This window comes from Nostoc sp. (genome assembly GCF_036917815.1).
Lineage (GTDB): Bacteria > Cyanobacteriota > Cyanobacteriia > Cyanobacteriales > Nostocaceae > Nostoc.
In genome coordinates this window covers 1-57,671 of the sequence record NZ_JBALEK010000012.1, presented here as the reverse complement: position 1 = coordinate 57,671, position 57,671 = coordinate 1, and the positions used below count along the sequence as shown (strand labels likewise).

The window sequence follows — 57,671 nt, the reverse complement described above, 5'->3', positions numbered from 1 at the left end:
ATATAGCTGGCCATTAGTGTCAACTTCCGGCTGAAACCCTGATCTAGTATTTTTTCCTCCTTCCCTACTAGTGGAAAGATGCCCGAATGTTGCGATATTCATCACTACAAGCCAGTGATTTGGAACTGCGATCGCAACAATTGTCATCTTATTATATTTTGAAAATCGCGATCAACATTCTCCGCAAATATACTGAGCCAGCGAGCGAGGGGTAGCAAGGAAAAAATAATAACGTACAGACGCGATTAATCGCGTCTCTCCAAACTCCCTCACGTTCCCGGTAAATTTCGCAACCGCTCATCCAAATGACTACGATCTGCCAAAACCTTTAACAACGGTCCATGTGAGGTAAATTCTACAATACTGACCGAAGCAACAGGGCATCCCAAACGAAAACGGAAGCGTCCCACATCAATCCCCAGTAAACTACACAGAATAGTTCTGATAGTTGCCTTGTGAGAAACCGCTAACACATTGCCACTGCTGTAATTTTGCTTAATTTCTTCAATTACCTGTATGGCGCGAGAAGCAATTGTAACCGCCATTTCTCCACCAGTTGGCGCATTCCAAGCCGGATCTGCTGACCAGCGAATATAATCATCGTGATATTCACGGCTAATTACTTCTGGGGTTTTTCCTTCCCACAAGCCATAGTTGATTTCCTTCAAACCATCCCTAAGTTGTGGTTCCATCCCTATGGATGCACATAAAGGTTTTGCTGTCAATACAGTTCGCTCCATTGGACTACAAAATATTGCTGTCCAAGGTGTAGAACTATATGCAGATGCAAAAGCCTTTCCCATCTCCAAGCCTTCTGGGGTAAGTTGTGAGTCTATGGAACCACAAAAGGAATTATTGCGACTGTATTCTGTCTGTCCGTGACGGAGAAAATAAAGAGTTAGGCTCATAGTATGTTCTCATCAATTGTAAATTTCAGAGCGCTAATAATTCAGATGTAGCTGAAGATAGTTAATGCCTGTGGTATAATACTACAATTTGATGGTATTTTGAATAATTTTATAATTGGGCAAGGTTGTGTCACCGATAGCGTTCGCGTCGTGTCACAGCCCATCGGAGATATTGCCATTTCAAGAGTATCTATTGGTGCAGCGATCGCTTTTGATTTTATTAGTTGCAAAAACAATTGTAGGTTGGGTGGAGGCTTTGCCAAAGCCAACATCCTCATATCTGTTGGGTTGCGCTCCGCTCCACCCAACCTACGTCTAATGCACTATTTTAGCTGTGTCGTTCCAGTAGGGTGTGTTATGCCGTAGGCTAACGCACCATTGCAAGGTTGTGATGCGTTACGCTCTGCTAACACACCCTACAAAACTTACAAACAAAGTCTAAAAGCTAGCTTAACAAGAGACCTCTTGCAAAAGTCCTTAACACCCCACCCCCAACCCCTAAGAGCAAGCGGAGAGGGGAGCGTTTGCTTTACTCAAATGCGGGGTGGGGTTATTTATTTTTGATTTATGCAAGAGGTCTAAGGTAATATAGTTAAATTCTGTAAGTGTTAAAATTTTTTGGGAAGTGCAGAGACGTAATTAATTACGTCTCTGCTACAAAAATTCTGCAAATCAAGTTTATACTCTATTTTCTACCCCTTGCTCAGGGAATATGAAAAGAGTTAAGCTTGGTTCTCAAACAACTCATGTTTTTCTGCAAAAATACAATCCACCCCATTTATATCCCTAGAGTTTCTGCAAAAAAATTATGAATTGTTAGTCAATGTTTTTCTTCACACTATCTTTCACGTCTTCAATCCCATGACGTACTTCGCTTTCAGCTTGCTTTGCCTTACCTTTGGCTTTATCTTCAGGATCGCCAGTGACATTTCCTAATGCTTCTTGGGCTTTACCTTCAACATTTTTAGCAGCTGCTTTAGCGCGATCTTCTATGCTCATTTTGTACTCCTGATTTAATGAAAAATTACTTTCAAAGCTATAAACTAACTTTGAAATCCTTTGTTATTACTCTTACACAGTAGCTTAAGATTTTTGCTCAAGCCTTCCACCACAAGGTATATTAAACAATTAAAAATTAAAAATTAAAAATTAAAACTGCAAAAAAGTAATTGTACTAAGCATCCTGGCTGTTGGCTAAACGTAAATTAAAACAAGAACAGTTTAGTTGCCTATGCTAAAAGACATAGAACAAGTGCAAATATCAGAATCTATACTTTTAATTAGCTAAAAAAACCCAGTTTCTTAGAGAAACTGGGTTAATAAAGTTATGGGGATATTTTTTGTCTAATCTAGAAAACCCATAAGGGTTTCAGAATTATCAACCTCATTTGATGCTATCGGACGGTTCCCAAATGATGAATAGTTTTCAGAAATTGCCAATGAACTTGAGGCAATTGGACGAATCCCAGAGAGATTTATGCTTTCAACTACTTGGAATGTATTAGCGCCAATTGGACGAATACCCATTGCGTTATAAGTTTCAACTACTTCTAACGTACTGGTGCTAACGGGACGCACCCCAGCAATTGAGAGGTGTTCAGCAACTTCTAAGTCGCTAGCGCCTATGGGACGAATTCCAGAAATAGCGAGTGTCCCAGTAGCTCCCACTGGCAGTTCACTAACTTCCTCGACTTTATCAGCATTCAAGCTCTGGTCTTGTTGATTTTCAACTTCCTCTGTACTTTCCCCTGGAGACTTGGCATTGTTTTGCCGAGAACCAATTGCTTTGCCAGCGCTACTAATAGCCATAAACGAACACCTCTGGTTTGTTAATTGAATTTTACAATAATTAAGGAAAGATGAAATTTTTTTCCATATACCTTAGAGTTTAACCTTAAAAAACCTCATATAGATATAAGAATCTTTAAAACAGATACATAAGTAAATTTAAAGCATTAATTTTTATAAATAATTATTACTATTTATTTGGTCTAATAAGCCAGCTAGAATGGATACAGGGCGGAATCGTCACCATGAAATAGGGTATTTCCAGCAAAACTGTATGACAGAATTTTGTCTTCAAGCTCCCTTTAGTCCCACAGGCGATCAACCACAAGCGATCGCACAATTGACTGCTAGTATCCAATCAGGCAATCGTTACCAAACTTTACTAGGAGCCACTGGAACTGGTAAGACATTTTCGGTAGCAGCAGTTATTGAGAAAATTGGCAAGCCTACTTTAGTTCTGGCCCATAACAAAACCCTGGCTGCACAGCTTTGTAACGAGTTGCGAGATTTCTTTCCCAACAACGCAGTCGAGTACTTTGTCAGCTACTACGATTACTATCAGCCAGAAGCGTATATTCCCGTTACCGATACTTATATTGAAAAAACGGCAGCAATTAATGATGAAATAGATATGTTGCGGCATTCAGCGACGCGATCGCTTTTTGAACGCCGTGATGTCATTGTCGTTGCTTCCATCAGTTGCATCTACGGTTTAGGAATGCCAGCAGAATATCTGAAAGCTGCCATCCCCCTTCAGATAGGTATGGAAGTAAATCAACGCCAAATTTTACGAGATTTGGCAAATGTTCAATATAGCCGCAATGACATCGAAATGGGTCGAGGAAAGTTTCGCGTCCGAGGCGATGTCTTAGAAATTGGCCCAGCTTATGAAGACCGGATTATTCGCGTAGAATTCTTTGGTGATGAAATTGACGCGATTCGCTATATTGACCCGGTGACAGGGGAAATTCTCAAAAGTTTGGAAGCGGTAAATATTTACCCTGCACGTCACTTTGTCACCCCAGAAGAACGGTTAGAAGTCGCTTGTCACGACATCGCCGCCGAATTAAAACAGCAAAAATTAGACTTAGAACAAGCTGGGAAACTATTAGAAGCGCAACGCATAGATCAACGTACACGCTATGACTTGGAAATGCTACGCGAAGTAGGTTATTGCAACGGCGTTGAGAATTATTCCCGTCACTTAGCAGGAAGACAACCTGGAGAATCACCAGAATGTTTAATCGATTATTTTCCTAAAGATTGGCTATTAATTATCGATGAATCTCACGTTACCGTACCCCAAATTCGCGGGATGTATAACGGCGATCAAGCGAGAAAAAAAGTTTTAATTGAACATGGATTTCGTCTCCCTAGCGCTGCTGATAACCGTCCTTTAAAAGCTGAAGAATTCTGGCAAAAGATGAATCAGTGTATTTTTGTTTCAGCAACTCCCGGAAATTGGGAATTAGAAATTTCTGAAGATCATGTAATCGAACAAGTGATTCGACCAACTGGGGTGGTTGATCCAGAAATTTCTGTGCGTCCTACAGAAGGGCAAATTGATGATTTATTGGGAGAAATTAAAGATAGAGCCGATCGCCATGAACGAGTGTTAATTACCACATTAACCAAACGCATGGCGGAAGATTTAACCGAATATTTGCAAGACCACGGTATCAGGGTACGGTATTTACATTCTGAGATTACTTCGATTGAGCGTATTGAGATTTTGCAGAATTTGCGCGAGGGAAAATTTGATGTATTGGTTGGTGTGAATTTGCTGCGGGAAGGCTTGGATTTACCCGAAGTTTCCTTAGTAGCAATTATGGATGCAGATAAAGAAGGTTTTTTGCGAACCGAGCGTTCTTTAATTCAAACTATTGGTAGAGCCGCGCGTCACGTGCAGGGACAAGCGATTTTGTATGCCGATAATATGACAGGTAGCATGATTAAAGCTATTGATGAAACAGACAGGCGGCGGGGGATTCAAACAGCACATAATCGACTGCATGGGATTACACCACAACCGATTGTAAAAAAATCAAGTAATGCGATTTTGGCTTTTTTGGATGTATCTCGGCGGTTAAATGCCACTGACTTGAAAATAGTAGATGAACATCTAGATGAGCTGCCATTAGAACAGATTCCAGGGTTGATTACTCTGTTAGAAGCGCAGATGAAAGAGGCGGCGAAGAAACTGGAATTTGAAGAGGCGGGTAAATTGCGCGATCGCATTAAACATCTGCGAGATAAAATGTTAGGACGTTAGTGCTTGGTCGGGGTAGCAATAAAAATAGTGCAGTTTGAAACCGAAGCAACCGAAATATGTCAACCCTTGAACAAATTGAAGCAGCGATTCTTACGCTTCCAGCAGATGAGTTTCAGCGACTCAAGCAGTGGTTATTTGATGTTGATTACCAGCGTTGGGATGAGCAGTTAGAGCAAGACATCGCAGACGGAAAATTAGACGCTTTGGCAGAAGAAGCGATTGTTGAATTCAAGGCGGGTCACTGCCGGGAAATCTAGAATGCATTACACGACACGAAGATTTTGGAAGTGTTATGACACTCTATCTGCAACCGTTCAGGATACGGCAGACCAGTGTTACGAGCTTCTGAAAACTGACCCGTCTCATCCATCATTGCACTTCAAAAAGATTGGTAAAAAGTATTGATCAGTTCGAGCCGGGTTAGACTATCGAGCTTTGGGTGTTGAGGTAGAAGGTGGTATTTCTTGGTTTTGGATCGGAACTCATGCAGAGTACGACAAGTTAGTTGGTAAGTTATAAACATCGACACAACAACCCTCTTGCAGCAGATGGTTACAAATCTCTGGTGCTGAGTTCGAGGTTGCTTGCCGCCGTTGATTTGAGGCGTTCATGACTTACTGAAGCGATCGCATTAAACATCTGCGGGATAAAATGTTAGGACGTTAACGTGAATCTTCTGCTCACGAATCAGTAATTGCCCCCACATAAAGGTTATTACGTCAACCCTTATGTGACAAAAGACATCGCCAGAAAGCACCTGCGGGATAAAATGTTAGGACGTTAATGTGAATCTTCTGCTGACCAATATTCGCCTAATTAGTGTTCAAGAATATCACCAAGAAGCGATAATGGATCAGATGCCATTTACGTTTTAAGAGTGTGGTAGCCATGACTGAGTTACTTGAGCGTGCGATCGCCCAACTAAAAACTCTCCCTGTTGCTGAACAGGATGCGATCGCTACTCGTCTACTTGCCGAGATGGAGGATGAGCAAAGATGGAAGGCTCAGTTTGAATCTACAACAGATGCTCAGTGGGATCGTCTAGCTGATATGGTACGGCAGGAAATTACTGCTGGCGACATCACTCCTTTAGCTGAGGTTTTTCCCTCTGAGCAATGAAGTCAAGTGTTACGAAGGTATTTCGCAAGAAACTTGATGAGCTTCCTGCATCAGTTCAAGAGCAAGCGGCCAAAAGCTATGCTCTTTGGCGTTCAGATCCTTACCACAATAGTCTTCAGTTCAAACGAGTTAGCCAGCGCCAACCAATCTATTCGGCTCGTGTTAGTTTAGACTACCGCGTTCTTGGCTTGTTGCAGGATGATCACATTTACTGGTTCTGGATTGGCGCACATACAGAGTATGACGAGTTGCTTCAAAGGTTGTAGCGCCAGTAGCCTAACCGTTAGCTTGATCGCATCAAACATCTGCGGGATAAAATGCTAGGACGTTAACGTGAATCTTATGCTGACCAATATTCGCCTAATTAGTGTTCAAGAATATCACCAAATGGCGGAAATGGGAATTTTTCATCCTGAAGAACGCTTAGAATTAATCGCGGGACAAATCATCAGAATGTCAGCAAAAGGAACTGCTCACGAGTCAGCGATTACCCGCACAGAAAGGTTATTACGTCAACGTTTGGGTGACAAACTTTTATTAAGAATCCAGTCACCAGTGCAACTTGACGATTACTCGGAACCAGAACCAGATATTTCAGTGGTGAAGCTGAATCCATCCTATAACTCAATACAGTTCAGTTAAGCATTTTCTCCTTCTCTCTGCGTTCTCTGTGCCTCTGCGGTTCGTTAAAAAAATTAACCTTCCCAAAGAGTTTTAGCCTTAACTGAACCGTATTGTCCTATAACTGTCAAATCTATTAAAGTATAGAGATCACAATATAAGGTGCAAGAATGTTTTTGGATAAGGATTTAATTGGTCAACAAAAAGATGTAGAATTATTTAATAACATTGGTAATTTAGATGATATTGAAGGTCGTTTGACTGTTTGGCTTACTATTAATCCAACTCCACGACTTCATTGGGAATTTGAAGCAGCTAGAGGAGAATATAACTTTGATTGTCTCTCTTTTTCACCTCCAAATAAATTGAATTCTTGGGATGCTTCAGATCCTCTACTTGTTGTAGAAAAACCAACGTTCACATTTCGAGGTGGACGACGGCGGCAAAGTCGTGGTTATGCAGAACAGGTTGTATATGGGGATATTAAATCAAATGCCCACTATTTTGATTTCTACTTGCCAAATACAGACTTTTTGAGAGAGGCTACAGGTAGTAACCTTGTAGCCATCACTAAGGCTTTGAAATGTGAATCATTTAAAGTAGAGATTGGGAGTGATTGGAGTGTTGAATTTTCTACAAACCAGGAAGCTTTAGATTGGTTGAAGCCAGAAGTTCAGAATAGGGGTTCAATGATTACATTGAAAATTCGCCTCTTCCAGACCAAACAACCTTCTACAGAGATTCATGATCTATTAAATATTTCCTTGTCTGATTCTAGTAAAATGTTATCATATTTATGTTTGATGCTGTCATATATAAATGGTGGATATATTAAACCAGTTTATGCGATTGCAAAAAAATTTTGGATATGGGAACAGACCAAATAAGTATAGAAGATGTAGCATCATTGGCTGAGGCTCCTTTGATAGTTCCACAGGAGGAATTAGGACAAGGTTGCATTAGATATTTTGGCATGAAAGACTTGTTAAATTTTGTTCAATGCTTTCCGAATTTTCAGCGAATGCTTCAAACTCCTCATTGGTATGAGAAGTGGATTGTGCTTCTTGAGTGGTATTTTCAAGCAATTCCAAGAGCATCTGGACGCAGAAGGAATGTTTTGCTTCCTGTTGTAGCTAACGCACTTGGAACGTTGTTAGAAAATCTTGCGCGAATAATTTTAGTAGAAGAAGGAACCTTCAGTAACAATCAATTCAATGAACTCTCCTTAAAGGGACGTATTAACGAACTTCTCAATCGTTTAGGCATATCAGGTGATAATTCAGTAGTAGATCACTTTGTGACTATCCGAAACAATTCAACTCACGCCAAGTCCACCTCAATGTCATTAACTGAGATGCAACAGTGGGAAATAGTGCAGAAAGCAGTTCAATGGGTGGACGAGGTAGTTTTGTGGAGGCTTGGTTACGGAGGACAATACCGAGAGAGAAACCTACAATCAATTCAGAGTATTCAACCCCGTTATGACCTTTCGCAACGCGATCCAAATTGGTAGATAGCGAGCAGCATAAAAACCCCAATGTACCCGACCACTGGAAGGCTATCTGCTTGCTGTTTAGGGTTATCTGCCGTGGGTAATTGGGAATGTTAATATCGACTTGCTGAAGCGATCGCCTAATTTGCTACACATCTGAAAAGCACATACCACTTCTAACCAGCATCATCGCCTACAATAGCGATTCTGACAGAGTGTGCGACACCGAATAGCCCGTCGTAGACATTGCCCATTTGTACCACGAAGTGCAGTTTGAAACCAAAGCCACCGAAAAATAAAATCCCTTCCATAAATTCCCCTAAAATTACAAGCAGGAGAACCTCTCAGGAGAAATCATGGCTATTGATGCAGAAATTTTACAAACACTAGATCAAATGCCAGAGACACTCAAAGAAGAACTCTTGCATTATGCCAAATATTTAATTGAGAATTATTCAAAGGCTGTTTCCCAGGAAAGTTTACAACAAGAAAAGCATCGCTCTGGTATCTTAAAAGGAACTTTTGTTTTACCTTTAGCTGATGACTTTGATGAACCTCTCGAAGTTTTTAAGGAATATATGGAATGAGTGGTTTGCTTTTAGATACTCATGCTTTTATCTGGCTAACTGAAAATGACTCCAGCCTTCCAGATAATCTGAGGATAATGATCAATACCGCAGATATCGTTTATCTCAGTATCGCTAGTCTTGGGGAAATTGCCATCAAGTTGAACCTTGGCAAATTATCGCTTCAACAGAGCTATGAAACGATAGGTTCTGCGATCGACACTTCAGATATCCTCATGCTTCCGATATCTTTTGCAGATACGGTTCAAGTTCGGAATCTCCCGCTACATCATGGTGATCCATTTGATCGAATGTTGATTGCACAGGCTATCAATCACTCCTTAATTATTATTAGCAGGGATAAAAAATTCGATGCTTATTCTGTTCAGAGGATGTGGGAATAGTCATACCAAAAGAAAACGTCCATTTTTCGCTATCCTAAATAAAGTGAATCATTAAGAGATCGCGCCGATGGTTGCTTTACCCGACAACATTTTGATGAGTGCAGAGGAATATCTGGTTTGGGAACCTACCCAAGAGGAACGCTACGAGTATTGGGATGGCGAAGTTGTGATGATGAGTGGTGCTACACGCAACCATAATCGGATTTCTGGAAATTTCTTTAAACTCTTAGATGATGCCCTAGCCGATGTCTACGACGGGCGTAGATGCAGCACCTGCGAAGTATACATTGTAGATGTGAAGGTGCAGATAGAACCGGGGCAAAAGTATTTTTATCCAGATGTGGTGGTGACTTGCGATGAACGCGATGACGATCCACAATTGGTACAATTTCCCTGTTTAATTATCGAAGCGCTATCACCTTCAACAGAAGCAGCCGATAGGGGGAAAAAGTTTGCCAAATATCGCCAATCTTCAACCTTGCAAGAATATGTCTTAGTACAAGTAGCCCAACCGATTGTAGAAGTGTTTCGGCGCAACGAACAGGGAAAATGGGTGCTGTCAGAGTATAATTTGGATGAGATATTGCGACTGGAATCTGTAGATGTAGAAATAGCGATCGCCCATTTGTACCGACAAGTGCAGTTTGAAACCGCAGCCACCGAAAATTAACATGATAGATAGTCAATCTTTGAATTTCATACTATCTCCACAGATGATTCGCATACAATGGTAAAAATTCTGAAGAAGTTGTAAATAGTTACACTTCCTGAAAGGCTAATTTGGGATTAAACCAGTTGTCTTATGCAAAGTATTCCATATCAATACCGACTGCTAATTTTGTTTTTGCTGATGGGTTTGGTTGTAGCGTTAGACTACTGGCGTAATCCAACAAAACCGACAAAACTTCGGGAATATTCGTTTTTGATAGTGTCCGGTTTAATCGGTGCTGGGTTTGGTATTGTTAACGATCAGATTACCTGTACTCTCTCACCCGCTTACTTTTATTACTTCAAAAATGTTCCTTATGGTTCTAGTTTTCGCTGGGAAGTCAGTGAGGTTGGATTTCAGGCAGGGTTTTTTGCTGGTTTTTTAAGTTACGGCGTATTTCTATTGGTTAATCAGAGACGAAAGTTACCTTTGTCTTATCGTCAATTACTAAAAATGGCACGGTATCCGATTATTTGGGCAATTGTAGTTGCTCAGATCGCAGGATTCATATTTTATTATTTTCAATTTCCCTTCTTTACCGATCAGATTACACCAGTCGTTCAGCCAGCAGAAGTTTCCAGATTTATGTTGGTTTGGGGAATCCATATTGGACTTTACGCCGGTGCAGTGTTAGGAATTTTGCATGGTATAGCAAACATTCGTCGAAGAGTGTCATATCTTTCACTCTAACGACTATAGTAATCCTATTTGATTTGCTCTCCACCGAGAGGCTCAGATCCCCGACTTTTTGAAGATGTCGGGGATCTTTTTGTTCATAACTCATTTAGGATTGCTATATATCCACCCTCGTAGCTTCTTATGTACCTGCGCTAGATACCACATATAATCATCAATTTTGTAATTATCAGCAGCTTTAACTATATAATCATGAGCTAAATCAACATTATTCTCAACTTCGTAATATAATCCCAAGTAAAGATGACTATAAAAATTTCCCTTTATCCCTTCTGATTCACCAACAGTTAAAACATCATCTGCTGTACAATTTCCTGCATACAAATCATATACGCGCTGCATAATACGTCGAGGGTCATTTTTCACAGTTAGTAAAGAATTACATGCCTTTTCGACACCTAACGAACGAGCTATGCAAAGATATCGCCATACTGTTTCTTCTACATCTTGAGCATTCACAGTCAAATCTATTTCAAATTGTTCAGCGCCCTCAGCAAATCTTTCTGCATAATAATACGATAATCCCCGTTGCCAGAGGTAGGGTTTGATACGGGCATCCAATTGCTCTGCCATGTCAAAATCTTGAATAGATTCATCAATTTTGGCTAGTTGAAAATTAACCATGCCTCGATGAATGTAAACATTGGGATTTTTCGGCTGATTGCGAATGGTTTCGTTCCAGCGCTGGAGTTGATTTTCCAGAGAATTTGAAAAAAACATGAGTTTGTTTAGCTAATCTGCGTTAAATAGAATGTTTTCAGGCTTGGAGAGAACTCGCCAATCCCTAAAATAAGTCAAATTTTGTCATACTAAATGCATACCGCGATATAATATTTTCGGTTCGCACCTGTGGAATGTAGGTATTATAGGACTAAATTCTGAATAAAAGTAAAACTATTTAATTATGAAAAAATTTACTGATAAAGTTGTTCTGATTACAGGAGGAAATTCTGGTATTGGGAAAGCTACAGCATTAGCTTTTGCTAAGGAAGGGGCAAAAGTAGCGATTGCCGGTAGGAGAATTCAAGAAGGTGAGGAGACAGTTAATTTAATTGAAAAAGCAGGTAGCCAAAGTATTTTTATAACTACAGATATTACCCAAGAAACAGAAGTTAAAAACTTAATTAGCCAAACAGTTAAAACTTTTGGTCGTTTAGATTATGCTTTTAATAATGCTGGAACTCCTGGAATTCTAAAAGTAGATATAGATGATTCTGAAGAAAATTGGAATAAAGTAATTAATACTAATTTAAAAGGAGTTTGGCTATGTATGAAATATCAAATCCCTGAAATGCTTAAAAATGGTGGTGGTGCTATTGTCAATAATGCTTCTATTAGAGGGTTAATCGCCGATAATTTAACTAACAATCAAGAAAACAAAGCACAACATAATATTCATTTTTATTGTACTAGCAAACACGCCGTCTTAGGACTTACTAAATCTTTAGCTGTACAATATGCCAAAGATGGTATTAGAATTAATTCTGTTTGCCCAGGAACTATTATAACTCCTATGGTAATGGAAGCCTTAAGTGAGGAAATAATAAAGAATTATGGCAATCAATATCCCATACAACGATTAGGTACACCAGAAGAAATTGCTCAAGCAGTATTATGGTTATGTTCAGATTCAGCTAGTTTTGTTATTGGACATTCATTAGTTTTAGATGGTGGTCTAACTATTCAACATTAGTTTTGATGGTGATACAGAATTATCCTCTTACAAGATGGCTGCGCCTTCATGTAAAGATCAATAAAAATTGAATTAAGCGAGCGAGCGCTTCATCATTCGATTTTTGGTTAGGAATGTTTTGAAGTATATCTCTAACGAAAAGTTGAATATGGGAGAGTGAAATCAAGGTGTTAAGGACTGTATTTTTTATAATCGGTTGCAATTTTACTAACAAATCTTGACGGAATCCATCCACGAGGTAGAAGAAACCACTTACATAATTCAGTATCGTAGAGTTTGTGTCTTAAAATCAGGAAAAAAACGCTTGTGGTTCCCATTAGAGATAATAATCCAACAAAAATCACGCCTTATGTAACTTATGGGCTGATTGCTGCCAATGTCCTCGCTTTTCTTTATGAAGCAAGTCTTCCACCCCAAGCATTAAATGGGTTTTTACACCTTGCGGCTGTAGTTCCACGAGAACTCACCTTAAGCTTTGCTGGTACCTCTCTACATCAACCACTGCCAGAGTGGGCAACTTTGATTACTTCCCAATTTCTACACGGTGGTTTCTTGCATTTAGCCGGCAACATGTTATTTCTCTGGATTTTTGGTAACAACGTTGAAGATAAGTTAGGTCATGCCAAATATCTGCTGTTTTATTTATCTTGCGGCGTTTTGGCATCCTTGACTCAGTGGTTCTTCGCTCAAAATTCTAGCATTCCTTCTTTGGGTGCAAGTGGTGCGATCGCAGGTATTCTGGGTGCATACATTCTCCGCTTTCCCAACGTCGAAGTTCTCGGCGTAATACCTTTAGGGTTTTTCTTCCCAACTTTCCGTGTCCCCGCATATTTCTTTTTGGGATTTTGGTTTCTCGAACAAGCCTTTTACGGACTTGCTAGTTTACAAACACCTACCAACATCGGTATGGAAAGCGGTGGTATTGCCTACTGGGCACATGCAGGTGGGTTTATCTTTGGGGCAATTCTCGGACCACTGTTGGGTTTATTTAGCGATAAATCCCACGAAGAATCTTGATATAAGTAATTCTTCTTAGTATCGTAGTGACCATTAATTATACTGTTTCTGGAATAATTATTTTTTGGAAGTCCCTAAGTTGACTTACTGATAATATTTTTTCGCAAGTGTCAAACTAAAGGTAGAAATCTTTCTTGAAGGGGCGTACACATCTGTATGCCCACGAATTTTCAGATTAATGTACAGGAAAATAACTTATGTCTGATTTAATTAACAAACAAATCATCCTCAAAAGTCGTCCAGTCGGCGAACCAAAAGATAGTGATTTTGCTGTAGTAGAAACACCAACTCCCGAACCTGGTGAAGGTGAAATTCTTAGTCGCACCATTTATCTATCTCTCGACCCTTACGTGCGTGGTCGCATTAGTGGAGGCAAATCTTATGCTGCATCATTAGAGTTGGGTTCAGTTATTGTCGGTGGTACAGTCAGCCAAGTAATTAAATCAAATCATCCTCAATTTCAAGTAGGAGATTTCGTTCTTAGCAGTAACGGTTGGCAAACTTATGCTGTATCTAAGGGTGAAACGCTGCGTAAACTTGATCCCACTCAAGCACCTTTATCCTATAATCTAGGTGTACTAGGTATGCCTGGTCTGACTGCTTATGCTGCTCTGCTTGATATCGGTCAACCGAAAGAAGGTGAAACTGTTGTGGTTTCAGCCGCTTCTGGTGCTGTGGGTGCAGTAGTAGGTCAAATTGCCAAAATTAAAGGTGCGCGAGTCGTAGGAATTGTTGGGAGTGACGATAAGCGCGATTATATAGTTAAGGAATTAGGTTTTGATGTTGGCATTAACCGCAGAACCCAAGAACTTGATTCAGCGCTCAAAGAAGCTGCTCCTAATGGCATTGATGTTTATTATGACAATACAGCAGGTGTGATTTTAGAAGCCGTGTTGCAGCAGATCAACCTGGGAGCCAGAATTCCACTAGTAGGTTTGATTTCGGAGTATAACGCCACATCTACTCCACCAGGGCCTAATTTAAGACCACTGCTAGTCAAACGGGCCTTGATTAAAGGTTTTTTAGTTGGTGATTATCAACATCGGTTTCATGATTTTTCCCATGATGTTTCTGGATGGTTAAAGTCTGGTCAACTGAAATATAAAGAAGATGTAGTTGATGGTTTAGAGAATGCTCCTGGTGCATTCATCGGTTTACTTCGAGGTGATAATTTTGGCAAGCTGATTGTTAAAGTTAATGACAATCCAACAGCAACTTAATCGGTTAGTAAGTTGGGCAGGGAGCATCTCAATGAGTGCAAATATACCTGGCGATTAGAAATCGCGGCTACACAAACTCTCGTCCGCCTGCGCGGATTCAAGAAATTGTCAACCCAGGTCGGTGGGTAAGGGACTTCCAAATAAAAAAATGTCCCAAAACTGACCCAAAAACCCTCTCTATTTCTCCTTTCTCTGTGTTCTCCGTGTCTCTGTGGTTCGTTTATTTGGATAATTTATTTCTTGGAAGTCCCTAAAGTCTCGTATAGCCGCGTTCGCCCTTGGCGTGCCGGAGGCATCATTATATTCGCTTAATACTCAGTTTCGCCTAAAATTCCGCACACAGGATAGCTTGCAAGGTTTTTCTGGCTATAAAACTGAATATGAAGGTGATATTCCCAACGAACTTGTGATTCGTGACTACAACCGTTTTACTCTAGCTTTGGGCAAGCTAAAAATTCCTGACGAAGCTTTACACCCTGGTGTCAACGTTGATATTGAAATAGTAGCAACTCGTTCTTTGGGAATACGTTCTGCAAAGTAAACTATTAGCTGGCAGGGTGCAATCCGCAAGCCTAGATAAAGTTTAAGAAGATTTTTTCCCATCTGAAACCATTTGCGAGAGAATATAGGCTGCAAAATCTAGTAACTGATCCAGTAAAAAGCCAATAATACCGATGTAGATGAGCACCTGGATTATGTAATCAGCATTGCCAGCTTTATAAGCATCCCAGAGGGTAAAGCCAAGTCCTTTTGGACCGATTAACATTTCTGTGGCAATAACTATAAACCAGGCTACCCAAATGCTAACTTTCAAGGCATGAAATATATGAAATATAGCTACTCTAAAGTTATTATTCTGTCTATGAAAATGTCGCATACCTATTGCCATATTAATAATCATCGTCCAGAGAGTTCCCAGAAAAACTACTACAATAGCAGCCGATTCGCTCTCTGGAAATGCTATTAGGGCAATAGGTAACAAAGCTATAGGAGGGATACTATGTGGTATCTGAAATATCAGCCTAAATAGCTGATAAATCATGCTATTCATACCTATTAAGTATCCGATGAAGCTACCCAAGATAACGGCTGGAATGTAACCCACAAATAACCGTTGCAGGCTGGCTAAAATGTCTAAAAACATATTATTTTCTCTGCCTCAGTTCTCATGAAAAATACTTAGGAAATACTGCGGCAATGACACGAAATGGGGAATAAAAAAGTGTATTTGATTACACTTCATCTTTGATTAATACAAGAGTTTTATATTTTCATCCTCCTTGATGAATAATCAACAAAGTTAGGTATTATTCCGATGTGATGTGATAGTAGTTGTACAAAGAAGAGGTAAAACTTGGCTTTCCTAAACTCTATCAGAAAAGCAAATCCTGATTAGTAAATTAAATACAATTTCCCGAATTTACTTGCTTGATGATTGTATATAGGAATCCTACTTGAATCTTGCTCAGTATACTGACCGAGAAAGCTTTGTATCTCAAGCTTCTAAGCAGCTTATACCAATTTAATGTGAAGTTGCACATATCTTGATCCCCCTAAATCCCCCGATAAATTGGGGGACTTTGATAGATGTTTTTCCGGTTCCCCCCTTATTAAGGGGAGCGGGCGCGGTCTTCTCCCTTGGCGCTAGCCTCTCCCAATGTGAGAAGGGGAGACGACTTCGTAAAAGTTGTCGGGGAGCTTAGAGGTTGTTTGAAAAGTCCTCTTCTTGGTAGCAAAACGTTCTAGATCCCCCTTAAAAAGCAGGGCTGTTTCATTCCCTAAAAGGCTCTGATTTACAAGCGCTTCAAGCAGAAAATTCAGGTGAATAAAAAACCTGATTGGGCAAGAAAATCGCGTTTGCACTGAAATTTACTCGTTGAAGTGGTATCTTTTCAATGACCAAATCAAGCAAATTTCTGACTTATACTATTGACAAAATCTCTAAGAGATCGAATGAAACAGCCCTGCCTTTTTGGGTTAAGCAAAGCGCAACCTAACAAAGGAATTTTTCTTAACCCAACCGGATTGCAATATAATACGGTAAGCAAATAAGCTTATCGGAGTTTTACCGTAGGTTTACTGAAGTCTAATATTTATTTCCCCCTGAAAGCAGAGTACTGTAGGGTGCGTTAGGATGAAATCCGTAACGCACCATTCGTAAGGATTTAGTGCGTTACGCTGTCGCTAACACACCCTACGTATCTTTTTGAAAATCAAATAGTAGTCCTATAGACGCGAAATCACCACCATAAAACCTAACCTTATTCTAGTAGTATCAGGGCATCTACGTGTTAGAACTTTACAGCTATTATCGTTCAACAGCTTCATACAGAGTACGGATTGCACTAGAGCTTAAAAAAATTTCTTACCTGTATACAAGTGTCTCCAAATTACGAAAAGGTGAACCTGAATTTACAGCAGAATACCGTAAAATTAACCCTCAAAAATTAGTTCCAACTCTCATTGATGGTAAGGCTATTATCACTCAATCATTAGCTATTATTGAGTATCTTGAAGAACGTTATCCGCAACCCCCTCTTTTACCAATAGATACTTTGGCACCAGCTTATACTCGGCAAATTGCGCTTTTGATTGGCTGTGATATTCATCCTTTGAGCATTATGAGAGTTCGGAAGTATCTTACCTCACCAATAGGTTTAAATCACGCAGATAAAATGAATTGGTATCACCACTGGCTAGAGCAAGGCTTAAACGCACTGGAAAATATTCTGGTTAACAGTAAATTTTGCGGCAGTTTTTGTCATGGTGACGAACCAACGATCGCAGATGTATTCCTCATACCTCAAGTTTATAATGCCGAGCGATTTAAATACTCTTTAGACCCATATCCAACTATTCGCAAAATCCACAAATCATGTATATGTCATCCAGCCTTTATTGCTGCACAGCCATATTTGCAACCAGACGCTTCTGAATACAGTATTGAAGATGAATATTAAGGGTATCTGTTGCAAACATTTTTGGAGTTGGCAATCACTAAAGTTGATTTCGCGCTTTGAGTTGCAGGTATCGCTCAACCAATTGATCGGCAATTTGATTTGCTGGTGCATCTAGTACCAATACACCTTTTTGTTTCAGTTGGGCATAAGCTACTTGTCGTTGCATTAATAAATCTAGTGCCACTGCACGGGCATAAGCATCTGTAACATCATCTGTAAAGGTGTGTGCCAGACGATCAACTTGCGGATCTCGCAGAGTCACGCAAAAGGGGAGATAGCGGGGTGCTAACTTAGAGAGTGCAGCCAGGAGTTCTGTAGAGGCAGTAACATCAACTAAGTCGGTAATCACTACTACAAGCGCCCTCCGAGTTTGTCGGTGCAAAACATTTGTTACCGCCCCCAAATAATCAGATTCCAATAACACTGGTTGAATTGGAGTTAAGCGATCAATTAGCTGATTCAAATGATGTTGACCGCGTTCTGGGGGAATCCACGTATGCATCTGGCGGTCAAATACACCAACACCCACGCGATCGCCTCGATGTAATCCTGCTAAAGCTAAGGATAAAGTTGCATTCAAACCCCAGTCAAATCGCTGCAAACTCTGTACTTTTGCTGTCATCAACCGTCCACGATCAAGTAAAATTAGTAATGTTTGTTCCTGTTCTGGTTCCAGAACCCTCACTAATGGGGTTGCATTACCATAAGCCCCAACCCGACGGGCGGTAGCTTTCCAATCAATAAACCGCAAATCGTCACCAGTGCGATAGTTTCGCAGTTCGGCAAACTCTGTACCAATACCAGTTTTCCGAGATTGGTGCATTGATCCTGATGATTGCAGTGTCAGACGAATTGTGAGCGATCGCAATCCCACTAAATCAGGATAAACTTTCACTGGCAGACTTTGGGAAATTTGCCAATCATCCCAAGCTAATCCCCAAAGTCCCAACTGTCGGACTTGAATATTCCCCCAAGGAAACTCTCCCCTCTGTGTTGGGTGGACGGTATACGTCAATTCCTCAGTGCTGTTAGTAGGAACAGTACCAACCAATGCAGGTGCAGAGACACCAAATCCTGTTGGGTAATAGTCCCGGATTTCAATTTTGGCGTTGGTATTTGCCGATGTCACCTTCAGCAGCACGGGATTGTCTCGCCCAATAGATAATCGTGATGGTAATTCGCGGGTAATTTGCACGCGAGAACGCCGCACCCGCAAAGCATCTACAACCATTAATATTAAAACTACGACATCAAATAGTATAGTGATGGCGATCGCGGCTCTGATTGCGAGAAATAAAGATAGGATCAGAGCGATCGCTATGCCCAAAACCAACAATAAATAAACTCGTCTGGAAGGAACCATTTTTTAGAGCGAGAAGTTAGGAGTTAGATATATTGTTATTCATGTCTCATCCTGTTGGCTAAAAATAAGATATTCGTGCCAGATCGTTCGTCCTCCAGAGAGAATCGCTGCTCGTTCCAAGGTATTTTGCAATTCGCGCACGTTGCCAGGAAAAGTATAACTCTTCAACTTCTCCATTGCCGACTGAGCCAGTGCCAAGCGTTTTAATCCCCGTCGCATGGCAATGGTATTGAGAAAGTGTTGTGTAAGTTCTTCTAAGTCTTCAGGGCGATCGCGCAAAGGTGGTAAATCAATCCGCATCACGTTCAAGCGATAAAATAGGTCTTCTCGAAACTGATTTTGCTGTACCACTGCTGCTTCTAGCACCTCATAACCCTCGCTTCGCAAAATTTGAGCGATCGCTTGCCGCAAGGTTTTTTCGTCGTCAACTATCAGAATCTTAGCCATTGCAGTTTATATCCTGATCACAAATAGGTAGATAAATACTGAAGCGAGTACATCCGGGTTGAGATTGCAGATGGATATAACCTGCATTACGTGTCACAATTTCGTGAGTGATTGCCAGCCCTAACCCTGTTCCTTCCGGCTTGGTGGAATAGAACGGCACGAAAATTTGTTCTTTTTCAGTAGCAGATAATCCCTGTCCTCGATCCTCCACCCAGGCAACTAAATTGCGATCGCCTAGTGTCTTTGTCGGAGAATCCTCAAGTCTGACTCCGACTCTCACCTCTCCACCTTCAAGTTAAAGTTCAGGGTTTTGGTAGCCGCAACAGCTATGGACAAGTCATAGAAGCAACCCAATTAACTGTGAATGGGCAGAATGTAGCGATCGCACCGCCCACCTCAGACATGGCTCCACCGCTTTCTAACAAGCCTTAGGCTGTTGCGCCTTTAATTTGCACTAATATTTTTTCAATATGATTGTGGGGTGAGCAACATGAGCGCCCTGATAATGCAAGTTGTATACGTAACAGCTTAGTTCACAGTTATGATTTAACGGTGACTCCTGCTTCTAACTCCAAAGCTTTGATTAATGCTGATGCATTTTCTTCCCCCCATCCTTGATTAACTGCTGTTTTAATGGTTTCTCTGACAATTGCCGCAGCAGGCGGGGGAGAATTTAAATCTTTGGCTCCCCGATAAATTGGGGGACTTTGATTCCGGTTCCCCCCTTTTTGAGGCTTGCTCGGGGGGATCTAGAAGTACTTAAAATCACAGCCAAATACTTTTCAAACAACCTCTAAGCCTTGATAGGCAATTGCAGAAATTAAACTTTTATAAACCTTGTTTTAACCTTAAACTCTCAAACTAAAAGCCTAGACTCACTAGGCTTTAAATATGTTTCGACTCAAAGGTTATATACTATTTCTGTGCTTTTTTTTGGCATTATCTGTTTCAGTCATTCTAGGCAGTATCAATTTGGTTGACGCTAATGACTTGGGCAACCGCAACCCAAACTTTCCCAAGCTAAATACTCTATACGGACAACCTCCGATAGTAATTGGTCATCGCGGCGGTGGAACTGGTTATCGTCCAGAACATACAGTGGGAGATTTTGGACATGATCTGATTGGTTCTCACAACTTAGGAATTGAATTTGGCGCAGACTACATTGAACCTGATTTGGTAGTAACCAAAGATGGAGTCCTGATTGTTCGCCACGAGCCTCTATTGGCAACTGTGAAAACAGATAAAAATGGCAAGATTGTTTACGATGCTAATGGAAAAGTTACTATCCAAGAAGCCACAACAAACGTTGCCGATGTTTCAGAATTTGCTTCCCGTCTAACAACCAAAGTCCTTGACGGAAGTTCTGTTACAGGTTGGTTTGCAGAAGACTTTACTTTAGCTGAGATTAAGAAACTCCGGGCAATCGAGCGCCTCCCCAATATTCGCCCTCAGAATACTCAGTATAATGGTCTGTTCCAAATCCCTACTTTTGATGAAGTTATCAATCTTGCCAAAGGCAGCGAAGCAAAAACTGGGCGGAAAATTGGTATCTATCCCGAAACTAAGCACCCGACATATTTTGCTGAAGCTGGTAAATATTTAGATGGCACTCCGATTCATGTCAATACTTCAAAACTTCTGATTGAGCGGTTGGTTGCCAACGGCTACACGAATCGCGATCGCATTTTTATTCAATCCTTTGAAGTGTCTAATCTGAAAGAATTAAAAAATAAAATCATGCCTGCTGCTGGAGTCAATATTCCTCTGATTCAGTTAATTAATAGCAGTGGCGCTCCTTATGACTTTGTTTACCACAACCTCCCTCAAACTTACGCTGATCTGATCACTCCTAAAGGGTTGACTCAAGTTAAAACTTACGCAACAGGAATTGGCCCTGACAAACGGTTAATTGTGCCTGCCTCTGCACGATTGGATAACCAAGGTCAACCGATTGATCTTAATGGAGATGGCCAGATTAGCGATGCCGATAAGTTCCTCAAACAACCAACTTCTTTAGTAAGTGATGCTCATCATGCTGGCTTGCTAGTCCATCCTTACACCTTCCGCAGCGATTCATATTTTCTTTCCCCTGACTACCAAGGGAAAGCGCTTTGTGAATATGAACAGTTCATTAAGTTAGGAATAGATGGCTATTTTACTGACTTTGCTAATTATGGATACGTTGCCAAGGAAAAAACGATACATGGCTTACATGAGTCTGATCGAGTTAAAATTTGGGAATTTATTAAAAACAACTACCCCGTTAAGTGATTAAGCAGAATTAATTAGACCTCTTGCAAAAGTCCTCTAACACCCCACCCCCAACCCCTAAGAGCTTGCGGGGAGGGGAGACTTTGACATCAGTTAAAGGCGGGGTGGGGTTCTTCAGGTTTAATAAGTAATCAAGCGGACATGATATCAGTCCCTAATCTAAATCAAACGTGCAAAAACAAGATCCCTACTTCTTACAGCAGTTTTCATGTATTTAGACCACAATTATGAGACCTAACCCCCAGCCCCTTCCCTACAAAGGAAGGGGAGAAAATCAAAGCCTCTCTCCGCACTTCGTGCCGCTACGCGAACGTAGGAGAGAGGAATGGAAGTGAGGTCTATTTGTGGTTCATTTACCTGAAAATCGCTGTAAATTGAAGGAGGCAGTTCTTGCCGGAGGCAGAAGGTCTTATTGAATCCGCACATTATATTAATGATTAATCCCCCTGTGGATGCTCATCCCACAAGGTTGTCAATTCCCGTAAACTTTGATGATTGCCATTGCCTAAAATCAGATGATCTAGTAGTGGAATGCCTAAAAACTGTGCCCCTGCTAATAACTGACGCGTCAATTCTATATCTTCTTGACTGGGTTCCAGATTCCCAGAAGGGTGGTTATGGGCAACTATTACCCGTGTTGCTCCCTGGCGAATAACTTCCCGAAAAATATCACGGGGAGAGGCTAGGGTTTCAGTTGCGGTGCCAATGGTAATTACTTGCGTACCTAGTAAGCGGTTTTTAACATCTAACAGCAACACTGCAAAACGTTCTTGTGTCTGCCACATCAAATCTTGACTGAGGGTAGCAGCACCAGCAAGTGGGCTATCAATTAATGTGCCATCGTTGGGACGAGATTGAAAGGCGCGTTTCCCCAATTCGATTGCCGCCAGAATGCTTGTCGCCTTCGCTGGCCCAACACCAGAAATTTGCATCAACTCGACGGGGCTAACTTCTCGCAGAACTGCTAAAGGATCGCGTTGGTGTTTGCCTAATTCGCTCAAAATATATTGTCCCAAACCCACAGCAGACAGTTTTCCTGGTCCTTGACCGGTGCCTAGAAGAATTGCAATTAATTCTGCTGTGGCTAAAATTTTGGCACCATGCGTCATTAGTCGTTCACGCGGACGCTCATTTGTAGGTAAGTCGGCAATTCTGAGGCAATAGGTCATACAAAACTAAGAGAATAGTCACCACACATTGAACTATCCTTAGTTATCCCTTGTTTACTCTCAAAATCATCTTTATTTGAGAAAATCTTTAATTTTGGTCAGTCTCTATGGGTAATCTCATTTGGAAATTTCAACGGGAACAGTGAAGAAGGCAGGAGGTAGGAGGCAGAAGGCACTTATTTTTGGGACGCTTTCGACGGGCAAATGATTTAACCCCAACATTTAGTAAATATAAGTATAATTTAATAAAATTAACCTGTAGTGGCGTGGCAAGCTTAAAATAGTGCATTAAACGTAGGTTGGGTGGAGCGGAGCGCAACCCAACACATATCAAGATGTTGGCTTTGGCAAAGCCTCCACCCAACCTACAATTTTTTTGCAACATTTTAGCCTTGCCACTGATTATTCAACTTCTTCAACATCCGCCTCAGCTTCCTCTCCCTGCTCAAAAGCTGACTTTTGCTGTTCTCATTCTGCAATTTTCGCCTCAGCCTCAGCAATATCTTGTAAATAATCCGGCATCAACCGCCCGACCAATTTATGATTGAGAGGATCAAATTTTGCCTGCTTTTTCTTCTCATCATCATCTTGCTCTAAAGCATCTTTAATTGTATCTACCCAACTATCAACCAAACCACCAAAATCTGACTCTGATAAAGTTCTCAGTTCATACCTCTGTTCATTCCACCAACTAGCAACCACACCCGCAACTTTAAAGCGGTCAAGTAATCCCACAGGTTGCAAACTATCCACAAAAGAACTAAAAAACTCAGCGCGGAGTTCCATCACCTTTTTAGTTTTAGGCAAGTCACCCAAACTAGCCGAGTGTACTTGCCACCAAGCAGCAAACACACTATCAAGTTTGCCTTCTTGCTGCTGAACACCAGCATCCGATTCTATAAAAGGTTTAATTTGAGAACGTTCTGTGATTGGAGAAATAAAATCAAGATAATCATTCATTTATGTAAAAATCTGCTGTAAATTTAAAACCAAACCAGGGAGAACATCTTCACCCGATAAACTTGTGGGAGATTGTAAAACTTCTGGTGCAAGATTTGGGCGATAAATGATTACTTGTTGATCTTTAGGATTAATTAACCAACCCAGTTGTAACCCATTTGCTAAATATTCTTGCATCTTAGCTTTAGTATCTTCCACATCATCAGTTTCAGAAACTAATTCCACTGCAAAATCAGGACACAAAGGGATAAATTTCTTTCTTTGTTCTGGGGTAAGAGCATCCCATCTTTCTATCCTTACCCAAGAAGCATCAGGTGAACGAGTTGCCCCATTTGGCAGTTTAAACCCAGTAGAAGAATCAAAAGCTTTTCCCAAATTATTTTGATTGCTCCAAAACCATATCTGACCTAATAAATCAAAATTACGGTTTCCCGTTTCTCCCCCAGTGGGTGACATGATTACTAATTCTCCTTCAGCAGTTAATTCCAAACGCAACTCTTTATTCACACCAACAATCTGTTCAAATTCCTCATCCGTAAATTTGAGATTAGGAGGTAATTGTAAAGTTAAAGCAGTCATAATTAATTGCGCTCCACAAAAATTCTAGTTGCATCAAACCCATATGCTGCTAATAGGGGAGATTTAGCCTCTACCTCTACTTTAGGAATTCCCCCCAACAAATGCGCCCGTACATCGTGCGGTTCTGGCGGTGGCGCGTTGTCAGCATAGCGGGGGATATTGCAGTTGTAATCGTTGTATCGTCATTATGTATATCTGCATCTCGAATGCCGTGCAGCAGCATATTAATTTTGCAAATTTGTTTTGAGCGTAGTATTAGCAACATCAAAATTTAGCCCCATAGACAAAAAATATAACATTGCTGCCAGTTCAATCAAATTCGGCTTTGAGTAATAAATACTACGCCTTATTCCAGTTTCACCGATAACAGCCATAACTACACCCTTTTCTCGCCAGTATTGGAGCTGGCGCAGAGTGCAGCCTGTGATTTCAGCAGCTTGTTTACTCGTAAAAAAAGTTTCCTGCATGAAATCATTTTATGCACCCCTTCTAGCTAGAGGTAGTTCATAAAAGTCATTCACAATCGGATTAGGAAGTGAAGACCGATTTCAACAACCCTTCGGATAGAGACGGGTTAAAAGATTAAAAGATTTATATCTTATTTTTCAGATTAGCTACAAAAGTTTTGTTAAAAAGGGTGGGTTGAAAGGACTCTTAATCTATTGGTCGTAAATGTTTTGGACAAAAAATATTTTCTAACAAGGTGAGATTAAACGCACAGTACGTTATGGATTCTTCCTGCAATCGCGAACTGTGGGTATCTTGCAAAAGCATTCTAGGCGGTTTCTTTTAAAGTATCGCAATCACCTAAAAGTGAGATATAGGTGGAATAATATTATAGGAAAGTTACATCCTAGTTTTCTAAAGTGCCATTAATTTCTCAAAGAGTATATTAATCTCTTAACAATGACATTAATTAGTGAAAAGTGACAATAATCTGTTAACAGTGACAAATAATTAGTTAATGTACATCTAGGTTACTGAAAGAAGTGGGTGACGAGGGATTTGAACCCGCAACCAATAGATTAAGAGTCTACTGCTCTACCGTTGAGCTAGTCACCCACACGAAAAACAATCATACCACAACTTCTGACAATTTGGCTAGTGCCGCGCCCAAAAAACAAATTAAAAGGGGAATTTGACGGTGAAGGTGGTTTGACCTGCTGCACTCTTTACATAAATTGAGCCGCCTAAATGTCTGACCATTTTCTGCACTAATGCCAATTCCAGTCCAGTGCCGCTATGTTTCCAAGGATCGTGTTTGTCAAGGTGATAGAAAGGCTCAAAAATCTGTGAAAGTTCATTGCTGGTAAGCTCTATTCCCGAATTGGTAATATTAAGCTCTACTGCATCCCCGATCAGGTGAGCAGAGACTCTGATAGATTCGCCTGCTGGGGTATACTTGCAGGCATGGTTCAGCAGTTCGGTGACAATCCGCTCCAAATCGGTGATATCTGTCTCCAAAGGCGGCAGCCCATGATCAACAATCAGGTTTAATTGCTGTCGCTGGCAGTTGGTGAGGTCTCGAAAAGACTCGATAATGGGGTGAAGCCAGCTTTGAAGGTCAATGGCAATCAATGTTGGGGGATCGGGTTCGGCTTCGAGATATGTAAGTGTGAGTAGGTCGTTAATTAATTTGCTTTCTCGCCCACACTCGTTATGCAAAATCTGCAAGAGTTGCGGAACTATTTCTATCTCTGATATTTCTGCTGGTGTGAGGACACTTTCGAGAGTTTGGACTGCAAGGCTAATGCTTGTTATTGGTGTCCGCAGTTCTTGGGACAGGGTTCTGAGAAATTGGTTTTTGAGCCGATCGCCTTTTTCTAGTTCTTTTAGCTGTGTCTGGGTTTGTTTGTAAAGCTGGGCTTGACGAATGGCGATCGCACATTCATTTGCTATCTGCTGCACTAGCTCAACTTCAAATTCCTCAAATGCCTCTTGTGTCGGTTTTGTCAACCAAATATTTCCCAAAATCCCTTGAGTATCAAAAATTGGACAAGCCATCTGGGACATAACGAGCAACTTTGGTTGCCATCCCGGTACAATTTCCAAAAATTGCAAAGGTTGTTTTTGTAATAGGGGCTGATAAACTTCCAGACGGTTGGAAATCTGTCTAGTCAATCCTTGACAGTGTGGTAGGTTAATGGTGTACTCGTAGGTAATAGTAACCAGAGTTTGGCAGGCGCTATAGAGTTCGATTTGGCAACGTTCGAGGTTTAGTAACTCTGCTAATTTCTGGGTGAGTGTCTGCAACACCTGAGTTTCATCTAGACTGTCGCGGATTTGTTCTGTCATGCCTCGCACCAAGGCTTCAAATTTTCGCACCTGCTGCAACTGATTTCTGTACTTCTGTTTCTGCAACTCCATCTTGTCTTGGAGATTCTGAAGTTGCTGACGAAGTTCTGCCTGTTGGATCGCAATGCCGATTTGAGTTGCTAACTGCTTGAGCAAGTCAGTTTCAGTTTGTTGCCATTGACGTGGTTGGTGGCAATGCTGGGCAATCAATAGCCCCCACATATCTTGCTCTGGGAAAATCGGTACGACTAGATTGGCTCTGATCTGCAAAGATGCCAGGAAATCTATATGGCAAGGATGCAAACCGGCTGCATAAATATCTTCGACAACTTGAATACAACCTCGTCCGTAGTGTTCTCGATGTTTGTCATTGAAGCAGGGATCGGTGATATTTTTTCCCAATAGGGGATCGCTAGGAGCCACACTTGATTCGGCAATGATTATTCCACTACCATCAGCCTGGAAGCGATAAATTAGGACGCGATCGCAATTCAACAACTGCCGGAGTGCAATTGCTGTCTGATGCAGATTTGTCTCTAATTCTACAGATTCGTGAATCCGTCTGGCGATCGCTTCTAGCAGTTGCTCCCGTTCCGCCTGGAGTCCAACTGCTTGTTCTGCTTGCTTCACAGGGGTGATATTGCTACTAGTACCAATCAGTCGATAAACCCTAGAGTTAGCATCCTTTAGTGGGGTGAGAGTCGTACTCCACCAAGTGGGAATTCCCTGGAATTGCAAACATTGTTCATAAGAAATAGTTTTGCCGAAGCGTACACAGTCAGCATAATGTTGACGCACTTTAGCCGCATCGATGGGCGAGAGAATATCCTCTGGTTTTTTGCCCCGGAGATCATCTGAGCGAATGCCTATCCATCGCTCATGAGTAGGATTAAGTGCTACATATCGAAAATCCTTGTCCTCCAGAACATCAACTACAAATATTGATGCTTGCACAGAATCGTACATACTTAGTAGAAACTGCTCACTACTGCTTTTCTCATCTAATTCTGTGCCGAAAAGAATTTGGGGTGGCGATAATTTTGTCAACTCCATAGTTGATTCTGCTGGATTTATATTCATGCGAGAGTCCCTGTCTGGTATTACTGACTCTTCTAGGCGCTCTCCTGTCGTTAAGCTTGTAGTAGATGCACTTTAGCGCCTATAGCAAAGTCTTGTCAGCCGTTGCTCATGGAAACTTGGATCTTTCTCTACTTCTGGTCAGAAATCTAGGAAAGCTAATAGAAGTCAGCTTCACAAATCCTGCTTTTTGAAGGCGAAAATACATTTGCAGGTTAGGGCAAACTTACTGAAAAATCAGTTTTTAACGGTTTTCCAGCATTTTTGCATATATCTAAGTGCAATCATCAGTATACATCAATGAGATTTATTATTCTTAATAAAACAAGTGGGCTGACGCTTTAACTTGATGCCAATGGCGAAACTCCTACCCCACAATCAGTAGTTAAGTATTTTTTTATTTGGAAGTCACTAATTTACCACTTGGCTGCCATGACTGCGGGGGTCATCTTGACTTGCTGTTGGTGCTGTTGGTGCTACTGGGGCTGAAAATTTGGAAACTTTGCCGCTAGCTTGAGCATAGGGGAGAGACGAACCAGTAACCAAAGCTTCTAAGTTGCTAGCCATAATCGTCCGGGGTTGATCGCCGATGGCTTGGGCGATGGTTTCACCTTGCTGACTCAAAAATACAAAATGGGGAATTCCATCTACCCGATATTTCAGCATTTCCGGCAGCCACTTAGTATTATCCACATTCAGCATGACAAAATTCATCTTGTCAGCATACTCTGTTTCTAGTTGAGTCATATCTGGGGCCATTTTCTGGCAGACAGTACACCAATCGGCATAAAACTCTACTAGAGATGGTTTGCCGTTGCTGACGGCTACTTCTAACGGTGTGGATGTCTCGCTTAACTTGGCTAGAGTTGCCGAGGTTGTTTCAGTTCGCAATCCGAAAACAAGGGAAACGCTAAGTGCGATCGCTACCATTACAATTAAGAAGTTTCTCACACGCTTCCCGAATGTGGATTCAGGTTTTTCGGGAGAATTAACAGATGAATCAGTACTCATAACAGAATTATTAAAACTTATTAAGTAATCTCTTCTTTAGTTTAGCTTTAGTTCAACTCAACTCAATGCTCCTACACCCTACAGCCCGCCCCAAAGGACTTGCCTTAGTCAGTCGGTAACAAGGGCGAGTACGAAGCCGTCATACCCTTTGCTCCCCACGGTTTGGATTGCCGTAGCGCTCACGCGCCCCTGTGCAGCGAGTAGCTCGTTGAAGCGACGCACCCCCTGAACGCTAGGATCGTCGCTGGCAGGGTTAACTACTGCACCGTCGCGTACAACATTATCAGCAATAATCAGGCTGCCACGACGGGAGAGCTTGAGCGCCCACGCCAAGTAATCGGGATTGCTTGGCTTGTCAGCATCAATAAATATCAAGTCAAATGGTCCGCTACCGTCGCTGGCGAGCTGCTCTAGGGTAGAAAGCGCTCGTCCGAGGCGCAGCTCAACTATGTCAGCCAGACCTGCACGGGCAATGTTAGCGACGGCGACTTCGGCGTGCTTTGGATCAGCCTCCAGCGCGATCAGGCGACCATCAGAGGGCAAAGCCCGCGCCAGCCAGATTGTACTATAGCCGCCCAGAGTGCCAATCTCTAGGATGGTGCGTGCCCCTTGGATCTGCGCCAACAGAAAGAGCAGCTTACCCTGATTCGGGGAAACATTCTGCGGTGGCAGACCGGCAGCAGCGCTGGTATCGAGTGCCGCATCCAGCACGGGGTCAGACGGCACAAGCAGATCAGTGAAGTAACGGTCAACTACGCTCCATTGCTCCTGAGTCATAAATCCTTGGTTTACATCGGTTCCTACACAAAGGTAAGATTACCAGGAATTATGCAAAAATCGTCATTTTTCAAAGGTACTGGAATACAAAATTATTAGACATAGGAGTGAAAATGACGTAGGGACAATTCATGAATTGTCCCTACCAAGGATTTCGAGCAACGCAGAATTAATTTTCGGATATCTCTATTGCAGAGACACAACATATTGTGCCCCTACCCCTGTGGTCTATTGAACGCACCCCATCTAAATCAAAGATTATACATGGGGATTAGTGCGCTAAGAAGCTGAAATACTTCTTGAGCGTTACCAGGGCTACTGGCGTTCTCAGTGTGTCGTTAGAACTTTCGCTTCCGAACACCCTAGTAAAAAGTCATTATTAGTAATACTTTTTACTGATTATAAATAATTAGTGAAATTGGTCTATGTCTCCAGCTATAAAGCTTTTACAGTACCGCAAAAACTAATTCTTAGAATAATAGCATGAAAGAATAGCTGTTGCTGCGCGTTTTATACTGGTTTCGCTTACCCCACCTCAAATGTAGATATTTTTATAGTATTTTTAGGTGGGGACTGCACGAAACATTTCTATTCAATTTCAAACCGATGTAAATTCAAGCATCCAAATTTTTTCAGTACCCAATTTAGAAAATCGCTCCAGTTTCTTTCAAATAAACCCGCGTAAATGGTTCATCTTCACCCAAATTATAATCTTCGATCAACCCTTTGCGACGAATAGAAATACCGTTGCCTTTTCTAATCACCACAGTCGAACTATCAAAAACATCCCGCACCAGTATCATCTCAGTTTCAGTGGGATTATCCAAAACTACGATATTACTATTCTGGTAAAACATCCCCTGTTCTTCTAAGATTTCTTCAGAGTACTCGGCAATTAGTAAATCAAGTTTGGGATGACGCAGCAAAGTTTGGACATTACTGTTGTAATCTTTGCTCAATACTTTTTTCGACCGATTCACAAAAACTGCATCACGACAAACAGCGCCTATTGTCAAGTTAGGATTTTGCAAAAGGATATGGTCAATGGTCCCTTGCAGTTCTTCAACTGAGATTTTATTAAAGGTAATAATTGGTATCCTGGCATCTGTACCCGACTCAAAAAAGGTTTCTAAAATATGAGAAGGTACATCAACGCTTTCACCAACAGAAGGTTTAAGATGCATTAAAACTCCCGGTGCAGCATTGATTTCCAGGATGGCAAAGCTACTGGACTTCCAAGATTCTGCCAGACTTTTGGTAATGACATCAATCCCCAGACAAGTCAGTTGGAAATGTTGGGCAATATCTTGCGCCAAAATAATATTATCAGCATGAACTGTCGGGGTGGCATCGATGCTTATACCTCCGGCTGAAAGATTGGCAACTTTACGCAGATAAACAGTGCGCTCTTTCTCAATCACGCTATCTAATGATAAGCGCTGTTCCTCTAGATACAGTTCCATCGCTTCGTCGATTTGAATTTTACCCATCGGCGAGGTTGGCGTATCTAAACGTGCAGGTTTGCGATTCTCTTGACGAATTAACTCTGCAAGGGTTAAATATCCATCTCCGACAACCGAGGCTGGACGGCGTTCTGTGGCGGCGACGAATCGACCATTGACACACAGCAAACGAAAATCTGATCCTGAGATGCTTTTCTCTACAATTATTCGGTTTTGCTGATCTTCGGGAATCGCTGCCAGTGCCCGATTATAAGCAGATAGCAGTTCTTTTGAGTCTTGCACATCAGCCGTGACACCAATTCCTTTGTGGCCTACCACTGGCTTAACTGCAACTGGATAGCCGATTTGTCTTGCTGCCACCAAAGCTTCCTTCTCGGAAAAGACAATATCACCTTCAGGCACTGGAAACCCCAAAGTTTTCAAAAATGCCTTGCAATCATCTTTGCGGGTGGTAAACTCCGAATCTAGGTGGCTATCACAGTTAAATGTTGTTGCTACTCCCCGGACGTGTTTTTTTCCAAAGCCGTATTGCATTAATCCTTCTTCCCACAAATAAAAGGCGGGAATACCTTTCTCGTAGGCTGTTCGCAATAGGGCGTAAACCGTAGGACCACCGTAGACAGATGCGCGAAATCTATCTTGCAGCCTCACTAGCTGCTCATCAAAGGTAAAGTCTTCATCTTGGGTAATGCTTTCAAACCAATCCCAAACAAAGTAAACTACCTCTCTAGTTGTACGTTCATGTAGTGATTGGAAGCTAATGCGCGTGCAATTGGGATATGGCTTAACACTCCAATGGTTAAGGTGTAAATCCATATCCAGCTTTCCAACTTGGGAGACAACTTGGGCAAAGAGATGGGGATATGATTCGTAGCTTTGATCGCGCAGGTTTGGATAGCGATCGCCAATGCTTGCGATATAATCTTCAATGGGCAAAGGCTTTCTAGAGTCAACTAGAGCAAAATCAAATACTAGCGCCCCTATATCTAAATAGGGATTTGGCCCAATGTAATGCTTGAAGTTGAAAATATCGAATACATCCGTTCTTCTAGCATTTACGCGGACTAATTCACTGCTTTTTTGTAGAACCATTGATTACGAACCTTTGGCTAAACACCCTAAAATTTAAATGCTGAGTTGTGGTTACTCAGACTTGTTGATTGTAGATTAATTCACATTGATTTTGGAGTGTGATGGCTTTGCCATTGAACTAATCAGAACCTACACTAACTCTATTACTAAGCATTTTCAACTATCTCAAGGCATAATTAAATCCTCATTCCTGAATGAGGAATCAATAACAGTCATTTTCACCTGATCTGGAAAAACTCTCTTCTATTTCTCTCTGCTAGAAGGCTACGGTGTACACACATCTTGGTACAAAACCAAAGCCGTTGAAGATCCCCCTAAATCCACGCCACTTGCTCTACTTGGGGAGACACGCCAGATCCTCCACTTGGTGAGGCAGCCCGGTCTTGTTGCCCCAACAAAGAGGGACTGCCGAACCCGGAGGGGGAAACCCCAGACGCTGCGCTAACGCTTTTAGCGTCTCCCCCTGGGAGAAGACCGGACTGGCTCCCCAAGACCGCAGTGGCTTCCCGATAAATTGGGGGACTTTAAGAAGTTTTTGCCTCCTTTTTTAAGGGGGTTAGAGGGATCAAAAGCCTATAGGCTAAAAGGAGAGAAACTTTGAATTTTCCCCTTACCCACACGGTCAGGGGGTTAGGTTTTTCGTGGGCTTTTGCATAGAACCTGAAAAGTCAGTCAATTCATCCTCATGAATCATCGAAGATATAACTTTTGAAAGGTGCAACACTCACCCCATAATTTGTATAAATGAATATGGGTATTAAAAAAAGACAGCAAAGTATGAATAGCACAAAAGCTGCTCTAAGAGATCAAATTCGAGAACTTGCTGAGGAAGCTTTTCACCAAAAGCTGATCTCTGGACATGGAGATGGGGCAGATATGAATGAGTATCAAATCGTCTACCAAGGCAAACCCAGGCATCTGCCACTAGAACAAGCACATTTTTTCTTGACTGACTTGCTTTACAACAGAAGTCGGATTGATTAGGACTTACCATTAGATATCTAAATCTAATTGCACCCAGCTAGGAATTTTAGATTTTAAATTTTGGATTTTGGATTTATCAAAGAAAGAGCATTCATGTATGGGATAAATCTCAAATCCAAAATTGAGTCAAAATCGCAGGATAAATCGCCAATTAGCAATATAGCCAACAATGCTTCTAGAAAGTACCTCTAGAGGCCGTTGATGTTGTGGATTTTATTTAGTATATCAAAAATCTTTTGGTCTAATTGCGAGCGCAAATTTTAATCCCATCTTCCATCAAGTAATCTACCAAAGGGATGATTTGATACTTTTAATTGTCATGGTTTAGTGAAATCTATTAATTCCAATCAGGAGGCATCATGGTGCAAACTAATATCAAACGGCAGTTAGTAATTATTGGTGGAGCCGAAGACAAAGAGGGTGATTCTGTAATTTTGCGGGATTTTGTCCGACGCGCTGGGGGTACAAAGGCGTACATTGTGATTATGACAGCCGCAACAGAACTACCAAGAGAAGTGGGGGAAAATTATATCAGAGTGTTTGAGCGGCTGGGAGCCGAAAATGTTCGCATTATTGATACAGAAACCCGTGAAGATGCCTCTTCGTCTACCGCGTTGGAAGCTATTAATAAAGCAACTGGGGTATTTTTTACTGGGGGAGACCAAGCTCGGATTACCAGCATTCTCAAGGATACCGAAATCGATACGGCGATTCACAAACGCTTCTCTGAAGGTATAGTTGTCGCGGGCACAAGCGCCGGAGCTGCTGTGATGCCAGATAAAATGATTGTCGAAGGTGACTCCCAGACGCATCCTCGCATTGAAACTGTTGAAATGGGACCAGGTTTGGGATTTTTACCAGGGGTGGTAATTGACCAACATTTTTCTCAGCGTGGACGCTTGGGACGCTTAATTTCAGCTTTAATCTTAGAACCTGCTGTCTTGGGATTTGGTATTGACGAAAATACCGCGATGGTGGTGACAGATAACCAAGTTGAAGTAATTGGTGAAGGTGCGGTTACGATTGTTGATGAATCAGAGGCTACATATAACAATATGGGCGAAATTTTGAAGGATGAGTCTTTGGCGATTTGTGGAGCAAAGCTTCATATTTTGCCACATGGCTTCAAATTTGACCTCGAAACCCGTCAGCCTATCTTAAATAATGTCTCTGTACCAAATGGCTCTGTGCCAGTTGCTTCAATTAACAGCTAATTTTTAGTAGCACCGGGCGACTGGAAGCGACTGGAAGTCACGGCTACACAGGCAAAACCCGCACTTCTCTACGAGACGCTGCGCGAACGACAAGCTCAGTGACCACCTACGCGGGTTTCAAATCCTTAATCTGGCGTTAGTCCGCGTAGGCGGACTTGGTTTGTGTAGCCGCGATTTCTAATCGCTTTAACTTTTACTCAGAAAATTTGGTTTCTCTGAGGTTTGCCCCATCGAGTATGGCATCATTGAGAATTGCCCCATGCAACCCAGCTAAATATAAACTTGCACCACGCAGGTTAGCTCCTTCTAGGTTAGCTTTCTCTAAGTTGGCGGCACTGAGGATTGCTCCTTCTAGGTTGGCTAGATATAAGTTAGCTCCTTCTAGGTTAGCTGCACTAAGTATTGCCCCCGCTAGATTAGCTTCTCTAAGGTTAGCCCCAGCAAGATTTGCTTGATAGAGATTTGCCTGTTCTAGGTTCGCCCCATTTAAGTTTGCTCCTCTCATGTTCGTGTAGCTTAAATCAAGTTGCTCATTTTCTGGGTCTTTGTTTGCATCTCTTCTGGTGATAACAGTCAGGGCTGCTTGAATATCTACACGAACTTTTGTTAAGAGGTTGCTCGTAACTTCTTGTTGGGGTATGTAAGGAGCATTTTTTCGGACAAAAGTAGTAAGAATGTCTATGATTATCCAGTGGTACTGTGGATGATTGTGGGCAATTTGCTCTAAATCATTAATTATCGCTAGACTGGTTTCTAGTGTGTTATTTCCTAGCTGTTCGCTTGCTCTTTTTAAGCGTTGTTTTGGCGAATGATGCTGAGTTTTTTTAACTTGCTCCTGGGAAGTAGGTATCCACCGGAATATTTTTGATAGCTGGATGTTATTTACGGATAAAATATTTTTCACAATATGAAAATCATTAATGATTACTGAAGATATTTATTTTTAACTGCAAATTAACCCCGATCGTGATGATTTTGATTTATTCCTAATCAGCGATTAACTAAAATTGAGTATTGAAATGCAGCAAAAATTACAGCCACTAGTTAAAGAATTGGTGTTAATTGGTGGCGGACACAGCCATGCTATTGTCTTGAAAATGTTCGGAATGAAACCGTTGCCCGGAGTACGTTTGACGTTGATTACCGCAGCACCAAAGACAGCTTACTCTGGGATGTTACCAGGATACATTGCCGGACTTTACAGCCATGATGAATGCCATATTGACTTGCGACCCTTGGCGAACTTTGCTCAAGTAGAGTTGTATATTGACACGGTAGTTGCCCTAGACTTGGAAAACAACAAAGTTCTTTGTGCTAACGGACTGGCGGTAGATTTTGATTTGCTGTCTATTGATATTGGCAGCACTCCTTCCAAAATATCTGTATCAGGTGCGGCAGAATATGCGATCGCAGCTAAACCAGTATGGCAGCTATTAGAGCATTGGCATGAACTAATTGAAGCCGTAGGTAAAAATCCTCAAGAACCAATTAGGATTGCGATCGCAGGTGGTGGCGCTGGCGGTGTAGAATTAGCCCTATCGATGCGATCGCGTTTACATGAGATTTTGCATCAAGCTCAACAACCAATTCAAAATCTAGAAATTCATTTATTTCAGCGCGGACAAGAACTGATGCCCAATTACCGTGAATCAGTGCGGCATCAACTTCAGCAAATTTTAACTGAGCGAGGTATTAAGCTGCATCTTGGGGAAAATGTGTGTAAAATTGCACCCATAACACCCAAGGAAACTAAAGAAGTATTTGAAATTAAATGCGAATCTGGGTTGAAAGTAGAGTGCAATAAAATCTTTTGGGTAACACAAGCTTCAGCACCCGAATGGTTAAAAACTGCTGGACTAGGAACTAATGAGCAAGGTTTTATTCTAGTAGAAGATACGCTGCAATCTCAAACACATCGGCAGGTATTTGCATCTGGTGACATTGCCACAATGGTAAATCATCCGCGTCCCAAAGCTGGGGTATTTGCTGTTAGACAAGGAAAACCTTTGTTTGAGAATTTGCAGCGAATTTTATTAGGTAAGTCGCTCAAACCTTATAGACCACAGAAACAATATTTGAGTTTAATTGGTACAGGAGACAAACGAGCCATCGCAACCAGAGGTATTTTTACTTTACCACCTCACAAACTATTGTGGCATTACAAAGATTGGATTGACCGCCGTTTTATGGAACGCTTTCGCTTTGAATAATATCATGTCCGCCAAATTACCCATAATAAAAGAACCCCTCCCCGCAGGCGGGGAGGGGAGACAAAGCACAGCTTTGGCGGGGTGGGGTTCTTCAAAGCTGTTCAATTAGCTCAATAATTTGTTGATAATACTGGATATTTCCTTCTTGGTAATACAAGTCTGCGGATTTCTGGAAATCGCTAATTGCTCCTTGAGGGTCTCCCAAATTTCGATAGACATCTGCCCGAAGAATGTAAGCGGAAGCCCAATTAGGCTGACGCTGTAAGGCTTGGTTTAAGTCTGCAAGCGCTCCTTGTAAATCTCCCAACAGAGAACGGCTACGACCACGATTGTACCAGTCTTCGGCAAAGCTGGGGTCGATGGCGATCGCTCGACTATAATCTTCTATTGCCCCTTGATAATCTTCTAGGGCATAGTGAGCATTAGCGCGATCGCTGTAAAATGCAGCAGATTGGGGATTTATTTGTAAAGCTTGGGTGTAATCTGCGATCGCACTTTCATAAGCTTCTAAAGCATAATGGGTAGAGCCTCGGTTGTAATATGCTTCAATTAAATTAGGATTAATTTGCAAAGCTTGATTATAATCTGCGATCGCTCCCTGTTCATCTCCTAAAATCCGACGAGCATTTCCCCGATTGCAATAAGCTTGGGAAAAATCAGGAACCAGTTCTATGGCTTGAGTATTATCATCAATTGCTCCTCGTAAATCTTGCAGGGCTTCACGGGCAATAGCCCGACCATAGTAAGCTGCGGCTAAGTTATCATTAATTTGCAATGCTCGATCGTAATCTTTAATTGCGGCTTTATGATCTCCTAAAGAACGACGAGCCGCCGCGCGATCGCAATATCCTTCTGCTAAATTAGGATTGAGTTGTAATAGGCGATTGCTATCTTCAATTGCACCTTGATAGTCTCCCAATCGCCGAAGAGCATTAGCCCGAAAGCCGTATACTAAAGCGAGAGTCGGATTTTCTTGTAAGGCTTGGTCATAATCTGCGATCGCACCTTCATAATCCTCAAGAGTACTACGAACCAGACCACGCTCACAATAGGCTTGCACATCATCAGGATTCAGCTTTAATGCTTGGTTAAAGTCTTCAATTGCTCGGTGATAGTTTTTGAGGTGAGCAAGGACAAGACCCCGATTATAGTACGCTCCGGCAAAGCTGGGGTTAATTTTGAGGGCGTGGTTGTAATCGGCGATCGCACTTTGATAATCTGTTAAAGCGTAGTGGGCATTACCTCGGTTATGATAAGCCTCCGCCAAGTTAGGATCTAATTGTAATGCCTGATTATGGTCAGCGATCGCTTCGTGATAATTTCCTAAAATCTGGTGAATATTGCCGCGATTGCTGTAAGCTGCGGCAAAATGGGGATGCCATTGTAAAGCTTGCTGAAAATCGGCGATGGCTCCTTGATGATCGCCACGTTCAAAACGAGTTACACCCCGATTATGATAAGCGTTGGCAACATCAATATTGATATTATCAGCTAATTGGGTACTCATTTCTATAGTTTGAAGATAATCGGCGATCGCTTTGTCATAGTCTGCCAAAGCAAAGTAGGCATTTCCCCGGCTGTGGTAAGATTGGGCTAAATTGGGATCTACTTGTAATGCTTGGTTATGATCGGCGATCGCACCTTCATAATCGGCTAGAAAGTAACGAGCATTAGCGCGGTTGTAATAGGCTGTGGCAAAATTGGGATTGATTTCGATGGCGCGGTTATCATCTGCGATCGCACTGCGATAATCTTTGAGTTGACCGCTTAAAATCAGCCCGCGATTATGGTAAGCTTCGGCATAGTCAGGGTTTAGCTTGATGGCTTGGGTGTAAGCTGCGATCGCGGCTTGATAGTCACCTTGCAGATTGTGGTTTAATCCTTGTTTAAAAAAATCTTCAGCATTCATATAACTTTTTTGGCTTTTGACATTCTCTAGCCTAAAGCATCGGGATTGTTAACGATATGTTTTCAAAATTATTCCAACTACTATTGTGCCGGTTGCTAGGATTTTTTGTTTCAATCCCGCGAACGGGTTTCATTTATTTGAAAGTTTGGTGTTGTTGTCAGAAAGGGCATATTGATTTTTGTTTCAGAACTTTTCCTAATCTTTCCGCTATTCTGACTCCGGAATTCTTACTCTTTAGGTGACATTTTAATTTCTACTTTTTGATTTAAAGCTGCTGCAATCCGAGCCAACATAGACAAAGAATGTCCCTCATAGTCAGCATCTTCCAATCGAGCAATGACTGACTGGGTAGTACCGACTTTTGCGGCTAGTTGTTGCTGGGTTAGCCCCTCTTGTTTGCGTGCATCGTAGATGATTTGAGATACTTGAGCATTTATTGATGATTCTCTAACCATCTCTTGTAATTCTGGATCTGACTTCATCATTGTTTTAATTATTTTCAGTGCATCATTAGTTTTCTTCATCTGTTTCTTCCTCTGGTTCGATATAAGTATGAACTTCTGAATTGAGTATGAATAAATTTTTGTATGTTAATGCTAAATCAATTTCTCGATCTGGAACTTGGTTATCCTCTTTAATGATGGCATGAGCTAAAATTACTACGTTTTGACCATGAAAAAAATATAGAATTCTATAGCGGTTCTCCAATGGAAGCAATACACTTTGACCTCTCTCCAAACCTCTCTCCTAAAAGGAGAGAGGCTTTGAATCTTACTCCCCTTCCCTCGTAGGGAAGGGGCTGGGGGTTAGGTCTGTATTGCACTCAACAGAGAAGCGCTATAATTACTACTCTAAGATGTGTTGATGGTTTCAATCCCGTTGCCAGGAATCATTTATTTGAAAGTCTTAAAAATAAAACTATTCGCGAACCCTTCAAACCGTTTCAATCCCGTTGCCGGGAATCATTTATTTGAAAGCACTCTCTCAAAAATAATGAAAATTGAAGACATCGAAAGTTTCAATCCCGTTGCCGGGAATCATTTATTTGAAAGCTTAATTTCTGATAGATTCCGCATCTACTTATGAGTTTCAATCCCGTTGCCGGGAATCATTTATTTGAAAGTGTGCTTGTTTTACATAAAACTGGAACATTTAGTTTCAATCCCGTTGCCGGGAATCATTTATTTGAAAGCTTGATGATTCTTAAACCTAGCTTGAAAATCTTTATGTTTCAATCCCGTAGCCGGGAATCATTTATTTGAAAGGCAACTAATTGGGGAATTACTGCCGGATTTGGAAGTTTCAATCCCGTTGCCGGGAATCATTTATTTGAAAGCGCATTTTTTACTCATCAGTACGCGGAATTGAGCGTTTCAATCCCGTTGCCGGGAATCATTTATTTGAAAGAAAGCATGGTTTTAAGGTTTGCAAAACAATTCAATGGTTTCAATCCCGTTGCCGGGAATCATTTATTTGAAAGGTAGAAGAAGTAACTCCAATACAGTTTGATAAGAAGTGTTTCAATCCCGTTGCCGGGAATCATTTATTTGAAAGCCAACGACTACTAGATCAAACGAAAACTCATAAATTGTTTCAATCCCGTTGCCGGGAATCATTTATTTGAAAGGATGCACTATATAGGTTAGCTAGTCATTTAGATTGTTTCAATCCCGTTGCCGGGAATCATTTATTTGAAAGTGCTGCGGTTGCCTCAATAAAAGGATCTTCTTATTAGTTTCAATCCCGTTGCCGGGAATCATTTATTTGAAAGTTCAGTTGAATTAAAGCTCCCCAGCGTTCGCCGGTAGTTTCAATCCCGTTGCCGGGAATCATTTATTTGAAAGCTGAACAATTAGCCAAAGTTTTAAGGCTTCAATTAGAGTTTCAATCCCGTTGCCGGGAATCATTTATTTGAAAGTCGTACACCCATTCGCCTGGTGTTTGAGCATTGGTAATGTTTCAATCCCGTTGCCGGGAATCATTTATTTGAAAGCTGGTAATCTTGCAGGAGATTAATGCGGTAGCGGGTGTTTCAATCCCGTTGCCGGGAATCATTTATTTGAAAGTTGACGCGTGAACACTTCGGAACTCTATAAGGTTCGTTTCAATCCCGTTGCCGGGAATCATTTATTTGAAAGTCGCCGCCGCTAGTTATTTTCCGAAGAAAACAACATGTTTCAATCCCGTTGCCGGGAATCATTTATTTGAAAGGTCAAACTCAATGATGGCCGCGCCATCTGTTTAGAGTTTCAATCCCGTTGCCGGGAATCATTTATTTGAAAGGTAGACTTTAAAAGATCGCCAAAATATATTGTAATGTTTCAATCCCGTTGCCGGGAATCATTTATTTGAAAGTCCTGCCTTCTGCCCTCTCCCTTCCGAGACATCTGTTTGTTTCAATCCCGTTGCCGGGAATCATTTATTTGAAAGTTGGTACACTCTGTTTTCCGGCATTGGAATGATGGAATGTTTCAATCCCGTTGCCGGGAATCATTTATTTGAAAGTACCTTAACGGGATATCTTGGAATCTTGCAGAGCAAGTTTCAATCCCGTTGCCGGGAATCATTTATTTGAAAGCTATTCCATGTTCAGCTAATAAATCGAAGTACGTTTGTTTCAATCCCGTTGCCGGGAATCATTTATTTGAAAGTAAGGGATGGTATTCCCACCATCATTAGGTGGAGCAGTTTCAATCCCGTTGCCGGGAATCATTTATTTGAAAGTTGTTCCCGCTCACCCGTGCCTTGCCCGGATAAGTGTTTCAATCCCGTTGCCGGGAATCATTTATTTGAAAGCAAGAATTCCTGATTTGTGCCGTGTATATACACGGGTTTCAATCCCGTTGCCGGGAATCATTTATTTGAAAGATCCTGTTGCATCAATAATTATTTGGTTCAATTTGTTTCAATCCCGTTGCCGGGAATCATTTATTTGAAAGCTGGATTCACGTCAATACCATTCCTCCCTGGCGGTTTCAATCCCGTTGCCGGGAATCATTTATTTGAAAGAAAGACATCTCAAAGTACACCGATCTAGGGGAAATGGTTTCAATCCCGTTGCCGGGAATCATTTATTTGAAAGCTCTGCTTTCCTCACCCCAGCAACGGTAGTATCCTGTTTCAATCCCGTTGCCGGGAATCATTTATTTGAAAGCCCGCCAGCCAGAAGCTAAATATAGAGCCATTCCCACCAGCAATTTTGGCAGGTCTAATTTAAAAGTCCGTTTCCGGGATTCATAAGTAGGCTCTACATTCATACATAAAACGCTGAAACTATTGAATTGTCAAGGTTCTGTCGATTTGGCGGGAGGTGGGGGGTTTTCGCCCGTGCTTTGCCCTGCCAAAAAACTCCACCAGCATTATATCAACATCATAGTATTATCGTCTCTTCTTGTCGAGGTTGCTCGGAACCGTAGGTAATAGTCTTACGCACCGCTCCAGCATCCAAAACATAGATACGTACTGAATCTTCGGCTGGTTTAATCAAATTTTCAACTTGCACCTTTAGTTTAGCAAACTGCATGGCAGTCAAAAAACATTCAAAAACGCTGTACTGTGTCCAGGTTCCATAACCGGAAAGCATTTTATGTAGTTTTGTTCGCCGCTTATTCGCTGCTTTACTATCGGGCAAATCGTAAATTATCAGGTAAAACAAAGTACTCATCGCAGTGTCAGGGCTTTATAGGGAACCCCTTCTTGTAAATGCCGACTTAATAAACGTGCTTGCAATTCAATAGCACGACGATAGCTGCAATGATAGCCAAAGGTAGGATGCTTAAACTCGTCCTTCATTTTTCGTTCCCACGCTTGCAAAAACTGTTTGCGTCCGGCTTCCGAAAGTCGATAAGCACCGAGATTATCAGTAAAATCATCGGGTTTAATTTCTTTATGGCTGATAACCGAAAGTATCAAATTATCCGCAACCAAGGGGCGAAATTCTTCCATTAAATCGAGAACCATTGCAGGTTGTCCTCTAGTGGCTTCGTGCAAATAACCAACGTAGGGGTCTAAACCAGCTAGATGTACCGCAGCCGTTACCTGAACTTGCAAAAGTCCATAAGCAAACCCCAATAAAGCATTGACCGCATCAGTAGGAGGACGGCGATTTCTGCCATTAAATGACCATTGTTCTTCAAGCATCACCGGCCAAGCCGCAAAATATTCTCGCGCCGCCAATCCTTCAACACCACGTACTTCATCGAGGGTTGTTTTTTCTTTGACTAGCTGTTTGCGAGATTTTAGGGGATTGTCTTTTTGGTCGTGGCGGTATAAAACACTATATTGATTGTGGATTTTGCCCGTCACAATAGTTTTGACAATATCCAAACGATGGGCTGCATCACAGTAAGCACCATATTGTGCTAGCCGCAACTGACCATTACGCGAGTATGCAGGAAGCGCCGAACCTAAGTATTTACCGAAACCTGAAAGGTAATGTACAGGCATTCCCAATTCCAAAGCATATACTAAAGCATCGCCAGTAATCTGGGGATTTCCCATCAATACGACTTGTTCGACAGTTTGGGCGGGAACCGATTTTTTCTCCCAGTTGCCATCTTCTTGTTTTAAGGCGACCTTAAAAGCTTCCGCAACTTTACTTAAAACTGCATCGGGTTGAGTGACGTAGAGAATAGACATAATTTTCCTTTGTAATTGTTTAAGACTTAACCCCCGTACTTCCCTACAAGGGAAGTGGGGATTTAGTTAAAGGCTCTTTTCTTGCAGCGCTATGTACACACAAGTCTGTCGAATTACCCCACCCTAACCCTCCCCTTATAAAGGGGAGGGAACTAGATTTCTTTTTCCCCCCTTTCTAAGGGCAGGGCTGTTTCATTCGTTCAGATCAGAATTTTGTCAAGAGTATCAACCAGAAAATTTAGTGAGTTGGTAATCGAAAAATTACTGTTTCAATCGGTAAATTTAAGTGCGATCGCCTGGTTTTTGACCCAATTAGAGTGTTTAAAAACCTGATTTTTTTGACTGATACGCTTGTAAATTAAGGTCTTTTGGGGAATGAATCAGCCCTGCCTTTCTAAGGGGGGATTAAGGGGGGTAATTCAACTTGTGACACCGAGGGGCGAGGGGAGACAATACGGTTCGGATAAGGTTTTTTCATGACAGATCCTAGATCACAAAGACGCGATAAATCGCCGTCTTGACAATAATCAGTCCTTTGTAGAGACGGCGATTTATCGCGTCTCTTCCCTTAACCGAACCGTATTGCGGGGGGAGAGGTTTAGAGAAGGCTTTCCAGACGTAATTTTTTGATTTCTTTTGGCAAGCAAATTTTCTGCAAGCTGCAATCTTGACACTTTTTCGGGTGGTCAATTGGTGGTGGCATTGCTTTGCCAAGTGCAGCCCGCGCCGCCTGAATTGCTTGCTCTGTGGCTTGTCGCAATTCGGGTGTAAAAATTACTCGTTGGCGGCGGCGGTTGGCGTAGTAAAAAATTTCTCCATAAGGAATGGAATCTCCGGTGCGTTCTTCTAGACACAAAGCCGCACCGCAGAGTTGAAAATGGTCGTTGAGATGGTTGGACATCCGCCCCTTTTTAAATTCCAAAGGGATAAGCTGGCGATCTATTTCTTCTACTGCATCAATGATACCGTTGATCAGGAGGCGATCGCACCACACCCACTGATGTCGATAAATTACCTTCTCACCTTCAACAGATTTACCTTCATCATCAACATTGCGGTGCAGATGGCGACCAATAATTATGTGTTCATTATCGGCATTTTCCCCAAGTTCGTATTCCAGAAAAAAACGACGCGGGCAATATTCCCAAGCATTTAAATAAGCTAGGGGTAGATAATATTGTTCATTCATTTATCTTTTCACTTTTTTTGAATTTTGAATACTTCGACTACGCTCAGTACAAGTTTTGAATTTTGAATTCGCTATTTGCGTCTGTCCCATTCCCATCGCAGTTTTACGCCCTACTCCAGCAAAGAAGGCAAAATTTGCCAAAATCGTGGCAATTCGTGCCGTTTCAGCATCACTAAATCGGTAACAAACCCAACCCTGCGCCCCAACTTCCGTACCTCCTTCCATCTTCAGGGCATAGGTTTTGAGTTCGTAGGCTGTAACCAAAGCATTCCATTCACAATTAGGAAGATGATATTGTTCCGGTGCAAAAATATTCCACCGCCGATGCAGCGAATTAAACACTAATTCGGGTAGCGGAAATGTCTGTACAGCTTGATTTTGCTTAAAGCTAGTAGGAGATAAAAAATGCAATTCAATATCAGTTAAAACCTCTGCTGGATGAGATAATAAAGCATAATCAGCCGCACCTGCTAATTGGTGCATTCCCGGTAGCGCGTAGAGATGACGCAGTACAAACAGAAAATCTGCTAATACTAAAGATTGGGTTTCTGAACATTCAAATCCGCGCATCAATGGTTCAACTAAAGCACCATCCAATAAAGTAATGCGAAAATAAAAATAATCTCCCACCCGCACCCCACCTTGACGGCGATTTCCTAACAAAGGCGAAATAGTCAATGGTGGATTTTGACTTGCATGGATAGTTTCAGCTACAGATGGGTTTGCTGCTGCTAACCATTTGAGTACTAGCGCGTGTAATGCACGAGATAAAGTAGGGGGAATATCCCCCACAGCCGCAGCCGCAAGTTCAACAACAATTGAATGTAATGTCGAAAATTTATGCTGTTGCAACGATATTTCCGGCTCCATAAAATATTCCTGTTGGTAGATGAATTTCTTCTGGTAATTGTTGATATTGCTGGGTAGTCAATGTTGACTTAAAATCTTGCCAATCATCTTTTTTGGTTACTAAATATTCACCATGTAACTGCGCCTGACTTACCAAACTCACAGGAGGCATAACAATCCGGTTGTAAAGTATAATTCGAGTTGTAGTTGGTAAATCTAAGGGGTTTAAAGGATGCAAACAGGTGTATTCACCAGATTTATTTTGAATGACTTTATCAGGAATTTTCAAAGCTTCAACTCTGATTTTGGAAGCCCATTTACCCAAACGTATCCAACGCGGTAATTTGATAGTTTCTGGGGCGATAATATAAGTACGATATTGACTACCTACAGCTAATTCTTTAGCCCTTCCGTAATTAATAGGGTAATTTTTCTCCGCCCCCTTATCGCCAAACTGTTTTGATTTGCCATAATACGCAACTTGAGCCGCTTTAAAAGTATTAATTTGATACGACCAACTCATAGGTTGAGCAGGGAATACATAAATTCCGGCTTGATTGAGATGGAGCAAATTTTGTTCAGCACTAGCATCTAAATATGTTGGTTTTTGTGCTAATTCCCCTTGCAGTCGGTATGGTTGAGGAATGTAATTAATAGTAAAAAGTGCAAAACTTAGCCCCCAATTATGTAAATATTTTTCAGTTTCATAGAGAATTCCCATCTCCCGCGTAGCGAAGAAAACGTTATCATGTAGCGTCAAAGTGCAGTGATATAGTGCCATAGCAAGCAATTTTTGATTTTAAAAGTAGGGTGTGTTATGCCGTAGGCTAACGCACCTTAATTTACTGAAAGAACCTCTCCCCCAACCCCTTTCCGAGGCGGAGAGGGGAGTTTTGCTGCTGAGTTTTTCCAAGGGGAGTTTTGCTCCCCCTTCCCTACAAGGGAAGGGGGCTGGGGGGTTAGGTTTTTGATTACTGAATCGATGTTCTACAAGTAGAGTGTGTTATTAATGCACTTCCTCGTTACATAGCTCTGCCTCATTTTTATGGGAAGCGGAGCCTCTAGGGAATGCATTCCCAGCCTGGAGGCTGGGAACGAGATAAACGAGATAATTACGAATTACTTTTACCTTTCTTTTTCAACGCCCCAAAAGATTCTGCATAGGCTTTAGTTTGCCCATATAGTGCAGTTATAGTTTCTACTAAACGCGTTTCATCTTGATAGAGTGCATTAACTTCAGTAAGTAAATCATCTAACTGTGAACCAAAAATTAACTTTGTTTTGCGTACTGGTTCGTCATTCAGTAAATTATTCGCCACCGTTTCTACTTGCTGTAAAACATCACTAATGGGAGCATCTATATCACCTTTTAAAGCATCGTGAAGTGCTTGAGTCAAATGCAAATTACTAAAGATTTCACCATCGCAAAATGCAATCCCTGCAAGATAATTTCGCATTGTTCCCGTGCGCGATTCTTGAGCGCCGTATCTTTTAGTGCGTAATAAATTACCTAAAACATACAGAAAGCCTTCATAAGTAGAGTCCCGCAGAGTTTCTATTGTGGGAAATGTTACCTCTGGAATAACGTGATCTAATTCGTTAATACTGCTTCGCATTTCTCCAGCTTCACTCATTGTTCCACCTTCAAAGGGTGCATTGAATGTAAAACTGCGATGAGATGCTTCGTAAGCACTCAAAGAAAAAGCGGAGTCAGAATACACTTTAGAACGTTCGGAACCACTATCACCGATCGCAAAGCCATAAATAATACAATCTGGACATTTTTTACAGGATCTCTCACCATTATATTCACAGTGTTTATCCTTATTTGCCTCATCCGCGCTGGTAAGATTTAAACCACGGAGTAATTCGCGTCCCGCCAGTCGTTCCGGGGTGGTTTGTTTGCGCTTAAACATTACCAAACGACTGATTTGTTTTTTACTTTCATCTGTATTACCTAAACCCGCTTGAGTGCGTGCAGTGTTGAGGATTCCATCTGTTTGGAATACGGGGAATGATTGACTATGACGTAACATAATGAAGTGAATATATTTCCCAGAAGCCAAGCGGGGAAATGCCGATTTAAATTCAGATTTTAAGGTTGTGAGAATAGTCATAATTTTGCTCCTGATAATTTAGATTGAGAGGGTAATAAAAAATGCAAGTCTAGGATACTTTTGCAGATTTATCTTGCAAAGCTAACCAACGATAAGCAAATTCAGCACCCGATTTAATCCGGTTGCGGTTCTCTTGTAATAAAGCGCGATCGCCTTTATAAAGTCCCAAAAATAATTCGCGGACACAGGTTGTCATAAACGTATGAATTGCAGTTAATTCCCGTTCTTCTCTTGTGGTTCTATCTATTGATTTATCCATCATTAAAGGACGTTTATAAACTTCTTGACGCGCCAAAGCATCTTTGATTTGTCCAGAGGCTTGCAAAATTAAATCATCCACATCAACTTGTTGGGGAACTGACAAAATTATCTCCAATGCTTTGGATAGCGGTAGTAATATTGTGTGGCTAGATTCGCCGAGACTTGCTTGATAAAACACGCGATATTGTTTTACAACCTTTTCAATTAATGTCATCAGATAGACTCCTTGGTTTGTTTCTGATTTATCTTGTTTTACCCAGAATTGGGCATATTGCCAATAACGTTTAACTTCTTCTTGACTAGGTATATCTCGTTTATCACGTCGCAATCCTTCTGTTGCTAAACCAAAAATATTGAGTACATTTGTTGTCACCTCCCGCACTGTTTTAATTAAATCTCGCCACTTAGCATCTGGCGGCGAACTGCGAGTATCTAAATGCAAACTGTAGGCAATTAAAAGTCGCTGCATAGCATTTTCAAAATCCTGAATCCGCAATGAATTAGATAATCCCAGCAAGTTCCAAAATGATGCAGGTGCATCGAGAATTACAGACTCTTTAAAATCGCGATCGCTGTTATAAATTGGCACAGAACTACTAGTAGCTATGACCTTTACTCCTAGTAATATAGGCAGCGATAACGCCAAAAAAGCTGGTTGTACCCAAGCATCGCTGAGTGTTTTTCCCCTTGTTGTCGTGTAACTCATAGCGATAAAAGGCAAGTCTTCTTTATTGTATTTATCCTCATGAAAGCGTCCTAATTTAGCTTCATCAGTTAACCAAGGGATTGATTGCAAAGCCTTAATATTCATCTCCTTCTCTAGCCATTGCTTGCGGACATCCCAAAGATTGATAAATTTCATATTATTGACTAATAATTTGATAGCAGCAGCCGTTTGTGGAGAATACACATAAGCAGGAAAAATATATAAAAATACTGGCTGTTGTTCTTCTAACTTCCCTGCTGGTACTGACCAAAAAGCTTGTCTCAGCAACATTTCTATAGCATATATTTTGGAAATTCCCCGTTTTATTTGTCTACCGCCAAGGGCATTTTTATTACTATATTGCTGCGGTTTAAATAAAACTACCGAATCCATCTGATCTTCCGATGCAAACTCACCAGAACTTAAAGAACAAATTGGTTGTTTAGCCAGCTTTGTTTTAGCATCAGTATAAGCTGTAAACTCTGCACTAAATGATGGATGATTGCTTTCCCATCCTTTAACTTCTAAATATTGCGCTAAATAATCAGAGAAAATATCGCGGATCGGGCTAGAATGTGACGGTAATAAGTTATTTTCACTTGCCCAGTTTGCTAAATCTTTCGCCCAAATTTCAATGCGTTCTGAAATATCTTCTGGTTTCAAAGTTGCATGATTAGCAACATAATATGCTGCTGCATGATACCAGCCATAATTTACACCTCCCGATTGAATTTGGGTTTGTTCCGGTGAGATTTTGTCTTGAATTCCTAATTTATTTAGTATCCAATTGATGTATTCAGTTGAATCAGCAAAAAATTCTTTTTGAGTTATAAAAATAAATTCGGCAATCCTATCAGCGCGAATATCTGCACCTTGATTGAGAAATTCTCGCTCAGTTTCAGTTAAAGATAATTTCTCTAATCGTTTGGGGGTTGCAGGGTCTTTTATATTTGCTACCTTGACCTCAATTACCCGTGGTAGCTTGGGAATTAGTTCGGCTGGGGAAAATAACTCTAAAGTTTGCGGTGCTACTTTTAAACCCTTCCCATCTCGCTTAAAACCAATATCTCCACCCAACATTTTACTACCCAAAACTCCGCTAATTTGACTCCAAATAAATTCTTGGAGTTCGTTAATATTTGGAGTTTCAATATCTGCTGGTGCTAGATAAATTACACCTTGAGCAAAAAATAAAATTGGCTCCCAATTTAGTTTTTTAGCAAAGTTAATTGTGGCATTATGAATACCATTGCTCAAAATACCAATGGTATCTCGCAAGCGATGATAAACCAAACTTTTATTAATATTTAAATACCGCAGTCGTTCCCGCAGTCTTTGACCTCCGGTTTGCGTATCTATATCTGCTGGATCGGTAAAATGTACCGCAATATCGCCAAAAGCAAGCAGATGACGCAGGGGAACTTCTAAACGGCGACGGTCTTTAATTTTAGGAACAGGCCAGTTAGCTGGGTAAATATTTGTGCCGACTTTGTTTTGGGTATTTTGTGCCAAATAAGCAATTTCTGTTAAATACTCCTGCCATTCTGGCCAAAATAATTCAAAGTTGAGTTTTTCTCCTAAATCACGGCAGAGATTAAGAATTTTCTCGACTTCATAATTTTTCGGTGTTTCTTCTCCTTGTCCGTTACAATATTTGTTGTAATCGTGCAATGTTAATCCTAAACAAAGTAGATATTTTTCAATCTCTGATAAAGGTTGAGGTAAATATTTGCTGATGTTCCAAGCTGTGAGTAAGCCATTGAGAACGTGAACTAGTAAATTTTGATCAGCCCGATTTGACCAATTTTGTGCTTTTTCTTGAGCATAGCGATCGCCAAGCTGAGATAATATTTGATAATGTGATTCGTAAGAACCACCCAAGGCTGAAATTAAGGCAAATTCTTGTTCGAGAGATGGTAGTAATTTTTCGATATATAAATGCAGAATTGGGTCTGTATCTGTTGGGAGGGTTTCTATGAGTAGTGTTTGGAGTAAGGTGGACATAATTGGGGGGAATATTTTTTAAACGCAAAGGAACGCGGAGGGAAACGCGGAGGGGAATTTTAAAAGATGGAAGATTCAAAGCGGGTGCTAGTGAATTTTTTTAACCGCCATTTTAAAGCTTCGAGAAGTAATGCATCTTGGTTGAATGCACAAGCATAAGCTTCTTCACTAGCATCAACTAAACGATGTAAACCAAATAATGGACTGAGATTAAGGGTACGGCTAACTTCCCAATGGCTACTTAATTTATTTTTGTTGACTGGGACTAAGAAAGTAAGTAATTTCTTTTGCTGCAAACAAGTAACCACGTCAGATTGAGGATGTCCAATTAAGCTTAATTTATCTATTAAAGAAAGTTCGCCAAACTTTAATTCGCTACTAGGACGATTTGATTGCAAACTAATATTATTAATTCGCTCGTCAACCCATGACTGAATGCGAAGATAAACGTTGATAAAATCTTCTGGAAATTCTTCTTCACCGCGTCCTGACTTATTCGCTGCATTTAAAAATGTCTCGCGGTTAATGATTTCTACCCGCGCATAAGGTAATAATCGCAGTAAATCATAAGTATAAAAGTTATTACCATCCCAAACCGCAGCTTCCAGGGTTGAACCTCCCCGAAAACTTAAAAGTTGTTTTTGGGTGGCTTGACCAACAGGGTTATTTTGCATTGCAAACCACTGTTTTCGTGCTGATTCAAAATCTTGAGAATATACGCGCTGCAAGTCTTCCGTCATGCGATCGCGCACTACCTGACTAACCTTTCTATTTTCTTGAGTCATCCGCGAAAACATCCCCTGTGCTTGCAATGCACCCCAACGCTGACGATATTTTTCAAACTCTTTGGGTGGGTCAAATGCAGTAGCGATCGCATCTTCTAAACTATGTCGCGTCACTGTCTGATTGACACTAAGTTTTTCTTGCAATCTGGCCATCACCCAAGGAGTATGACTGGGAACCAAAATAAATGCTGTGTAAGCATTAAAACCGGGATGTCTACCCAAACGTCCTAAACGCTGCATCACCGTCGCCGAATCACTGCTTTCAAAAATCAACAGGTGAATTTTAAAATCCACACCCACATCAACCGCAGATGTACCCACAACTAAAACAGGGGCTTCTGCGTCTTTCAAGTCACTTTGCACCTGCAATCTTTGCTGGCGATCGATGCGTCCGCTAATTTCTTGAACGATCACCCCTGGTAATAAAGCCTTCAGCAAACGAGTCACCTGTCCAGCTTTCGCCACCGAATTCACAATAATCAATCCCCTGGCTTTTGACTCCGCATTCAGAATTTGCTGAATGGTGGGAATCATTTCTTTTAACCATGTCTGGGTATCTGCATCCTTGGCTAATTCCACAAACTCTAATTCCACAGCTTGCAGAATTTGGCGAAACCCAGTTGTTTCCTCACTTGTATAAACTCCCTCAACCGTAGCCACCTTAAAACCTGCTTTGCGTAATTGTTCGATAAAATCAGGTTTTGGCGTTGCGGAAGTAAACAAAAACCGTCTGGGACGAGATTGATTTTCTTGGCTGCGGCGAATGAAAGCCAAACTATTTAAAGCAGCAGTTTCTTGATGACTCCCAAAAATATGAAACTCATCAAACACCCACAAATCAGGCCATTCTGCCAATACCAAGGGTAGTCTATCTATACCATCAGCCGGATCGCGGTATTGATAGTGAGTAATGTAATGGAAAATATCAGGATTGGTCAGCAAAATTGGTTTTTGTTGAATCGCCAATAGCAATTCTTGAAACTTATTACTCTTAACAGCTTGTTTAACTCGCCTATTTAATTCCGCACCAAATAAGCGGTCTACTCGTTGAGAAGCATCTAAACCAAACAGATTATTATAGTGATATTGCTGTTCAGCTTGGTCTTCCACCAGTTCGATTGTGGGATACAACCCCATAATGCGAAAATCAGCATTGAGCAGTCCTGGTAAATTTGCACTCAGGGTCTTACCATCACCAGTTGCAGATTGATTACAGATAATATCTGCATCTCCATGTATAATTTCTTTATAAGTCTTTGCTTGGTGCGATGATAGAGGACAAGCACATCCGGGTGGTGGCTGGAGCTTGGGAGCCTTTTGAGCGACAATACATTCAGAGGTACACCCAAGGGGACAGTTCTCAACTCCTGGGTTGAGTTGAGAGTAGAGAGGTTGTAAAAAAAGCTTCACCTTACTTACCCTGTGTTATTGCACCCAGTTTAGTACGGGTTTGAGGAATGTTGTTATCAAAATTTGATATCAATGTTTTTTCTTTTCTTGACTGCGGATAAGTTTTGTCAAGTTACATTTTGTCGAAGTGAGAAAATGAGCTTATAATCTGAAGCAAAGCTAAATTTTTGGCATGGGAAAGCACGGGCGAAAACCCCCCACCTCCCGCCAAATCGCCAGAACCTTGACAATTCAATAGTTTCAGCGTTTTGAGTATTTTTTGGTTCGCTGTTAGCAATGGCTGAAATGGACTTTTAAAACAGTCCTGCCAAAATTGCTTCTAGAACTTGGTCTATAATTAGGGTGTGGCTCGCGGACTTTCAAATAAATGATTCCCGGCAACGGGATTGAAACTCTCGGCCTGCGGATGGTGGTCCTGGGGGGAATTCCACCTTTCAAATAAATGATTCCCGGCAACGGGATTGAAACATCGAACATCACAAGGATGTAGCTGATGAGGTCAAAGACTTTCAAATAAATGATTCCCGGCAACGGGATTGAAACCTTTACTATGACGCTGAATTTAATGTTGCGATACCGACTTTCAAATAAATGATTCCCGGCAACGGGATTGAAACTACCAATGGGAAGTGCTTGCCTGTAGTGTCTACCCTTTCAAATAAATGATTCCCGGCAACGGGATTGAAACAACCGTGAACCCAATGGGTACTGATGTTAATCTTGCTTTCAAATAAATGATTCCCGGCAACGGGATTGAAACCAATTCTTGAAGGTATTTCACGGGGTTGTTTTCGTCTTTCAAATAAATGATTCCCGGCAACGGGATTGAAACAAAGGCTCGATACTTACCGCGCTAAAAATGCACCACTTTCAAATAAATGATTCCCGGCAACGGGATTGAAACATTCCAGCCGCATTCAATAGCCTCAGAATTATATCTTTCAAATAAATGATTCCCGGCAACGGGATTGAAACCGTATATACGTAATTAGAATTAATGAACTGGACTTTCAAATAAATGATTCCCGGCAACGGGATTGAAACCATTTACAGATTATCTCGTCGTCAAGGCTTAAGTAGCTTTCAAATAAATGATTCCCGGCAACGGGATTGAAACAGCGGGAACAAGCGTCGCGTTGGATTGAGGGCTGCCCATCTTTCAAATAAATGATTCCCGGCAACGGGATTGAAACGAGCATACGGAAGACTTATAGAATTAGAAGTTCCCCTTTCAAATAAATGATTCCCGGCAACGGGATTGAAACATATAAAATCGCACAGTTTGGCGTTGACCTGTTCAGCCTTTCAAATAAATGATTCCCGGCAACGGGATTGAAACCTTGCGACTGTTGTGATAAGCTGCAATCCCAGATTAACTTTCAAATAAATGATTCCCGGCAACGGGATTGAAACTGTAATTTCAAATCCAGGTGCTAAAGTACATCTTTCAAATAAATGATTCCCGGCAACGGGATTGAAACATACCTCATCGCTTCTTTTACGTCTTCCTGGTCTTCTTTCAAATAAATGATTCCCGGCAACGGGATTGAAACTGTGTCTGGGTTCTAGCCAAAGCTTGAAAGTTAAGCTTTCAAATAAATGATTCCCGGCAACGGGATTGAAACCTGCTACGCGGAAATAGCTAACAAGAGGAAACCTGCTTTCAAATAAATGATTCCCGGCAACGGGATTGAAACACGCAAAAGCAAAACACCTTACCATCGGTCGGTAGGGCTTTCAAATAAATGATTCCCGGCAACGGGATTGAAACATGTCGATGACTGCTCAGAAATGTCCCGCGAAGACAAGGACTTTCAAATAAATGATTCCCGGCAACGGGATTGAAACTCTTATATCGCTCCACCCTACGACGAGATTCAAATCTTTCAAATAAATGATTCCCGGCAACGGGATTGAAACACATTATATTCTTCCTTCCCCGCCGAAATTCCTTTGTACTTTCAAATAAATGATTCCCGGCAACGGGATTGAAACTTAATCCCGAATTAACAGCGGGTGAGAGCGGCGCGGTATTGGGCTTTCAAATAAATGATTCCCGGCAACGGGATTGAAACATCAACTAGTAGGGTTCTATAGGATGACTTTAAAGGCTTTCAAATAAATGATTCCCGGCAACGGGATTGAAACGACCTGATAGTAAACTTAGCCAATATCCCTCTTCCCTTTCAAATAAATGATTCCCGGCAACGGGATTGAAACAGAAGCTTTGGTTTAAAATAGTCCACCGATTCTTGCCTTTCAAATAAATGATTCCCGGCAACGGGATTGAAACCGCAGATACTCAAGGCGAAGAGAAATATCTCTATCAACTTTCAAATAAATGATTCCCGGCAACGGGATTGAAACACTCTGCTTTCAGTTCTGCCAACAATTCATCAAACTTTCAAATAAATGATTCCCGGCAACGGGATTGAAACTTCACGGATTACGCCAAAGCATTACTGACTATACGCTTTCAAATAAATGATTCCCGGCAACGGGATTGAAACAATCGAAGCTCGTCGATAAAGCTGAGGTTAAACCAACTTTCAAATAAATGATTCCCGGCAACGGGATTGAAACATAGTCAGAGCCAAGATTATCTAGATGATATGGATAGCTTTCAAATAAATGATTCCCGGCAACGGGATTGAAACAGATGTATCATATTCTCTTTGGATGTTTCATCCATACTTTCAAATAAATGATTCCCGGCAACGGGATTGAAACTTACTGTTGGTAGAACCTTTGGGACGGCCGCCTTTACTTTCAAATAAATGATTCCCGGCAACGGGATTGAAACGTAGCCGGAGAACCACCAGGGGAGCAACCCGGGGTCTTTCAAATAAATGATTCCCGGCAACGGGATTGAAACTCTATTATTTCCCTAACAACATTGATAAATGTTGTATGCTTTCAAATAAATGATTCCCGGCAACGGGATTGAAACATTTCTTGATTACTATGGTTTGTAAAGATGACTTCGCTTTCAAATAAATGATTCCCGGCAACGGGATTGAAACAACAATGTCGGAAGAATATCTAGCGAAATATTCACAGGCTTTCAAATAAATGATTCCCGGCAACGGGATTGAAACCTACGGTTTATCGCGGATTTAGGGCATCGCGTCCAGCCCTTTCAAATAAATGATTCCCGGCAACGGGATTGAAACCTTTTATTTCTCTATCTATGGATTTCTCCCCATCTTTCAAATAAATGATTCCCGGCAACGGGATTGAAACTTGTCACTTCAGTTGTAATCTGTGAGCAGTTCGTCAACTTTCAAATAAATGATTCCCGGCAACGGGATTGAAACAAAACGTAACTCTAGCTACGGGAGGCATGCTCAACTTTCAAATAAATGATTCCCGGCAACGGGATTGAAACGGGTGTGGGAGGCGATCGTGAATGATATCAAAATCCGAACTTTCAAATAAATGATTCCCGGCAACGGGATTGAAACTACACGACCTAGGGGCAAAAATCCCCAAAGGTCGGTTTCTTTCAAATAAATGATTCCCGGCAACGGGATTGAAACCTATCCTCCAGTACAACTGTATTAGTAAGCGACTTAACTTTCAAATAAATGATTCCCGGCAACGGGATTGAAACATTTTCCCCCAGAACGCATTGAAGATGCCCTGAAGTTCTTTCAAATAAATGATTCCCGGCAACGGGATTGAAACAAGAATTGCCGTTGATTGAGAAGGGCGATCGCTCTTTCAAATAAATGATTCCCGGCAACGGGATTGAAACGGCTGCGAATACCGATTTGTACTCTTCACTCCCTTGCCTTTCAAATAAATGATTCCCGGCAACGGGATTGAAACAAAAATTTTGGGTAAATCCTTCCAAATCAACATCCCAGCTTTCAAATAAATGATTCCCGGCAACGGGATTGAAACATTTACATCAATCCATTCGCCACGATTGTCAATCCACCAACTTTCAAATAAATGATTCCCGGCAACGGGATTGAAACTCTCCACAGGGGGAGTAGTGGCAGTGGTCGAACTTTCAAATAAATGATTCCCGGCAACGGGATTGAAACCTGTTTATAAACTTCTAGATTACGATAAGTTAAAACTTTCAAATAAATGATTCCCGGCAACGGGATTGAAACACCTCATCAGGACTAACTTGTGCTATAGGGGAACAAACCTTTCAAATAAATGATTCCCGGCAACGGGATTGAAACGAAGTATTGGGACTTTTTTCCAATGGAGATTCGGACTTTCAAATAAATGATTCCCGGCAACGGGATTGAAACAGATATTCACTCACGAATTACTAGGATACATAACTTTCAAATAAATGATTCCCGGCAACGGGATTGAAACCATCTACCCCTCTCTCCTTTTTGCCTAAAGCATCACTTTCAAATAAATGATTCCCGGCAACGGGATTGAAACAAGCTTCAAAAAAATCAGCTAATTCTTTTTGACTTTCAAATAAATGATTCCCGGCAACGGGATTGAAACATAAACTTTTCTCTACCTTCAACCTGCATTTTAACTTTCAAATAAATGATTCCCGGCAACGGGATTGAAACGCACAGTGGCTGCTAGATAGCTACTTGGGCAAGCTTTCAAATAAATGATTCCCGGCAACGGGATTGAAACGTTAACTATCAAGTATTTAAAGCGTGTTCGGGTCAATTCCTTGCTGTTGTAATCTGGCTAACAGATTTTGCAATTGTTCTTCAGGCGTTGAGTATCTGTCACCATGCTCATCATACCAATACAACCATTCCCGCATCCTTCCTTGATAAGTACCCTGTTCCCGTCCAATACCTAAACCGATTTCTGGCATCCAAATTTTATCTCCTGGTTGTAAAATGTATTTACCTTCAACTAAGCGATAAACTTCTAAGCGTTGACGCCTACGCCGGAGGCGAGTTGGTGCATAAATCACATAATACAAAATGCCTAATTCGGCATAATCAATTTTTTTATGTTCATATTCGCCGTTATAAGTTTGAGAAACAACTTCTAAAGCTAAAATTGGTGGAATGCCTTCTTCTTCCCACAAAACGTAACTAGAACGTCCATTTTCTCCAACAAAACGTTCTACGCCTAAACTTAAGAAACCATCAGGAACTATAGCTTCTTTACTGGGTGTATGATAAACTCCCATATTAATCCCAAAAAACCAGTCATCGCGGTTTTGCCAAATGGAAGCTAAGATGGCTAACAATAAGTTAGGAATTAATATTTGCAGTTCGTTATCCACGGGGGTATTATCTGAATCTGGTAATTCTGCCGATGAAGGTAGGCAGTCTAACGGATTGTAGTTGAACATAACTATTCGTCAATCCTCAATCTCTAAATTTAACGTATCGCGGAAGTCCCCACCCTCAATGTACTCATAGGGTGGGGATAGGGAGCGGACGGCGACGATTCCAACTCGCTCCCTAATCAAT

At 41.3% G+C, this 57,671-nt stretch carries 49 protein-coding genes, 1 tRNA gene, 2 pseudogenes and 2 CRISPR repeat arrays; of the genes and pseudogenes, 22 read left to right on the top strand and 30 right to left on the bottom strand.

What is annotated here, in order from left to right; genetic code table 11:
- Positions 1 to 269: 269 nt before the first annotated feature.
- Positions 270 to 908: a histidine phosphatase family protein gene (locus tag V7K97_RS03850; RefSeq protein ID WP_334799376.1), complete on the bottom strand. Its 639-nt coding sequence runs from the start codon at positions 906 to 908 to the stop codon at positions 270 to 272.
- 99 nt (positions 909 to 1,007) lie between these two features.
- On the opposite strand from V7K97_RS03850, the gene V7K97_RS03845 reads away from it, so the two are divergent.
- Positions 1,008 to 1,274, top strand: coding sequence for a hypothetical protein (locus tag V7K97_RS03845; RefSeq protein WP_334799375.1), 267 nt, complete (start codon positions 1,008 to 1,010; stop codon positions 1,272 to 1,274).
- 450 nt (positions 1,275 to 1,724) lie between these two features.
- Here the strand turns inward: V7K97_RS03845 and V7K97_RS03840 are convergent, their stop codons facing one another.
- Both V7K97_RS03840 and V7K97_RS03835 read right to left on the bottom strand, forming a co-directional pair.
- Positions 1,725 to 1,907 carry a CsbD family protein gene (locus tag V7K97_RS03840; RefSeq protein WP_334799374.1) on the bottom strand — a complete coding sequence of 61 codons (183 nt, stop codon included), beginning with the start codon at positions 1,905 to 1,907 and terminating at the stop codon, positions 1,725 to 1,727.
- Between the two features lie 345 nt (positions 1,908 to 2,252).
- Positions 2,253 to 2,717, bottom strand: coding sequence for a hypothetical protein (locus V7K97_RS03835; RefSeq protein ID WP_334799373.1), 465 nt, complete (start codon positions 2,715 to 2,717; stop codon positions 2,253 to 2,255).
- A gap of 253 nt (positions 2,718 to 2,970) precedes the next feature.
- Between V7K97_RS03835 and uvrB the strand changes: the two genes are divergently transcribed.
- The 12 genes and pseudogenes from uvrB to V7K97_RS03775 all read left to right on the top strand — a co-directional run bounded on the left by uvrB (position 2,971) and on the right by V7K97_RS03775 (position 10,569).
- On the top strand, positions 2,971 to 4,968 hold the full coding sequence (gene uvrB / locus V7K97_RS03830) for an excinuclease ABC subunit UvrB (RefSeq protein ID WP_334799372.1): 1,998 nt from the start codon (positions 2,971 to 2,973) through the stop codon (positions 4,966 to 4,968).
- A 56-nt stretch (positions 4,969 to 5,024) separates the two neighbouring features.
- The gene (locus V7K97_RS03825; RefSeq protein WP_334799371.1) at positions 5,025 to 5,225 is read left to right on the top strand and encodes a hypothetical protein; all 201 of its coding nucleotides are present in this window, start codon (positions 5,025 to 5,027) and stop codon (positions 5,223 to 5,225) included.
- A gap of 1 nt (position 5,226) precedes the next feature.
- Positions 5,227 to 5,487 (top strand): annotated as a pseudogene (locus tag V7K97_RS03820) (ParE family toxin-like protein).
- A gap of 369 nt (positions 5,488 to 5,856) precedes the next feature.
- Positions 5,857 to 6,087, top strand: a complete 231-nt coding sequence (locus tag V7K97_RS03815) for a hypothetical protein (RefSeq protein WP_334799370.1) — start codon at positions 5,857 to 5,859, stop codon at positions 6,085 to 6,087.
- A complete protein-coding gene (locus tag V7K97_RS03810) occupies positions 6,084 to 6,353 on the top strand; it encodes a ParE family toxin-like protein (protein ID WP_334799369.1) in 270 nt (89 codons plus the stop codon). The genes V7K97_RS03815 and V7K97_RS03810 overlap by 4 nt, the downstream gene beginning before the upstream one ends.
- Positions 6,354 to 6,429: 76 nt before the next feature.
- Entirely contained in the window at positions 6,430 to 6,729 is a 300-nt protein-coding gene (locus V7K97_RS03805; protein ID WP_334799368.1) for a Uma2 family endonuclease, read from the top strand.
- A gap of 149 nt (positions 6,730 to 6,878) precedes the next feature.
- Positions 6,879 to 7,595 carry a hypothetical protein gene (locus V7K97_RS03800; RefSeq protein WP_334799367.1) on the top strand — a complete coding sequence of 239 codons (717 nt, stop codon included), beginning with the start codon at positions 6,879 to 6,881 and terminating at the stop codon, positions 7,593 to 7,595.
- Positions 7,577 to 8,221: a HEPN domain-containing protein gene (locus tag V7K97_RS03795; RefSeq protein ID WP_334799366.1), complete on the top strand. Its 645-nt coding sequence runs from the start codon at positions 7,577 to 7,579 to the stop codon at positions 8,219 to 8,221. Before V7K97_RS03800 ends, V7K97_RS03795 begins: the two co-directional genes overlap by 19 nt.
- Positions 8,222 to 8,556: 335 nt before the next feature.
- On the top strand, positions 8,557 to 8,787 hold the full coding sequence (vapB, locus tag V7K97_RS03790) for a type II toxin-antitoxin system VapB family antitoxin (protein WP_334799365.1): 231 nt from the start codon (positions 8,557 to 8,559) through the stop codon (positions 8,785 to 8,787).
- Positions 8,784 to 9,170 carry a type II toxin-antitoxin system VapC family toxin gene (locus V7K97_RS03785; protein WP_334799364.1) on the top strand — a complete coding sequence of 129 codons (387 nt, stop codon included), beginning with the start codon at positions 8,784 to 8,786 and terminating at the stop codon, positions 9,168 to 9,170. The genes vapB and V7K97_RS03785 overlap by 4 nt, the downstream gene beginning before the upstream one ends.
- A 67-nt stretch (positions 9,171 to 9,237) precedes the next feature.
- Positions 9,238 to 9,840 carry a Uma2 family endonuclease gene (locus V7K97_RS03780; protein WP_334799363.1) on the top strand — a complete coding sequence of 201 codons (603 nt, stop codon included), beginning with the start codon at positions 9,238 to 9,240 and terminating at the stop codon, positions 9,838 to 9,840.
- 132 nt (positions 9,841 to 9,972) lie between these two features.
- Entirely contained in the window at positions 9,973 to 10,569 is a 597-nt protein-coding gene (locus V7K97_RS03775) for a hypothetical protein (RefSeq protein WP_334799362.1), read from the top strand.
- A 90-nt stretch (positions 10,570 to 10,659) separates the two neighbouring features.
- On the opposite strand, the gene V7K97_RS03770 is transcribed toward V7K97_RS03775, so the two are convergent.
- Complete coding sequence (locus V7K97_RS03770) at positions 10,660 to 11,295, bottom strand: tetratricopeptide repeat protein (protein WP_334799361.1); 636 nt, start codon at positions 11,293 to 11,295, stop codon at positions 10,660 to 10,662.
- 184 nt (positions 11,296 to 11,479) lie between these two features.
- Here V7K97_RS03770 and V7K97_RS03765 point away from each other — a divergent pair, with 184 nt between their 5' ends.
- The 4 genes and pseudogenes from V7K97_RS03765 to V7K97_RS03750 form a co-directional block, all read left to right on the top strand.
- Positions 11,480 to 12,268, top strand: a complete 789-nt coding sequence (locus V7K97_RS03765) for an SDR family oxidoreductase (protein ID WP_334799360.1) — start codon at positions 11,480 to 11,482, stop codon at positions 12,266 to 12,268.
- 306 nt (positions 12,269 to 12,574) lie between these two features.
- On the top strand, positions 12,575 to 13,285 hold the full coding sequence (locus V7K97_RS03760) for a rhomboid family intramembrane serine protease (protein WP_334799359.1): 711 nt from the start codon (positions 12,575 to 12,577) through the stop codon (positions 13,283 to 13,285).
- Positions 13,286 to 13,482: 197 nt separating this feature from the next.
- Positions 13,483 to 14,505, top strand: coding sequence for an NADP-dependent oxidoreductase (locus tag V7K97_RS03755; RefSeq protein WP_334799358.1), 1,023 nt, complete (start codon positions 13,483 to 13,485; stop codon positions 14,503 to 14,505).
- A 304-nt stretch (positions 14,506 to 14,809) separates the two neighbouring features.
- A pseudogene (locus tag V7K97_RS03750) lies at positions 14,810 to 15,046 on the top strand (collagen-like protein); the annotation flags it as partial.
- A gap of 42 nt (positions 15,047 to 15,088) precedes the next feature.
- Here the strand turns inward: V7K97_RS03750 and V7K97_RS03745 are convergent.
- On the bottom strand, positions 15,089 to 15,649 hold the full coding sequence (locus V7K97_RS03745) for an ABC transporter permease (protein WP_334799357.1): 561 nt from the start codon (positions 15,647 to 15,649) through the stop codon (positions 15,089 to 15,091).
- Between the two features lie 1,144 nt (positions 15,650 to 16,793).
- On the opposite strand from V7K97_RS03745, the gene maiA reads away from it, so the two are divergent.
- The gene (gene maiA, locus V7K97_RS03740; RefSeq protein WP_334799356.1) at positions 16,794 to 17,465 is read left to right on the top strand and encodes a maleylacetoacetate isomerase; all 672 of its coding nucleotides are present in this window, start codon (positions 16,794 to 16,796) and stop codon (positions 17,463 to 17,465) included.
- 37 nt (positions 17,466 to 17,502) lie between these two features.
- Here the strand turns inward: maiA and V7K97_RS03735 are convergent, their stop codons facing one another.
- Genes V7K97_RS03735 through V7K97_RS03725 form a run of 3 tightly spaced genes read right to left on the bottom strand, consistent with a single transcriptional unit; the run spans position 17,503 to position 19,555 of the window.
- On the bottom strand, positions 17,503 to 18,828 hold the full coding sequence (locus V7K97_RS03735) for a DUF58 domain-containing protein (protein ID WP_334799355.1): 1,326 nt from the start codon (positions 18,826 to 18,828) through the stop codon (positions 17,503 to 17,505).
- Between the two features lie 39 nt (positions 18,829 to 18,867).
- Complete coding sequence (locus V7K97_RS03730; RefSeq protein WP_334799354.1) at positions 18,868 to 19,275, bottom strand: hypothetical protein; 408 nt, start codon at positions 19,273 to 19,275, stop codon at positions 18,868 to 18,870.
- Positions 19,268 to 19,555, bottom strand: coding sequence for an ATP-binding protein (locus tag V7K97_RS03725; RefSeq protein WP_334799353.1), 288 nt, complete (start codon positions 19,553 to 19,555; stop codon positions 19,268 to 19,270). The genes V7K97_RS03730 and V7K97_RS03725 overlap by 8 nt, the downstream gene beginning before the upstream one ends.
- Positions 19,556 to 20,166: 611 nt before the next feature.
- On the opposite strand from V7K97_RS03725, the gene V7K97_RS03720 reads away from it, so the two are divergent.
- Entirely contained in the window at positions 20,167 to 21,549 is a 1,383-nt protein-coding gene (locus tag V7K97_RS03720; RefSeq protein WP_334799352.1) for a glycerophosphodiester phosphodiesterase, read from the top strand.
- A 437-nt stretch (positions 21,550 to 21,986) separates the two neighbouring features.
- Here V7K97_RS03720 and radC read toward each other — a convergent pair whose 3' ends face one another.
- From radC to V7K97_RS03675, 9 genes are all read right to left on the bottom strand, one after another.
- Positions 21,987 to 22,718 (bottom strand): RadC family protein, encoded by a 732-nt coding sequence (radC, locus tag V7K97_RS03715; protein ID WP_334799351.1) that lies wholly within the window; start codon positions 22,716 to 22,718, stop codon positions 21,987 to 21,989.
- A gap of 468 nt (positions 22,719 to 23,186) precedes the next feature.
- Positions 23,187 to 23,678 (bottom strand): hypothetical protein, encoded by a 492-nt coding sequence (locus V7K97_RS03710; protein WP_334799350.1) that lies wholly within the window; start codon positions 23,676 to 23,678, stop codon positions 23,187 to 23,189.
- Positions 23,679 to 24,257, bottom strand: a complete 579-nt coding sequence (locus V7K97_RS03705) for a Uma2 family endonuclease (protein ID WP_334799349.1) — start codon at positions 24,255 to 24,257, stop codon at positions 23,679 to 23,681.
- 224 nt (positions 24,258 to 24,481) lie between these two features.
- Complete coding sequence (locus V7K97_RS03700; RefSeq protein ID WP_334799348.1) at positions 24,482 to 24,724, bottom strand: MerR family transcriptional regulator; 243 nt, start codon at positions 24,722 to 24,724, stop codon at positions 24,482 to 24,484.
- Between the two features lie 523 nt (positions 24,725 to 25,247).
- Positions 25,248 to 25,319, bottom strand: a tRNA-Lys gene (locus V7K97_RS03695).
- 63 nt (positions 25,320 to 25,382) lie between these two features.
- A complete protein-coding gene (locus tag V7K97_RS03690; protein ID WP_334799347.1) occupies positions 25,383 to 27,632 on the bottom strand; it encodes a sensor histidine kinase in 2,250 nt (749 codons plus the stop codon).
- A 408-nt stretch (positions 27,633 to 28,040) separates the two neighbouring features.
- On the bottom strand, positions 28,041 to 28,640 hold the full coding sequence (locus V7K97_RS03685; protein ID WP_334799346.1) for a thioredoxin family protein: 600 nt from the start codon (positions 28,638 to 28,640) through the stop codon (positions 28,041 to 28,043).
- Positions 28,641 to 28,748: 108 nt separating this feature from the next.
- A complete protein-coding gene (locus V7K97_RS03680) occupies positions 28,749 to 29,417 on the bottom strand; it encodes an O-methyltransferase (RefSeq protein WP_334799345.1) in 669 nt (222 codons plus the stop codon).
- A 644-nt stretch (positions 29,418 to 30,061) separates the two neighbouring features.
- Positions 30,062 to 31,972 carry an ATP-binding protein gene (locus V7K97_RS03675; protein WP_334799344.1) on the bottom strand — a complete coding sequence of 637 codons (1,911 nt, stop codon included), beginning with the start codon at positions 31,970 to 31,972 and terminating at the stop codon, positions 30,062 to 30,064.
- Between the two features lie 777 nt (positions 31,973 to 32,749).
- On the opposite strand from V7K97_RS03675, the gene V7K97_RS03670 reads away from it, so the two are divergent.
- Together V7K97_RS03670 and V7K97_RS03665 are read left to right on the top strand one after the other, a co-directional pair.
- A complete protein-coding gene (locus V7K97_RS03670) occupies positions 32,750 to 32,956 on the top strand; it encodes a hypothetical protein (protein WP_334799343.1) in 207 nt (68 codons plus the stop codon).
- A gap of 359 nt (positions 32,957 to 33,315) precedes the next feature.
- Positions 33,316 to 34,170 carry a cyanophycinase gene (locus V7K97_RS03665; RefSeq protein WP_334799342.1) on the top strand — a complete coding sequence of 285 codons (855 nt, stop codon included), beginning with the start codon at positions 33,316 to 33,318 and terminating at the stop codon, positions 34,168 to 34,170.
- A 193-nt stretch (positions 34,171 to 34,363) separates the two neighbouring features.
- Here V7K97_RS03665 and V7K97_RS03660 read toward each other — a convergent pair whose 3' ends face one another.
- A complete protein-coding gene (locus V7K97_RS03660; protein WP_334799341.1) occupies positions 34,364 to 35,074 on the bottom strand; it encodes a pentapeptide repeat-containing protein in 711 nt (236 codons plus the stop codon).
- A 115-nt stretch (positions 35,075 to 35,189) separates the two neighbouring features.
- On the opposite strand from V7K97_RS03660, the gene V7K97_RS03655 reads away from it, so the two are divergent.
- The gene (locus tag V7K97_RS03655; RefSeq protein ID WP_334799340.1) at positions 35,190 to 36,380 is read left to right on the top strand and encodes an FAD-dependent oxidoreductase; all 1,191 of its coding nucleotides are present in this window, start codon (positions 35,190 to 35,192) and stop codon (positions 36,378 to 36,380) included.
- Positions 36,381 to 36,471: 91 nt separating this feature from the next.
- On the opposite strand, the gene V7K97_RS03650 is transcribed toward V7K97_RS03655, so the two are convergent.
- The 12 genes from V7K97_RS03650 to V7K97_RS03595 all read right to left on the bottom strand — a co-directional run bounded on the left by V7K97_RS03650 (position 36,472) and on the right by V7K97_RS03595 (position 57,550).
- Entirely contained in the window at positions 36,472 to 38,289 is a 1,818-nt protein-coding gene (locus V7K97_RS03650) for a tetratricopeptide repeat protein (RefSeq protein WP_334799339.1), read from the bottom strand.
- Positions 38,290 to 38,516: 227 nt separating this feature from the next.
- The gene (locus V7K97_RS03645; protein WP_334799338.1) at positions 38,517 to 38,813 is read right to left on the bottom strand and encodes a helix-turn-helix domain-containing protein; all 297 of its coding nucleotides are present in this window, start codon (positions 38,811 to 38,813) and stop codon (positions 38,517 to 38,519) included.
- Positions 38,800 to 39,027 carry a type II toxin-antitoxin system RelE/ParE family toxin gene (locus V7K97_RS03640; RefSeq protein ID WP_334799337.1) on the bottom strand — a complete coding sequence of 76 codons (228 nt, stop codon included), beginning with the start codon at positions 39,025 to 39,027 and terminating at the stop codon, positions 38,800 to 38,802. The genes V7K97_RS03645 and V7K97_RS03640 overlap by 14 nt, the downstream gene beginning before the upstream one ends.
- A 129-nt stretch (positions 39,028 to 39,156) precedes the next feature.
- Positions 39,157 to 41,443: direct repeats of the CRISPR family, unit length 37 nt; unit sequence GTTTCAATCCCGTTGCCGGGAATCATTTATTTGAAAG.
- A gap of 216 nt (positions 41,444 to 41,659) precedes the next feature.
- Positions 41,660 to 41,953: a CRISPR-associated endonuclease Cas2 gene (cas2, locus tag V7K97_RS03635; protein WP_015127537.1), complete on the bottom strand. Its 294-nt coding sequence runs from the start codon at positions 41,951 to 41,953 to the stop codon at positions 41,660 to 41,662.
- Positions 41,950 to 42,927 (bottom strand): type I-D CRISPR-associated endonuclease Cas1d, encoded by a 978-nt coding sequence (gene cas1d, locus V7K97_RS03630; protein WP_334799336.1) that lies wholly within the window; start codon positions 42,925 to 42,927, stop codon positions 41,950 to 41,952. The genes cas2 and cas1d overlap by 4 nt, the downstream gene beginning before the upstream one ends.
- 598 nt (positions 42,928 to 43,525) lie before the next feature.
- Positions 43,526 to 44,116 carry a CRISPR-associated protein Cas4 gene (gene cas4, locus V7K97_RS03625; RefSeq protein WP_334799335.1) on the bottom strand — a complete coding sequence of 197 codons (591 nt, stop codon included), beginning with the start codon at positions 44,114 to 44,116 and terminating at the stop codon, positions 43,526 to 43,528.
- Positions 44,117 to 44,986: a CRISPR system precrRNA processing endoribonuclease RAMP protein Cas6 gene (gene cas6 / locus V7K97_RS03620; protein ID WP_334799334.1), complete on the bottom strand. Its 870-nt coding sequence runs from the start codon at positions 44,984 to 44,986 to the stop codon at positions 44,117 to 44,119.
- Positions 44,955 to 45,746: a type I-D CRISPR-associated protein Cas5/Csc1 gene (gene cas5d, locus V7K97_RS03615; protein WP_334799333.1), complete on the bottom strand. Its 792-nt coding sequence runs from the start codon at positions 45,744 to 45,746 to the stop codon at positions 44,955 to 44,957. Before cas5d ends, cas6 begins: the two co-directional genes overlap by 32 nt.
- 331 nt (positions 45,747 to 46,077) lie before the next feature.
- Positions 46,078 to 47,082, bottom strand: a complete 1,005-nt coding sequence (gene cas7d / locus V7K97_RS03610) for a type I-D CRISPR-associated protein Cas7/Csc2 (RefSeq protein ID WP_334799332.1) — start codon at positions 47,080 to 47,082, stop codon at positions 46,078 to 46,080.
- Positions 47,083 to 47,131: 49 nt separating this feature from the next.
- Positions 47,132 to 50,053 (bottom strand): type I-D CRISPR-associated protein Cas10d/Csc3, encoded by a 2,922-nt coding sequence (cas10d, locus tag V7K97_RS03605; RefSeq protein ID WP_334799331.1) that lies wholly within the window; start codon positions 50,051 to 50,053, stop codon positions 47,132 to 47,134.
- Positions 50,054 to 50,112: 59 nt separating this feature from the next.
- Entirely contained in the window at positions 50,113 to 52,248 is a 2,136-nt protein-coding gene (gene cas3, locus V7K97_RS03600; RefSeq protein ID WP_334799330.1) for a type I-D CRISPR-associated helicase Cas3', read from the bottom strand.
- Between the two features lie 356 nt (positions 52,249 to 52,604).
- Positions 52,605 to 56,871: a CRISPR direct-repeat array (repeat unit 37 nt; unit sequence CTTTCAAATAAATGATTCCCGGCAACGGGATTGAAAC).
- Between the two features lie 16 nt (positions 56,872 to 56,887).
- Positions 56,888 to 57,550 (bottom strand): Uma2 family endonuclease, encoded by a 663-nt coding sequence (locus V7K97_RS03595; RefSeq protein WP_334799329.1) that lies wholly within the window; start codon positions 57,548 to 57,550, stop codon positions 56,888 to 56,890.
- Positions 57,551 to 57,671: the final 121 nt, after the last annotated feature.

Coding starts and splice junctions, on each gene's coding strand:
- V7K97_RS03675 (WP_334799344.1), bottom strand. CDS start 31,972: ATGGTTCTACAAAAAAGCAGTGAATTAGTCCGCGTAAATGCTAGAAGA.
- radC (WP_334799351.1), bottom strand. CDS start 22,718: ATGACCTATTGCCTCAGAATTGCCGACTTACCTACAAATGAGCGTCCG.
- cas1d (WP_334799336.1), bottom strand. CDS start 42,927: ATGTCTATTCTCTACGTCACTCAACCCGATGCAGTTTTAAGTAAAGTT.
- V7K97_RS03680 (WP_334799345.1), bottom strand. CDS start 29,417: ATGACTCAGGAGCAATGGAGCGTAGTTGACCGTTACTTCACTGATCTG.
- V7K97_RS03690 (WP_334799347.1), bottom strand. CDS start 27,632: ATGAATATAAATCCAGCAGAATCAACTATGGAGTTGACAAAATTATCG.
- V7K97_RS03665 (WP_334799342.1), top strand. CDS start 33,316: ATGGTGCAAACTAATATCAAACGGCAGTTAGTAATTATTGGTGGAGCC.
- V7K97_RS03595 (WP_334799329.1), bottom strand. CDS start 57,550: ATGTTCAACTACAATCCGTTAGACTGCCTACCTTCATCGGCAGAATTA.
- V7K97_RS03840 (WP_334799374.1), bottom strand. CDS start 1,907: ATGAGCATAGAAGATCGCGCTAAAGCAGCTGCTAAAAATGTTGAAGGT.
- V7K97_RS03795 (WP_334799366.1), top strand. CDS start 7,577: ATGGGAACAGACCAAATAAGTATAGAAGATGTAGCATCATTGGCTGAG.
- V7K97_RS03755 (WP_334799358.1), top strand. CDS start 13,483: ATGTCTGATTTAATTAACAAACAAATCATCCTCAAAAGTCGTCCAGTC.
- V7K97_RS03775 (WP_334799362.1), top strand. CDS start 9,973: ATGCAAAGTATTCCATATCAATACCGACTGCTAATTTTGTTTTTGCTG.
- V7K97_RS03765 (WP_334799360.1), top strand. CDS start 11,480: ATGAAAAAATTTACTGATAAAGTTGTTCTGATTACAGGAGGAAATTCT.
- V7K97_RS03835 (WP_334799373.1), bottom strand. CDS start 2,717: ATGGCTATTAGTAGCGCTGGCAAAGCAATTGGTTCTCGGCAAAACAAT.
- V7K97_RS03810 (WP_334799369.1), top strand. CDS start 6,084: ATGAAGTCAAGTGTTACGAAGGTATTTCGCAAGAAACTTGATGAGCTT.
- V7K97_RS03770 (WP_334799361.1), bottom strand. CDS start 11,295: ATGTTTTTTTCAAATTCTCTGGAAAATCAACTCCAGCGCTGGAACGAA.
- cas5d (WP_334799333.1), bottom strand. CDS start 45,746: ATGGCACTATATCACTGCACTTTGACGCTACATGATAACGTTTTCTTC.
- V7K97_RS03780 (WP_334799363.1), top strand. CDS start 9,238: ATGGTTGCTTTACCCGACAACATTTTGATGAGTGCAGAGGAATATCTG.
- V7K97_RS03815 (WP_334799370.1), top strand. CDS start 5,857: ATGACTGAGTTACTTGAGCGTGCGATCGCCCAACTAAAAACTCTCCCT.
- vapB (WP_334799365.1), top strand. CDS start 8,557: ATGGCTATTGATGCAGAAATTTTACAAACACTAGATCAAATGCCAGAG.
- V7K97_RS03720 (WP_334799352.1), top strand. CDS start 20,167: ATGTTTCGACTCAAAGGTTATATACTATTTCTGTGCTTTTTTTTGGCA.
- V7K97_RS03730 (WP_334799354.1), bottom strand. CDS start 19,275: ATGGCTAAGATTCTGATAGTTGACGACGAAAAAACCTTGCGGCAAGCG.
- V7K97_RS03685 (WP_334799346.1), bottom strand. CDS start 28,640: ATGAGTACTGATTCATCTGTTAATTCTCCCGAAAAACCTGAATCCACA.
- V7K97_RS03650 (WP_334799339.1), bottom strand. CDS start 38,289: ATGAATGCTGAAGATTTTTTTAAACAAGGATTAAACCACAATCTGCAA.
- cas7d (WP_334799332.1), bottom strand. CDS start 47,082: ATGACTATTCTCACAACCTTAAAATCTGAATTTAAATCGGCATTTCCC.
- uvrB (WP_334799372.1), top strand. CDS start 2,971: ATGACAGAATTTTGTCTTCAAGCTCCCTTTAGTCCCACAGGCGATCAA.
- V7K97_RS03670 (WP_334799343.1), top strand. CDS start 32,750: ATGAATAGCACAAAAGCTGCTCTAAGAGATCAAATTCGAGAACTTGCT.
- V7K97_RS03805 (WP_334799368.1), top strand. CDS start 6,430: ATGCTGACCAATATTCGCCTAATTAGTGTTCAAGAATATCACCAAATG.
- cas4 (WP_334799335.1), bottom strand. CDS start 44,116: ATGAATGAACAATATTATCTACCCCTAGCTTATTTAAATGCTTGGGAA.
- V7K97_RS03700 (WP_334799348.1), bottom strand. CDS start 24,724: ATGCAGGAAACTTTTTTTACGAGTAAACAAGCTGCTGAAATCACAGGC.
- V7K97_RS03825 (WP_334799371.1), top strand. CDS start 5,025: ATGTCAACCCTTGAACAAATTGAAGCAGCGATTCTTACGCTTCCAGCA.
- V7K97_RS03850 (WP_334799376.1), bottom strand. CDS start 908: ATGAGCCTAACTCTTTATTTTCTCCGTCACGGACAGACAGAATACAGT.
- V7K97_RS03735 (WP_334799355.1), bottom strand. CDS start 18,828: ATGGTTCCTTCCAGACGAGTTTATTTATTGTTGGTTTTGGGCATAGCG.
- cas6 (WP_334799334.1), bottom strand. CDS start 44,986: ATGGAGCCGGAAATATCGTTGCAACAGCATAAATTTTCGACATTACAT.
- V7K97_RS03710 (WP_334799350.1), bottom strand. CDS start 23,678: ATGAATGATTATCTTGATTTTATTTCTCCAATCACAGAACGTTCTCAA.
- V7K97_RS03645 (WP_334799338.1), bottom strand. CDS start 38,813: ATGAAGAAAACTAATGATGCACTGAAAATAATTAAAACAATGATGAAG.
- V7K97_RS03655 (WP_334799340.1), top strand. CDS start 35,190: ATGCAGCAAAAATTACAGCCACTAGTTAAAGAATTGGTGTTAATTGGT.
- V7K97_RS03705 (WP_334799349.1), bottom strand. CDS start 24,257: ATGACTGCTTTAACTTTACAATTACCTCCTAATCTCAAATTTACGGAT.
- V7K97_RS03745 (WP_334799357.1), bottom strand. CDS start 15,649: ATGTTTTTAGACATTTTAGCCAGCCTGCAACGGTTATTTGTGGGTTAC.
- V7K97_RS03800 (WP_334799367.1), top strand. CDS start 6,879: ATGTTTTTGGATAAGGATTTAATTGGTCAACAAAAAGATGTAGAATTA.
- cas2 (WP_015127537.1), bottom strand. CDS start 41,953: ATGAGTACTTTGTTTTACCTGATAATTTACGATTTGCCCGATAGTAAA.
- cas10d (WP_334799331.1), bottom strand. CDS start 50,053: ATGTCCACCTTACTCCAAACACTACTCATAGAAACCCTCCCAACAGAT.
- V7K97_RS03785 (WP_334799364.1), top strand. CDS start 8,784: ATGAGTGGTTTGCTTTTAGATACTCATGCTTTTATCTGGCTAACTGAA.